This is a genomic window from Legionella navarrensis, assembly GCF_052527415.1.
The window spans coordinates 57,672-115,342 of the sequence record NZ_JBNVZR010000004.1 but is presented as its reverse complement, the minus strand read 5'-3'; the positions used below and the strand labels follow the sequence as shown (position 1 = coordinate 115,342).

Below are 57,671 nucleotides of genomic sequence, written 5' to 3'. Positions count from 1 at the left end.
AGACCAAGTGCTGACAAAGCGTCTGGATCGTGTAATAAAGCGTCCAGCATCTTTTCGTAATACGGAGAATAAGGCTCAGCGGGTTTGAATTTGGTATCAATATTTATTAAGTCATGAAACAAAAGCTCATCTCCCACCAGATATTCAAGACTCAATAAAATCGCCAGCGTCTTTTTATCGAGTATTCGTTGACAAATAACGCTCTCCAGTAATTGACTGGCGCTTGCCTTGAGCGGGCTGTCGACGGCAAATGATATTGTCTGACCGAGTTGTCTTAAGTCTTCTATGGAAATAATTCTCGCTACACCTAAATCGTTTTGTGGGTAAGGATAGAGCGCATTCATCCACGAGCCAGCGTTCACGTGAATAAAGCCAATTTCTCTTGATTCGTAAGATGCTGGCGAATAGGCATCCATTGGTAAGGTGGCCAAAACATCAGCTCTTACCGCACCAGTTTGAATCAAAGCGTTCAAATCAAGACAGGTTGTTTGGGTCAATATTCTCAAGCCCGCGTCTATCATTGATTCGTTTGGCAGCACCGGGCCTTCGGGAAATTGAAATGTGCGGCAAAAATGTGGCTTCCCCAGCAAAACAGCTGGTTTTCCATTGGCAAGCTGACCGGTTACGATAACTGCAACAGAACGTGATGTTCCCTGATGCGCTGTAAAATATTGCCCCAGGGCTTCCGGTGAGAACAAGGGCTCATATTGAACATCGATAATATATTCGGCAAGAATGCCTCGCATGACGGCAGAAAAGTCTATTCGGACACATGTCGAGCGGGTTTGCAGATACCCATGATAATCAATACAGAAGGGGCCGCGATTAAAATAACCCGACCAATGTGTGAAACCAACATCGGCTCCCTGGGCAATCAGCGAAGACACGGCGACAACGTTATCGCTGCCAATAGCCAGATCCAGAGGCGTTATTCCCAACTCCTTCCAGGCATCGGGTCTTTGGTAACCTCCCATAGAGCGAATATTGACCGGGCATTTCTTATCCAGCAAGAGTTCCAGAAGATCATTTCGATCATTAGATTGGCGGGCATACGATTCGTCATGCTTATCGAGACCTGACCAATGGAATAACAGACACCACAAGGGATTCTTTTCAGAAGATACGTGCTCAAATGAATCAACGTAATGCGTAAGGCACATGGCAATCGCGTAATTATTATTCATAATGGCCTTGTTGATATAAACACAGGGCTCCGGGTAAAGTTTGACCTCATATTCCATCAGCAATATCAGGGCGCCAGGGTCGTCCTTGTCTGAACAAACAGCTGCTTTTAGCAGGCTGTAAACGCCATGCTTGTTTTGATGGCAGGTATTGAGCAAATGCTTTATGCGATCATCGACAGGATTGATCATGGCGGTATCAGGCATCATCATCGCGTTTAACTGGTTCAATTCGCCGTTACGGATATAGGAATGGGCAAGTTCATTAAGTTGGTCAGCAAGGGCAATACCCGGTTGACAAAGACGGACATAAGGTTTGTTCCGGTTGAATTTTACGGGGATTTTGGCCTCAATTGTCATCCATCCAGGCATCAGGGCAGTCATAGCCTGAGAGAGTATTTGTTGTTTTTCGTTGAGGGGAACATCGCTTTCAATCACTTCAGTAAGATGTTGCGGATAAGATCCACCAACCATGCGCAATAACAGGATAAGATGATAAGCAAGCCCCGGAATAACATGTTTGCCTGCGAAAACCAGTTGGTTCGTGCTGATTGCCCATGAAAAAGCGCTCCCATCCGGGCGAGCTATATGGTAGGTAATGCTTTTGTCTCTGTCATGACATTGCAGATGAAAACGAGTGCCATCCAGGAGGACGGGATCGCTCATGGAGGCGTGTTGTGTATCGGAATAAGAGGGGGACACCCACAGGGAATCCAGAATATGAGGATCCTGCGTTTTGAGAGCTTGTAAACTCACAGACCAGGTTTTTGTATCGGAATGTCGAAATGCAGGAGGGGCAGGGTGGGTTGCAATCCCGACGGTCCAATAGGTATCACCATCACTCGCCTGCGAAAATGAAGCATTAGGATGGCGGGGAGCATATTTAACTTGTCTGACACCTTCTGCCAAAGAGTTTAAATCATCGCCAGGATGATAGCTTTCGTGACAATATTCTTCTTTTATCGTGTTTTGTATGCTGAGATTATCCGTGACAAACAAGAAAATTTTCTTTTCCCACTCAGTCATAAAGAAAGCCGCTTTGCTTTCAATTGTACAGCCAGCCAGTTGGCATTGGCTAACGAACATAGGGCCGGCACTTAAATGAGCTTCGTGTGTTCGGAGATTTTCCAGGGATAGGGTACTTAAATCGAGGTTATTAATCTGTTTCTGAATTTTTTCATGACGTCTTTTTCGCCATCGTCTCTGCACAGTCCTGGCTGCCAGTTCAAGGGCGGAGGTGGAACTATTGGAAACATAATCCGGACCTGGCATTTTTACATCCTTTTATTTTTTACATCGAGCAACAAAGTCAGAAGGGGATATTACTCATTTTTTTTCTTTGGTAAAAGGTTATGCCACACTTAAACTGGGTATCCGGGCATTTATGCTACAAGAATATTGGTCGCGATAATTTTGATAATCATTTAAGAAAATTACTTTTTACAACAAATTAATATGTGGTATATTTCTATACATTAAGTGAGAACCGAATCACTTTTATTTACGTGAGATTTTATCATCGCTTTAATCGGGGCTACAATCGTAAAAAGTTTATCTTTCTGGCATCTGTCTGATAAATAATTATTTTTATAAATTTAAGCGTAGGAAACCTCTAAATGATAACCAAAGATTTTTTAAATCAAGCCATGCGAACCTATGAAGAAAATCGTTCTTTATCCAGAATCGGTTTTTTTTCATATACCCTTGACTACCTTTCATCAACGACGCGCTTATATTATCGGTTGAGAACATTCATCCGGACCGATTTGGCAGCATTACAGCCACACGAGCAATTAACTCACCCTCAGATCGAACGCCTAAGGTCGATTCTTGCTCAAAATTACATTGGAATGAATTCATTGAATAATGAAATATGCCATTTGCATGACACTATTTCCAGGCAGTTGCTTGATGATGAATCTGATGATGAATATCTGCAATATACGGACATGACAAACATATTGATGCAGGCGATTCTGCTTCGAGAGCCACAAATGATGTTTTTTTTGACAAACAACTCCCAGCTTATAAATAGTCATGCTGAGCCTGAGAGCGATTCCAGTCATGCGTCAGCCCCGGCTGCTTGATAACCTCATGGCAGGCCTCCACTGGCTGGGGCAAACTGCTATTGAGACTTAGTCTTCGTTGTTCAAACTATAACCGATTGACGTCCCAGGTATAACGGTAATTTCCGTCTCATCAGATGGAGTTGGGCATATAAACATTGAATTAAGTTGCAAAGCACTTTTTGTGGGTCGAGATATTAATGGCTCCTCATATGTTGGCAACTTAATTTTCTCTTTTATCATGTCGTCTAATTTTTGTCTTGCCTTATCCATCATGCCATCCATTTTTGAAATGAGTTCAGGATCAGATATAGTAAAGCCAAATAAATTTTTATTCCCATTATAAATATCAAGGGTATTAGCAATTCCATTTTTTAATACATCGACATGATTAGCAAACGCATCAAATACATTAGGCTCTATCAATGTGACGGGAGGAAATCCCTCTTTGATAAGTAAATAATTAAGCAGTAAATTAACAAATACTCTCCCATTTGTATCCACAAATGGATGTGTTCGCTCTAGAGCCTCAACTGTTTGGCCAATTATTTTTAATTTATCGTCATCAGCTATGGCGAGTGTTATATTTTTATTGTAATTACTAAGAATTTTTTGCACTTGATCTTCAAAGAAAGCACGTAATAGACTTGATGATGATGAAGATCTTTCAACAGGTTTTGAGTGTGGCCTGGGGGGATGATACTTAATTATGCGTATAGTCCCCTCTGGAAGTTGAGTTAAACCACGTATATCAACCTTGGGAAATTGCGCGTTAGGTAGTACATTTTCATGTATCGCATTGACTAAATCATCGAGCCCTTCCTGAGTATATCGGTGATTACATGTGCTAAGGATATTAAAGCAAAAATTCTCATCGTCGACTGTCCTGAATTCTCCAGGCAGATTGTCTTGATATGTTAGGTCTTCATTTTGCACGTCAACATTAATTAATCGATGAAGATTTTTAATAAAACCAACAGTAATTTCAGTGTATTCTGGATGCGTCTCAATTTCTTGCATGCAGTAATACCACGCCAAGAAAAAACCAGTAATACAACCAGGTTCTCTTGACTCATAATTAACCCAAGCATGAGATTTTGATTTTATAGTATCATCTATTAACCAATCTGTATTAACCAGGTTTGCGTACTGTATACCATCAACGAGTAATCGCCATTGTTCTTGCGCTGGATAATGTAATTTGAAATCAGCAAGAGCTTCTTGTGACGATTTACGTGGCGGAATAGAAATTTTCCCTGCAATATATGTAAATATTTTATTGTAGTCGATTTGTTCCAATTTGCTTTTTATGTATTTCCCAGAATTAAGGGTCTCTACTAATGCCTGTGATGATGCTGACACGATGCGTACCTTAACAAAAAGCCGAATTATATTTCAGAACAGCAAATGATATTACCTGACCTGGTTAGGCAGTGCTGTTTGGCAATGACGATCTTAGATCACACCCATTTCCAATGTCCAGCGTTCCGTTCAGGTTAATACCTTCTAAATTAACTAAGGCTCGCTTTCAGTAACATAGGCCATAAATATAACGTTGTGAACGTTCTGGACGCAAAGTAATTAAGTCTGATTATCAAAATAATCAGACTTAAGGGGGTTGTCCAGAGCAGCAGCTCATGTGTAGCCGCCTGCTGGCTCCCTTTGTCGTTATGCTGGGCTTTTTTTAAAACTTCAAAAAGCCTGGTTCAAAACCACAGAAATCATCCTGATTCGTTTCATCATTATTGGCAGATCGCGTTACAACCGCCTCATCAACCTGACTGGATGATGCTGAGCCTGACGTTGATTCCCTAAAAAAAGAACAAAAACGCCCAGTCAAAACTGGGTCAGCAGGCGATCGGAATTTATTGAACTCTCTGTCAATCGAGTCAGCCAAAGCCAGCGTTTTCCCGCTCAGGCACTCCAGATCGGAATCGTGTTTATCAAAAAAATCCCTATACTCAGGGGAACAGGCTTTTCCGGTTTTCCTGTATAACTCCCTGCGTTGAAAAAATTCATAAATTTTGCTGAATGTGTGCAAGAACTCAGTCAGCTCTTTGAATGATGATTTATCAATCCCTTCATAAACAGCTTCCGAGAATTGTACCATTTGTTTTATTGCATCTATATTCATATTTTTACAACCAGGGTTAATTTTCGTCAATTGTAACTCAATATTGTCTTTTTGAAAATAATTACGACATAAATTGTGATGATACTGTTAAATCTGGAGCTGCCATTTTGTAGTTTTGGATCCCGATGGATACATGCTTCGATTTGCTCAAGATCTTGGCGCTTGAATCAATATTCATTGCAATTATCCTGATATACAGTAGGTTGGGCCAAGGCCCAACCTACTGCTTTATCCTTTCGGCGCTCTAGTTGCGGGCATAAAGCACGATGGAAAACACGACCATTCCCATGCCAATAAACTGCCAGACCGTGAGCTGCTCGCCAAGGATTAGCCAGGCAAGAATCACCGTCGCAACGGGCATTACGGCGGTCGATAAAGACGCCATAATACCATCGACCTTGCTGGCGCCAATAAACCAGAATACGTAAAACAATCCAGAACCGAGACCAACCAGCAGTAAAATCAGCCAGCCTGTAAGAGGAATGTCGAACACAGAGTGGTTAATAAAAAACAAAACCGGCAGAAGCAAAATGGCATTAATTCCATTGAGCAGGGACGACGTTAAAAACAGCGGAAGCCTGTTCGTATAGAGTTTGCATAATATGTAGTATGTTGCTTCCGGAAAGAGCGACAGTAACACAAGAAAATCACCTAAAAATGAATGAGCGTAGGTGCTTCCCTTGAGTTTGTCGCCGGCAATAATCATCAGCCCGAGACAGGCAAAGGCAACACACAGCCCCTTCTGAGCTGATATTTTTTCACCCAGAACCAGCCAGGACATGAGTGCTATGATGGCTGGCAAGGCACTGGTAATAATACCTGCCAGATTGGCATCTGTGTAATTCAGGCCAGTGAGCATCAGGGTATTAAACAACAGGCCTGCACAAAGCGATTGGGCGATAATAAAGCCCCAGTCTCGGCGGCCCAGGCGTGAAAAGTGCGTTTTAATTGACTCGTTTTTAGCGGGACTCAGCCAATGCAAAGGAAGCAAGACGAGGCTTGCCAGGGCAAAGCGGATCAGCAGCATCAACAGAACAGGAATGGTACCGACAATGATTTTAGACGTGACGATATTAATGCTGACCATTGTCTGGGCAAATATAAGGCATAGTGCCCCTTTTACAAATCCGCTGTTTTTCATATACCACCCTGCCCGAAACCTGTGATAATTTTAACGGCAATATTTAAATTGAGCAATGATGTTAATCGATCCCGCTCTTTCGATGAGCGCTATTGACAAGAGCAAAAGGACACGATATTAAACGTATCTCTTTAGAATAAGTTACTCGTTTGAAGCGAAGCATAACTAATGTCCATTTTATCCGCTTTACGTTTTTTTTCCACGCAGTCGCGCCCACTCCAGCCATTATTGGGGCCAATCGAAGAATGGTGTAATCCCGGCCTGTTCCCCGAGGTATTTACCGTGAACAAGCGCATACGTTCGCAGTATTATCAAAATATGGCCGAATACTATCCCTTTCTCAATTTCACGGGTATCCCACTCAACGATCGTTTTTCCCTGCCTGCGAATCCGACTCTGCAGAAAATCCTCCTGTCAGCCACGGGGCTGACCCGGCTGGATGAGTTTGATGTACTTAAGACCTGCTGCAATCTGAATCATCTCGATTTAAGCTTTAATGCCATAGGGCATACAGACGCGATGCGGCAACTGGCCGCCATTTGCCGGGCACGAAAGGAAACACTGCTGGAGCTGGATCTGGAAGGTGTCGATCTGTCTCTCTCCAGTCCATCGACATTAAAACGCCTGATTCCTCAAAAATCAGTGCTGCAGCGTTTGTTTTTGATTTCATCGCGCCTTACAGATGAACATGCCCGTTATCTTGCCAGTGGCATTCAAAGGAAAATACGGCCCCTTGCCACGCTCTCACTTTCAGATAATCCAGACATATCCCCTGCCCGCCTGCTTGATATTCTACAGGCTCTGGCAGCGAGGCCCGGTGTTTCAAATATTAATTTTGATCATTGCGCCAGATTTGAGACAGCCCAGGAAGATGACGTATTAGAAGCTGTGTTCCGGATGAACAGCCTGCAGTTTTTTACCTTGCCAGCAGGCACTCCGCCCATGATAGCTCTCGGTGTTGCGGATGCTTTATCAAAAAACCAGGCCAATGAGCGGGTTCGCCTCATAAGCCGGACGTTCTTCGACCATAAAAACCGAGCGTCTGTCCTCGATGAAAATAATCAAATATCTCCAGAATCCAGCAGACTGATTTAATTAACATAGATGATTAGCTATTGTAGCCCGGATTAGCGCCAGCGTAATCCGGGACGCCATGGTCATCGCGGTACGGTTACTCGTTTCTGGCCTGTTCCCGGATTACGCTGGCGCTAATCCGGGCTACGTGTCCGTTGCCATGGTGGCAGCGGGGTGCAGATTGACCCAGAATCTAAAGCTTATCCTGGCGTAAATCGTGAACGTTCTGTAACAGGCGTTACATCATAACGTGAAGCTACACCGCCACCGCAGGCCCAATCGCCGTTATTCATCACCGCCATGGCACATCTTTCTGCATCATCTGTGATGAATTCATCGAATGTTTTGAGCATTGACGCTATTTCATTACAAAATGGACCTGGTTGCTCCTGGCAGTGAGCTTCATGTATTTCAGCTAATTTCCTGGCGATTGTCGTGTCATATCGAACTTCGCTGTCTGCTTCAATTGATGCAATGTCTCCACGGGCCATATCAACCCTTGCCTTGTAACTACTGCCACGTGTCCATCCATCACCGCGGTAAGTAAAATATCCATTTACTAAATCCCGATATTCCCTGGAACTTACGAGGGCCTGATATGCCCTTGCATCAGGATTAATAACCTCGGAAAAAAATGAAAACCTGTTATTACGTTTGAAGCGCTCAACCATCGCTATAATGTCTTCCGGAAGGATTTTACTAAACACATCGTCTCCTTTAAATTCCAATTGGATAAATTTTCGTCGTGGCTATTTTATAGACAAGACAGGGTTTGTCAATGATTACCATAGGTGATGTTTTAAAATACAGCGCTCACTAAAGGGGTTTGCCCGTCTACCTGCTCAAGGAGCGCTGCGGCAGGTTTGAAGAACAAGGTTCGATGAAGGTCTGGCAATACGGGCGCGGCTTTGCTGAAAAAACCACGTGAAGGAAGGTAATCTATTGACGGGATTAATTCATACTGACCCAGTCGTGCACAGACGGATGGAAATTCGGTAGTGGTTTTTATTTCCCATAAAATAAAATCGACCACGGGTTTCAGTTTTTTGTCCGCTGCGGCCGCCGCATACATACTGATGGCATCGTGAACACGCTTTTCCCAATACGCCTCAGGCGAGTCCTTCTCCTCAATAACACTGGGAATACGGTCCTCAATCAGAAGTCCAGCGAGAAAATGGTCAATTGGCCTTCCCCTGGCAGCCAAAATAAAATGTTTGCAATACATGCTGCGCTCCGGCGATAAGGGGATAACACGTCTTGATAATCCATTTTTGCAGGACATACTGCAAAGTGTGGATGAGGAGGACCTTATATCGATTGTCTGCGATAAACATTATGGTGTGAATGTGATAATGCACCTTGCAGAGCGGTTCGACAGTCTTGGAGCGTCATCTATAGTTGATAGTTTATGCGCTATATTGCATAAAATATTGGATAGGCAACCCTATCCACCCTGCATAACCCGGTATCATCTGTTATTGGCAAAACGTCTGGGAACTCCTGAGGAGGTAGCAGGCAATCCCGAATTGCAAGCCAGATTTTACACTCATTGTCTGAATGCCAGCCTGACAAGTGACAATCTGCATGCCAATGAAATACTAATCGAACAAATGGAGAAGGACCTTACCGCACAACCCCTTACCCAGTTTTTAACTCGTGTTTTGATGTTATCAAAGGAAAGTACAGCCATCTTATATCATGCCGGTATGGCTTTGCTTAAAAAGGATCGCCCTCTTCTTGCAGCCTGTTTATTTCGGGATGTAGTACAAACTGACAGTAGATCCATATATACCCTGGCTACCAATGAGAATATTGCATTATTAAGCACCGTCCTTGAAAACAAATCAGATATAGATCGCATTAGTTATTGCATTGATATGTGTGTCTCGGCAGGTAAACAGGAACTCCCTGAAGTCGTAGTAAAAGCAGCCGCTAACTTTGAGGAAAAAATAAGCTTATCCAATACAGGCTCATCCAGTCCGGATTCATCTTATGAAAGCAGAATTCAAGCCCTGGAAAAACAGATACAGACATTGCAATCAAAAGTTGAAAGTCTGGAATTACAGTTGACAATGAAGCCTGAAATTCATCATTCCCCTAAGGCATCCTCATCCGTTACACATTCCATATTTTCTGAAACATCACGCCGATCTGAAAGCAATCAGCATACAAAGGATGTCCTTCAAACGGCACCCAGAAGAGCCCCGGGTGCGACCTGAAAGGGGAACAGGATGCCGGTTATGCGCGCCTAAAATGGAAATTTTCCTCCCGAACCCCTACGTTGCTCCTTTCGGTCTCTCAAAGCCAACTCCCATTCCAAAGGTCTCCTGATGGTTGGACTCGGTGCCGCCTCCATAGATTTCAGTAATACGGCTGGTTTGACAGCCACTTGGATAAAATCCAGGAACTCATGGCATAACTCGACATTATCTGTAGTCATGCGAAAACGGTAGTCACCATTTCCAAGCAGTTGAGCATGCTCTCCATTTTTTAGAAATGAAGGGAAATCATTAACAAGTTTTCCATCAACAATAAACTCAATAACACCTGTCCTTTCATTAAAGCGTCTACTATAGGAAATCCCTGCTTGTTTTATCGCTTTATTCAATTTATGAACTATAGAAAACGTCCTGTTCGAACCTGGGTTAGAGGAAAATAAACCATATCGTTGAAAGTCCTTTTGTGATCGCTGCGCCTGAATTGCCCTGCTTCGAATGAGTCCTGCGATTTCCATATGTCCTGCTCTATCCGCTATCAGAAGTTCACCTGAATACATCGAAAACGATGCTCCGGCATTCAATAAAGCCTGGACGACAGTAACATTTCCATGACCGCAAGCCACACCCAGTGGCGTTACTCCAGACCTCACTTGGTCGATATTTGCGCCTTTTTCAAGCAAAATAATAACGTCATCAAGCTTTCCTGTACGAGCAGCCATGTGCAACAGCGAAGCTCCTTTTATATCTGTCAATCCGGCTTTAGCTGACACATTGTTGATTTCCTGCATCGATGGACTACTTGTCCACTCGGCGATACATCGCGCCCACTTCTCTGATTTTTTCCTGTCATTGTTTTTCACATAAATATCGGTTGAAAACATAGTTGGCTTGGTGTCTTCATCGTTAAAAAAACTTGACCTAACCTCCGAGGCAATCAATTCATCCGATTTTGTTACTACGTTGTAGCCATTTATATCACATAGCGTCCAGTCTCCTTTATCAGGATTATACCCAACACTGATAAGGTGAGTTATATTACCCAAAAACAATACAATCGGTTGGTCAAGAGGAGGACTCATATTGTCCAGTTTTGTACGCAGCATATTAAAATAACTAAGTAACTCTGTTTTAGTATATATGCCATAAAAACTTGATATGCTTTCAATGCCTCCCTCTCTTTCAAGCGATGTCGACATCATTAACGGTATGGTTTTTTCTATATCTTGTCTAAATATTTCCGGAAATATTTTAGGAAATTTTTCCGGTTTATGATGCATGATTATTCCCTCAAAAAAAGGCAGTATATCTAAAACCAAACGATCTTCTTCCGTTAATTCCTGCGATACTTTTTCGTCAATTACGCATTGTTGTTTAATATGAAAAAACCGCTCTTCCAATTTTGCAAGCAACCCCCTTTCTGCAATTTCATTTTCCATATCTTCTTCAGAAAGCCCATCTATCCAGCTATCCCTGGACGCAACGATGACTGGGTTGAGTAAAGCCGATTCCAACACTTCCCGGGTTAAAAATTGTTTCTTAAATTTCTTCAATTCTCCATTAATTTTTTCCTGCAATCCCATTGCCTTGATTTCTTCATCAATGGAAAGGGCCTGGAGCTCTGTTTTTACATCAGCAACAATGGTTGCAACTATTTTTTTAGATCGCTCAACGCGTTCTGCTATTTCATCTGCAGGAATAGCGATAATTAATCGCAACCTCTGGTTAAACTCGGAAAACGCAGCCTCGCCTTGAATAAAAGCCGACATCCACATACTGCTAAATCCAAAACAAATGCCTCTCCCGATGCCTGATTTGCTGGCTGTAGCGAAATATAACTTATGCATGCGTTTTATCAACCAATCCTGGCCGCGCGGAAAATATGATAACACGGATTGAGAGGAGGAAGACGCTGGAGTTGAGGATGAGGATGAGGATGAGGATGAGTAGCTTGAATGCGTTGACGTTGGACTGGGCGATTGCAAGATGGAAGGCACGGGCATTGTGGTTTCACATGAAGGAAATAACAGCTCAGCCTGATTTAAAAAACTGTCAAGCTTATCCAATGATAACGATGTTTTAATCTTTGGCTTTGTTAAAAAAGGGTCATTCTTAAACACTAAGGCAATAGGGTGATAAGAATCAAATATACGCGATACCACTTCCTGGTTACCTAAGGCGCATTCTGTACTGAAAAATGCTATTTCGATAAATTTATTTAAGCCAATATCAAGTCTTACCTCAAAAGGCTCTTTTACTCCCCGCGATACCAAAAATAACTTTAGCCTATCTAATGCCTGTCTTGATGCACTCATAGCAATCTACCTTATTTATATTACCTTTCATGAATGACGTGGTCTAATGTCTGGACACTCCAGTTTAAGAGATAATTACTTAACTGGGGTGTCCAGACACTAGACTACGTCAATTACCATAGGTGATGTTTTAAAATACAGCGCTCACCAATGGGGTTTGCCCGTCTACCTGCTCAAGGAGCGCTGCGGCAGGTTTGAAGAACAAGGTTCGATGAAGGTCTGGCAATACGGGCGCGGCTTTGCTGAAAAAACCACGTGAAGGAAGGTAATCTATTGACGGGATTAATTCATACTGACCCAGTCGTGCAGAGACGGATGGAAATTCGGTGGTGGTTTTTATTTCCCATAAAATGAAATCGACCACGGGTTTCAGTTTTTTGTCCGCTGCGGCCGCCGCATACATACTGATGGCATCGTGAACACGCTTTTCCCAATACGCCTCAGGCGAGTCCTTCTCCTCAATAACACCGGGAATACGATCCTCAATCAGAAGTCCAGCGAGAAAATGGTCAATTGGCCTTCCCCTGGCATTCAAAAAATCAACTAAATACTGCAGCCGTTGCTCATCAATAGATTTTCCCAGACTGACATTTTCAAAACATAGCCCGGAAACCCCTTTATTCGATATGATGTTTGAAACGTATTCATGTAGTTGGCTTGCATCGCGTGGGATGAGCCTTTCAATGAAACAACTGGCTTTTTCACAGGGGTAGAAATAGTCTCTGTATTCGCAACGAAATCTGTCTGCTGACTTAAATGCATTGTAATTCAGAGAAAACTCTGCCGGGTAGTCAATAAAATAGCAAAGCGCCGTTATTGCCACTGTACTGGTATCAGCGTCCCGTGGATTATAGCAATTGATCCTCAGCATTCTGGATAATTCGCTGGAAAAGGCCGAAACATGTCGGTGTTGATTATTGTGATCGAGGCACAGAAAACAGGCGCCAATCAGTGCATATTTACAGTAAGTATCAATTATACCTTCAGCACCCTGCTGCCACTTCTTCTGATCTGCAATGTGTGGAAGTATACGCTGCTCTATGAAAGAACTGATCAGTTCTGTTGTTTTTAATGTTTTAAGACAATTCAGCAGTTCGAGATAATCCAGGGTTTCCTGCTCGTTATACTGAGTTGCCGCATGAGAGGCCATTTCTTTTATGACACAGGTTGTCTCAACTTCAAGCCGAACCAGGTTCTGACAAACCGACTGGATAAAGGCTATATAATCATTCGGTTCACCTGCACGCTCCTTTGTTGCCGAGAGAATCATCCTGCGAGTGTATTCAATGGCAGCAATTATATCCTGACGGGTTGATTTATCTTCTGTTTGTATCAATAACTCCTCGAGATAATTTTGATATTCGCCACAACAGGTAATGATAAGATCCGCGCCTGGTTTCTTTGATTCTGTAGTATCAAGAAATTCACTAATAATGCTGAAGGAGCTGCGCGGGGCAGGCATATAATAATTACTTCGCAAGCGTCGAGACGTGAGTAATTTTTCAGCGTACTGTCGCTCCGCTTCCCATTTATCATGTTTATACAATAGCGCCCCAAGTAAGACTCTGAAATTGGTTGGCGTGGCGGATAAGTTCCACGGAGGTAAAACGCTCACGCGTCTGTCCGATAAGGTACGGACAGTTTCCTGTAGCTTTGCATATTGAAAATTCATAACATATTCGCGATGTAAGCGATGCAATTCCTGTGCGTGTTGCTTAAGCTCTTGGTAGGACGGTCTTACATATGGCATAAAAACTCCAGGATTAATTAACATAGATCTTGGGCTGTTGACAATTCAATGTCCCCTTCCTGCTTACCGTGTATAAAACGTGGTAAGCAGGTGTGAAGGGTTACTTTACCTACCCTGCCGGCTGCTCAAAATAGCGCGCCCAAGTCTGATTCGTTCGTTGCCCACATCTTTGTTTAAAAGGATGACTACCCCAGCTTTTTCAGCCGGAATGTAAGCCATATAACCCGACATACCATAACCTGAACCGGTTTTATCAATAAACTGCCTGTTTTTGTCGAAGTCTTTGTTTTCTACGATTTTCTTTTTATCAAAACGCGGGAATCCCTGCGCATCGTAGTCAATAAAATACGTATCTCCAATCGAGTTGCTCAACTGTGAAATCACATGCGCCTGCCAGGCGAGTTGTTCACAGGCGAGCTTATCAGCAAAGCAATATTTATTCTGGTGCACGATAGGTATGGCTCGAGCAAGTGTTTTATCCTGCAGGGTTTCATGGTTAATATGAGCATTCATATACTTTGCCATATCTGAAATGGTTGATTTCAATGAGGCCGCGGCAAACCAGGCCCCTGTATTTTTACTGTTATACGGCACGGGATTGTTGCTGCTGTCATGACCCAGGGCGATGAGTTTTTCTTTTTCTGCCGGTACGTTCAGGTAGGTTGAATTCATATTTAATGGACGCAAAATCCTGTCTCTCAAAATATCCTGGTAGTTTTTAGAGTAAACGTTTTGTAAAACATAACCTACGGTACCTATGCCGGCATTTGAATAGGCATACTCGCTGCCAGGCTCTATTTTGCGGTCGTACTGATTCAGGCTGGCGACCAGCTCGGTATAATTCTGTGGTCTTGGTTCAAAATCAAAAGGAAATGAAGATACGTGCCCCAATAACTGACTGATTGTGATGCTGCCCAGATTTCTGTCATTGTTGAGATCCGGAAAATGCCTGATAAAGGGCTCATCGAGATTCAGTTTATTTTCAACCGAAGCAACGGCAGCCAGCGTAGCGGTATAGGTTTTTGTAAAAGATGCGATCGTATAGATGGTGTCGTTGGTGACAGGTGTTTTTCCGGGTGCGTCCGCAAATCCATAATTAAAGATGCGTGTCCTGCCTTTGTCTATAACGGCAATCGACATCCCTTCTACCTGATTTTCCTGCATGAACTCATGGGCCAGAATATCGACTGTTTTATTTGAAACGGTCCAGGCAATATTTGATATCAAACACGCAAAGAGAAAAATAAGTGTTGCAGATTTTTTCATGAATCCGGCCCCTCAATTATGGATGGCGGATATTAACACAACTGTTATGGGCATTCATCCATCAGAATCGCAGATTCAGCCGCTCTGAAATGATAACGTTTTTCACCCACAAATCCCGAGCGAACAAACTCAACCACCTCGCGGTTAGCGATGCATTGCCAGTTTTGCAGATTACTGACGTATTGGTTTTCTTTCATACAAAATACAGCGGGTGTAAACGCAGCAATATTGAGGGCAGGTTCCTCACTTCGTGCAGAATAAAACAGAAACGCATCAATGCCTGCTTCTCTCATCTGTGTGCCGATAGCCTGACTGTAACGCCAGGTTTCTTTTGCTGAGAGTCTGTCCGTATAGTCTGCAAAAGGTTCACGGCTGAGATCAATCCCCTGCTTCGTTTGAACAAAGGTACGAAAAGCCGTGATTACCAGCTCGATATACCCCAGGTCGGCTGAGCTGTCGTTAAGAAACAGGCGTCGATAATGCGCGGTTTCGGCAAAGGCGGTTTCCAGTTCCAGCGAACCGTACCAAAGCGAGGGTTCTGTTACGGAGCCAAAACGTGAGCCGTATTTCAAGGGTGGGTATCGAAACGGTGTGAAAATTAAATAGCCTTTTTCTTTTTCAATCTGAGGCTTAGTTTCTTCGAGCATGGACTCGAGTAAATCATGTTCTTCGTTGCTGTCGACCAAATCACGTGAGCTCAATATGTGCTGAGCTTCAACAACCCGCCAGGGAGACAGATTCAGCGCACGAACATGCCGTTCACCCTTGCATTCATTCCATATACTCATATTTTCCCACGCATCGCATCCAGGTAATTAACGGTTTCAACCAGTCCTGTAACCGTTTTGATTGCTTCAAAGGGTGGCTTGCCGAAATAGCGGTTAGGGCTTTGCAGCCATTGACGGGCCTTGGTATGATTGTTGCCAACCATTGCGTTAAGGCTACGGTAAAGCCTCAGCAGCAAAAGGCAGAGTTCGCCTTCTTTGGTATCAGGGGAAATGGATTTCTTGCCTTGATACAGACGTGTCACACTGGCCTCGCTGATGCCAATAATTTCAGCCAGATCCTTGCCAGATAAATGGTAAAAATCAACCAGAGACAGCAAGGCCTTGGTAAGAACAGCACTTCGTTCCGATTGCGTGGCATTAATTAATGAGTTCATTGCGTCCCCCTTTCAAATTAAATTATAGTTACAATAAATTTAATCTGCAACAGGATTTTGCAAACTATTCTAAAAAATAGATAATAATTTAAGCATTTGTGTTAAAATACAGTTCAGTAGTCTTCATAACGAGCTCATTATGCCGTTTCATACTGATAATAAACTGAAAATCAGCAGTTCTGAACTGCACCGCCTCAATTGCTATCGCTACCTGATGAGCCTAAAGACCAGCATACCGGCTTTTATTTTTTCACGACTGCCAGACAGCATTGCGGACCGATTGCGCGCTCTGTATGAAGACAGCACCAACCATGCTGACGTTCCCTATGCCATCCTTTACCGGGATTTAATGGGTTTTTTGGAAAACAATCTCCGGGATATTATCGAAGAGTGGATTCGTCTCGAGGGGGATGATGTCAAGGCGGAAATTGATTATTTTATCCTGTCGCTGTACGACAACGATAACAATAATCTTCATCTCACTTTTGATGAAATCAAACACATACCCATGACCAAACGGCCGGTCAGTAGAAAAACCGAGTCGGCCATCTCTTCCTGGCTGGCAGATTCGGAATCAGCCAGAGAGCGGGGCTATAAATCTCCTGCCGACAACGATAGTAATATTGGGCGTTTTACTACCATGGTTGCCGATGACTTTAAGCCTCAGCTTGAAACGAACCTGCCTACAAGGCGAAGTTACGAATACCGGCATGACACAAATTCGATTGAGCTGCGCATAGCGACACAGGGCGAGCGCCATCACGGCGAAGAGCGGGTCAACCCTCTGTTCGAACTGTTTTTAACAGCCCAACACAATATTTCCCAAAGAAATGCGCAGTGCCAACACAAGTCACATACGCATGTTTATTTCAATAATCTCGGACTGCACCGATCCGCTGCGGATTATGAGGGCAATAAGGAGAGCCGTTTATCAAAATCACTGCATGATCTGGAAATGCGGCATCCCAACATTGCGGTTATTACCTTGCCCGCTGATAAAGGGCTGATGAACAGAAACCATTACAGCCAGACAAGACCGATGCTGAGTGCCGAAGGGGTGTATAAACAATTTCTGCGCATTACCCGTCAGGATAATCGTGAGCATGATTTTCGTATCAGCAAGGCTGTCAGGCAGGCTGCAGGGTTAAACCGCGGGGTATTCGAGCACTTACTATCAAACAGTTTCCGAACCATGGGGGTACGAGATTTGAGCCAGCCTCTCAGCTTTGCATTAAAGCAGGCTATCTGGGTGGATTTCATCAAATACGAGCTTCCCAATCATATCATCAACACCCTTTCCCCGCATTATTACAACTTCTCCTGCAAGGACGCTATCGACCGTGGCGGGATCTCGTCTGCGTATTTCAATCTGATGAATTCAATAAGACATGACGCACCGTTGAGCCGCGAAGAGTTTGAATGCGCCTTGCATGCGGCACCGGCCATGGTTAAGGGCCGCGGGATTAACAGCCACTTAAATATCATATGGAATGCCATCGATGCTTACATCGAACCAAGGTACAACAGGTTAACCCAGAACCCTGACATCTTATGGCTGATTCGATGGCGTGATGCTAACTGCCCTCATGCACGGACTGAAGAGCTATTGACGCGCCGCATCCAGCAAACCCGTTTCCGGCTGCAGACTATGCAGGGGCCGGCGATCAGAAAGGCATTAAATATACTGGCACAAATAGATATTCAGCTTGCTCAGGGGGTCAGCGGTAAAAGATTATTACTCGAAACAGTGAGCGTACTGGACGATTTGATCTGTAATCCGGGCAGTGACAGTCATCTTGAACTGGAAAACCTGGCCAATGAAATGGAGATAAAATATCCGGCATTACAACTGGTCGCAGGATTACTGAAGACATTTATTGCCGTGCTGGCTTATGCGCCAACACTTGGTTACAGCCGTGGATGGATGACATCTGGATGGGCAACTGCAAAAGCCGCCTTTCACGCCGATACGCGACGAGCCCTGCTGGAACAAATGCGAACACCGGATCACTACACTCGTTATGATGAAGATGATGGTGAGCTTGTGCTGGTGGACGGTTCCAGTCTGCCTTCGGCTTCTGGCAGCCTGTAAGGATGCATAAAAGGATGATAAATGTATCGAACGCCAGTAGAAAACCTGGATGCCTGAGATGGGGATGATTTATCTTTTTGACTGAGGGCTGCATAGGCAGCCCCTGTCGTAAGAACCCCTGTCGCAAGAGTCAGGGGAAAGCTGAATTTAAAAAACTTCATATGTGATTTTTCAGCTCTTGAGATGGATTGAGGCCTGTCGAAGCTCCTCAAATTTCCATCAGATCCTTTTCTTTTACAGCCAGGGCTGCATCTACTTCTGCAATATATTTGTCTGTCAGCTTCTGAATCACATCGTTGGCACGGCGTTCTTCATCTTCTGAAATGGATTTATCCTTAACCAGATCCTTGAGCTGATTGTTGGCATCGCGGCGTATATTACGAACAGACACACGACCCTGTTCACTTTCAGCTCGCACCACTTTAATCAGTTCCTTACGTCTTTCTTCCGTTAAAGGCGGCATGGGGACGCGAATAGCGCTGCCGGCTGTAGACGGGTTTAAACCAAGGCCAGAATTCAGAATGGCTTTTTCAACGGCGGCTACCATGGATTTTTCCCAAGGTGTAACCAGTAATGTACGCGAATCGCTTGAGGTAACGCTGGCTACCTGGCTTAAAGGCGTTGAATTGCCGTAGTAATCAACCTGAACATGGTCAAGAAAACTGGCACTGGCACGGCCAGTACGAATTTTACCAAATTCATGCTGCAGGCTCTCAACAGCTTTTTTCATGCGCTTTTCAGCGTTTTGCTTAATATCATTGATCATGATTTGCTCCTACTATCGTTCCAACACGTTCACCCAGTACTATCTTGCGCAGGGCATCCGGCGCTGCCATGTCAAAAATCTGCAATGGCATGCCATGTTCCTGACACAGACAGATTGCTGTGGCATCCATGACCTGTAAACCATCAAGCAGCACTTTTTGATAGGTCAGATAATCATATCGGGTTGCGTGCGGATTTTTAACGGGATCGTCCGAATAAACGCCATCCACCTTCGTTGCCTTAAGAACGACATCGGCACCAACTTCAATGGCTCGCAGACAGGCCGCCGTATCCGTTGTAAAGAAAGGGTTTCCTGTGCCGGCTGCAAAAATTACGGCGTGTCTGTCTCGCATGTGCTGAATGGCTTTGCGACGATGGTACGGATCAACAACACCAAGCATCGGAATGGCTGACATGATGCGGGCGGGTAAATCAATACGTTCCATGGCGTCACGCAGGGCCAACGCATTCATTACGGTGGCCAGCATACCCATGTGATCGCCGGTAACCCGTCCGAGGCCTGCCTTGGACAAGGCTTTTCCTCGAAACAGATTACCGCCGCCAATAACCAGCCCAACTTCAACACCCATACTGATTAATTCGGCAACATCATTGGCAATTTTATCAAGAACGGATGGGTCAATGCCAAACTGCGCATTGCCCATTAATGCTTCGCCACTGCACTTAAGCAAAACACGTTTGTATTTCAGTGGGAACTGGTTATCTGTTGTCATTAATCACGTACCTGTGCCATAACTTCTTCAACGAAGTTATCTTCTTTTTTCTCGATGCCTTCGCCTACTTCAAAACGCAGGAATGAAATGACATCAGCATTTTTTTCTTTCAGCAGCTGGCTGATTTTTTTGTTAGGATCTTTAACAAAGGGCTGACCCATCAGGCTGACTTCATCGATGAATTTGTTGATACGGCCTTCGATCATTTTGTCAATGATTTCCTGTGGCTTGCCGCTTTCACGAGCCTGGGCGGTGAAAATATCGCGCTCGGTGGCAATTGCGTCAGCAGGAACCTGTGAGCTGTTGATAACAATCGGACGGCTGGCAGCAACATGCATGGCAATATCCTTAGCCAGTGTTTCATCACCGTTTTTCAGAGCCACGATGACACCAATCCGTGAGCCGTGCAGGTAAGCACCTACCACGCCATCACATACAACGCGCTCCATACGGCGCAGCTTGATGTTTTCGCCAATTTTGGCAACCAGCTCCTGACGTGCCTGCTCTACTGAATTGCCTGTGCCTTCCAGTGTTGTACCGGACAATGCGTCAATATCATTCACATCAGCATGAGACAGCGCGGTTGCCGCTACCCGCTCGGCGAATGTCGTGAAGTTTTCATCACGTGCGACGAAATCAGTTTCGCTGTTGATTTCAACAATAACGGCTGAACGACCATCGGTTGAGCGTGCAATAACAACCACACCTTCCGCTGCAATTCGATCCGCTTTTTTATCAGCCTTTGCCTGACCGGCTTTACGCATTTCAGATATTGCCAGTTCTATGTCGCCGTTGGTTGCAACGAGGAATTTTTTACATTCCATCATGCCGGCCCCTGTTCGTTCACGTAATTTCATTACCAGCGCAGCGCTAATCGTAGTTGACATCGTTATTTCTCCAAAAAAAAAGGGTTCGTCTAAATGGAAACAACGACCCCTTTCAAAATAAAATTGATTATTCAGACGCTTTGCCGTCTTCCTTCTCATCGGTAACAGATATTTCGACGAACTCAGCATCGGCACCGAAACCACCAACGGTGTTGCTGTGTTTCGCGTCCAGAATCGCATCGGCTACGCAGCGAACGTAGATATCAACAGCTCTCATGGAGTCATCATTACCAGGAATAACGTAATCAATATTGTCCGGGCTGTTGTTTGTATCGACGATACCAATAACCGGGATTTTCAGGCGGCGGGCTTCTTCAACAGCAATGTGCTCGAAACCAACGTCAACAACGAACAGAGCGTCAGGCAGGCCGTTCATGTGCTCGATACCACCCAGACCACGTTCCAGTTTTTCCAGCTCACGGGTTAACATCAGAGCTTCTTTTTTAATCATGCCGTTAAAGCCGCCTTTTTCGTGCAGCTCTTTCAGTTCTTTCAAACGGAAAATAGACTGACGAACAGTTTTATAGTTAGTCAGCATGCCACCCAGCCAGCGGTGATCAACGTAAGGCATACCACAGCGCTTGGCGTGAGTACGGATACTTTCCTGAGCCGCCCGCTTGGTTCCTACGAAAAGAATTTTTGCTTTATTAGATGCCAGACGGCCAACGTAGTTTGCTACGTCATTCATCATAGGCAGTGTTTTTTCCAGATTGATAATATGGATTTTGTTTCTTGAGCCGAAAATGTACTCAGCCATTTTAGGATTCCAGAAACGGGTTCTGTGGCCAAAATGAGCACCAGCTTCGAGCAGGTCACGCATACTTACATTCATTACTTCATCTCCAGGGTTATGCCTCCACGCTTCCCATAAGGCACCCGGAATTGGGACCCCGCCTTACGTGACGAAACGTGTGTGTCGTTAAAAGCGCGTTATTTATACCATAATCGGCTGCTGTCAGCAATGACAAGTTTGGTCTTATCCACTATAATCTGGTAAATATTTTACAGGGACGGTGTAAATGCAAACGATTGATCTTGAAACCCATTTTTATACCAAGGCTGCGTTTGATTATCTGGAATCAAGAAAACAGTACCCCCGTATGGAGCGTGGCAGGCTGCCCGGCACGTATAATCTACGTTTTACGGATCAGATTACCCTGTTTCATGACCAGCATTTTATGGATTTGCTCTGCGACCTGGGTGATAAACGTATCCAGTTGATGGACGAAGCCGGGCTGGATATTCAGGTTTTGAGTTTCTCATCACCCGGTATTGATGAATGCACGCCCGATTTTGCCGCGGTGACCAGCATGGCAAGAGACCTGAATGATCACCTTCACGAAACGATTAAAAAGCACCCTGCCCGCTTTATGGGATTCGCCACTCTGGCGCCTTACGAGGTGGCCAATGCAGTAAGCGAGCTGGAGCGTTGTGTCACACAGCTGGGGCTTGTCGGCTGGCTGACGCACTCAAATTTTGGTGAAGACGATTACCTTGATGACCTTCGCTACTGGCCCTTGCTGGAAGCCGCTGAAGCGATGAACATACCCATTTATCTGCATCCGACCACGCCCTTATCACGTGAGTTCGGTAAGTACGGTTTTTCTTTGGCGGGACCTGCTCTGGGCTTTCAGTTTGATACATCCCTGTGTCTGATGAGGATGATTTGCGCAGGTGTATTTGACCGGTTTCCCAATCTCAGGATTATTCTGGGGCATTTGGGTGAAACACTGCCTTTCCTTATTCCCGATCGAATAGACTGGGCGTACACTAACCCCAATATTTCGGTTTTGCCAGGATTTATTGAGCAGCGACCTGACATCAGGAAAACACCGTCAGAGGTATTGCTGAATAATGTTTATGTCACAACCAGTGGCCGCTTCTCAAAAGCGACACTGGACTATACTATTCAGGTCATGGGGGAGGATCGGGTAATGCTGGCTACCGATCATCCGTATGAAAATCTGAAATCTTCCATGGATTTTATTCGTGGCTGCGCCCTGCCTGACAAAACGATGAAGAAAATATGTTTTGAGAACGCACATAAACTGGGTTTTAAACTGTAAACAACATAGGATACCTATCATGATAAAGAAAATAGCTCTGCTGCCTCTGCTTCTGCTTACCCTCGTCATGTCGCCGTCTGTGTCCGCTGATTCAGATAAGTCAGACACCTGCTCCTGTAAACATGCCATGAAGAAAATGATGAACAGTCTGCAGTTGAGCAGCGATCAACAGGCTAAAATCAAGGCTATCAAGGCTCAGGCCAGGCCGGTTATCAAGGATTACTGGAAACAGATGGGCCAGATCACTGTACAAATCAACAGCATGACCACATCTGATAAAGTAGACGAAGCCAGCCTCGATGCCTTAATTAAACAAAAAACCGACCTGTACAGTAAAATCATGAAAAACCGTATCATGACCAAAAATCAGATTTATCATGTGCTGACGGCACAACAGCAGCAGCAATACCAGGAGCTGATGAAGCAATTGCAGAGCAAGGCTGACGCTAAAGATGCCAGCTGCTCATGCACGAAGTAGCAGCAATTGATCCCTGTGTCTGGCGCATCACTCGCGGGACACAGGCTGATCCGGATGGCACCCTGTTGAAGACACACAAATGAATCGTACGAATACCCAGATCAAATCCGGATTAAAACAGTTCAAGGATGAATTGATCCAGCACTTTTCTGTTACAGTTGATATAACACAATACAGCCACTCGATTAATCGATATATCGAAGAGCTGCTCATTAATTTATTCCAAAAAAACGGGCTTGCTGACAAAAAGGCATTCTCTCTGCTCGCAGTCGGGGGATATGGGCGGCGAGAGCTGATGCTGCATTCTGATATTGATCTGTTGATACTCCATGACGAAACATGCACGGATTCTGATTTACATCAGGCGCAGGCATTTATTCAGGATTGCTGGGATATTGGTCTGGATATCAGCCACCAGCTGACCACTGCTACGAGCTGCGCGCAATTGGCTGCAGGCGATATAAGCGTGATATCAACCCTGATGGACATGCGCCTGATCTGCGGTGAAAGCCGACTCATGACGCAGCTCCTGGACCTGATACAGCCAGCACAGATGTGGAGTCCCGCTGAATTTTATCTTGCCAAGCTGCAGGAGCAACAGACACGCAATCACAAATACGGCGAAACCGCCTACAATCTGGAACCTAACGTCAAGCTGGGCCCGGGAGGGCTGCGCGATCTTCAGGCTGTGCTTACTATCCATCAGCGTTATCTTGCCGGCACCGGTGATCCAGAGACCCTGATAAGCAAGGAGGAGCATGACGAGTTAAGGCGCTGCCAGCATGCCTTATGGCAGGTTCGATTTGCCTTGCATATGCTTGCCGGAAAGCGTGAAGATCGATTGCTCTTTGAATATCAGGTTCCTCTTGCCGCACTGTTTGGGTTTGTTGACAGCCAGGACTCACTGGCTATTGAACAATATATGAAGTCGTATTTTCAGGTGATAAAGCAAAGCCGTGAACTGACCGATCTGCTCATGCAGGGATTTTCCGAAGCCCTCATCGGCAGGAGCCGTCAGCAAATCACGGAACTTGATGATAACTTTGAACTGATAAACGAAGAAATCAAAGTCAGACACCCCGATGTGTTCCCACGTAATCCGGTTGCCCTGCTGGAATTGTTTTTATGGATTGCCAAACGTCCTGACATTCGTGCCATTCAGGCGGCTACCCTTCGTCTGCTTCGTCAGCATGAAGGACTGCTGACCAGGGAATTCTGCGCCTCACCCGCCGCTACGAGCGTTTTTATCGACCTGTTTCGCGTGGGCAGCAATCCCTATGAAGCGCTGCATTATATGAACAAATACGGCATTCTTGGACGATATCTGGATTGTTTTGCAGCAGTCACGGGGCAAATGCAATATGATCTATTCCATATTTTCACGGTCGATCAGCATACCCTGTTTGTTATTCGTAATATGGTACGTTTTCTGGATCCGGAATACACCAGACAGTTTCCTCTGGCTGCCCGCATTATGGCCGGTCTGAAAAAACGGGATATTCTGTATCTGGCCGCCTTGTTTCATGACATTGCTAAAGGGCGTGGCGGCGATCATTCCGAACTGGGAGCCGAGGAAGCACTGGCCTTTGCCACGCGCCATCATTTAAGCCAGGAGGATTCTGATTTATTAGTGTGGCTGGTCAGGCACCATCTGTTGATGTCGCAGACCGCGCAGCGTCAGGATATTTACGACCCGAAAACCATTAATAAATTCAACAGTCTGCTGCCCGAACCATGGTATCTGGAATACCTTTATCTGCTGACAGTTGCAGATATCTGCGCAACCAATCTGACGCTGTGGACCAGCTGGAAAGACTCCTTACTCAAAGAACTCTACAATGCCACACAACGCGCCCAGCAGGAAAAAAAATCACGCCTGGACGAGTCGGCCTTAATTCAGTCAAAACAGGCCGAAGCGATGATGCTGTTACAAAAAGAGGGCTATGATCCCGATGCGATAAATGCCTTATGGCAGGGAATTAAAAGTCGATATTTCCTGCATGAGTCGGCAGATATGATTGCCGGGCACAGCAAGGCCATTCTCTCCTGTAAAAGCTTCCCTCTGGTACTTATATCGCCGCATCACAGTCAGGGCGGTACGGAGGTTTTGATTTACATGCCACATCGTGATGATCGTTTTGCCATCAGCACCACGGTTTTGAGTAATCAGCACGTTACGATTCAGGAAGCCACCATTCTGACCTGTGATAATCAATTCGATATTGATACCTACATTATTCTGGATGAGAAAAATCAGGCCTTTCTGGACGAGACCCGGGCCGGGAAAATCAAACAGGTTTTGATTCGGCAACTGCGTACTTTTGGTGAGCTGCCTGGTATTACCAAACAAAGATTGTCACGCGCTCAGGCTCATTTTAAGTTTAAGCCAAAAATTTCACTCATCGACAATGACGAAAGCAATCTCACCTGCCTGTTTTTGGTGGCCGCTGACCAGCCCGGTTTGCTGGCAAGGGTGAGCCGTATTTTTTCCGCTCAGAATATTCATTTGCACAGTGCAAAAATTTCCACAGCAGGTGAACGGGCTGAGGATACGTTTTACATTTCTTCAGACAACGGAAAGGTGCTCAGCAGCGAGGAAAAAGAACGCCTGCACAACCAGCTTATGATGGACCTGTGAATCGCATCCCCCTTACGTCGTAGGTTGGGCCTTGGCCCAACAATTAGCCTGGGTGCCAATTCCATGTTGGGCTACAGTTCTTGCTTAAATTTATGTGCATTATTAAACCATTCGGCACGCCAGGGTTAATTGCCATCACCCCTAAAAATCCCGGAATTTTTTATCAATAAAATTTAAATATTCATCATCCAAATCAGACCTGCTGTCTCGGCTGTTTTTAAAAAATCGCATGTTCATGTTGCCTGTTGTAAATACTTTGTCTGAGCTGGCCGCCTGGGATTCCTGGGGCAGTAAGCTCAGCAGGCTGGAGTCGTTCAGCTCTGATGCTATCTCGCCCAGGCTTCGCCCTCTGCTGTCTGGTTGCATGAGGTCTATTTTTAGCATGCGCAGGCACAGCAGAACCATAAACTGGCGTTGTGATGCTGCTGCTGTTACGGGAGTAAAGCCGTTTGTGTCTGGGACAGACAGATCAACACCGGCCTGAGCAAGCTGCTCTAAGAGGATGGAATTGCCTTTCAGTGCAGCCAGTGTGGCGGGTGAATTCCCTGATTTATCCCTGATGTCCAGATTCGCTCCAGACTCAATCAGCGCCGTTAAGGCCTCCGTCTTCCCATATCTTATCGCTGTCATGACCGGATATTCACCGTCTGAATCGGGTAAATCAGGATTCCACTGCATTTGACACAGTGCACGGATTACATCAGCCTGATTCTGTCGTGCGGCTATGGTCATAAGAGTCTGTTTTACTGTGTCATCAGGGGGAGCCTGGCTAATCGCCTGTTTAAGAAGATCGACATATCCCTGTTCTGCCAGGATAAAAACATCAGGGCGAGCCCCCCGTTCAAGAAGAAATCGAACCAGCCACTCTCTGTCCGCATTACAGTGATACAGAGCCGTTTCAGTATTGGCGCCCTGCGCTGTCAAATACGTAAATGTCGTCAGAAAACTATTCATCATGGCGGTATCATGGGCATCAAAATTAATCTGACTGAGGAAACGATTCAAGACAGACTGAGGCGGCATGCCGGCTTCAACCAGTGCAGCTACCATCTCGGAAGACAGGTGACATGCCCACGAAATATCCTCGGCATTCGCTCCTTTGCTCAACAGCAGAGCGATAACCTCCCTGTAAGCCATGATTTTATCAACTGAGTCTGCAGAGGAAAAAAAAGCGTTGATAAGAGAACGAAAAAGCATATTCGGATCTTCACCACACTCAATCAGGCCATGGAGGATACTCATGCGGGATGACAGGATTCCTGCCCTGATCTGCCGCAGCTCAGCGTTATTTGTGTTCGGAAGTGGTGGTATAAACAGGTTCCTTATCAGATTGCTGACAAAAGTGCCATGCTGCCATGCTGATTCAAGTTCCGGGTATGCTTCCCGAATTGCCAGCAGCAGCGCGCGGTTACCGGTGATTCTGGCGTACTCCAGTAATCCTTCGACAGGATGCGCCTGCAAATGGCTTTCAGCTTCCTTGTGTCCCCAGCTGGCAGCAGGAAGCAGACTGGATAAAGGCGAATCTCCGCCAAGTTCGGTCTGGATACGGTTGAGAATGGACTGCGCCACAGAATGGGGTAACTCTCTTGGTATTTCATTAAGATGCGTAATATGTTCTACCAACTGGATTTCCATGCGCTTCAGATAGATATCGTCATAGCGGCAACCCCCGGTAAACTCACCTCTTTTAGGGGTAGAACCGTCATTGAGGCTGGTAGAGCTGATGCGCATATGCTTAATGCCCGATGCCTCGTTCTGTAAGCTGTCTTCCGTAATAGACGACAAGAGAAACTGTATTTGCTCCATAGGGCTTTGGCGCTGATCGCGCTGATGATAGTGGCGAATGATCCGCATGATTTTTCTTTTTGCCTGATCGTCCGGGCCATCCGGTCCGGCAGTCTTATAAAGATTAGTAATCAGAAGGTAGAGCGCTTTGTTGACGGGCGTCTCCTGCTCAAGCAGCGTTGTTTCGCGGCTGGATTCGGCATAATAAATACGCAAATGCTCCCCTTCCCTGATGATGTGATATTCATCAGGGATCAAGCCATTGGCAGATGGCAGAGACGTGGGGAATTTGACGGCACAACCGGATTTCCAAATCCCGAAACCCAATAGTCTGCCCTGATTGTATGAACTTGATAATCCCAGTTCCAGAACGGCCTGCAAATGAATATTATGCCCGCCTTTGCCCAGGGCCCCTCTTGAACGCAGCAGTTTTCTACCATGCCGGTCTGTTTCAGGAAGCCCATCACCTGTGTTGGCGGAGGGCAACAGATGTATTTCATACCTGCCCTCGGTATTTTTATTTAAATGCACAATGCCAACAAAACCCTGCCCGGGTTCAGCTGCAAGAAAGAGAGATTTTGCCATGGGAGTCAGAGCAAGTTCATCCGCCTCAATTGATTTACCATCAATGTTAAGCTCGAAATGATTTTCAATTCGGGTAAGGTATCTTTGCAAAAGATCCGCATTCTCTTCGTTAAACATAAATCTATCCTCAGCCATACTGGTGTTGTCTGTATGCCTTCAACGAGAGGCTTTTTTTAATAATTATAATCTACTCAGTGCCAATTGACTACATTATGGTCAATTGCGAGTGCGGATTGTCTGCCATGTGAGCAAATAATGTGAGATAAAAATCTGGGTTGATATACTTCATTGCTCCGCGGGATGCCGCGCATAAAGCACGGCAGGCGGGCGCTATGGATCAAAAATGAACGACGGTACGAATCGATTCACCACGATGCATCAAATCAAAGGCTTCATTAATGCGTTCAATGGGCAGCGTGTGAGTAATCATGTCATCAATGGCAATTTTATTCTCCATATACCAGTCGACGATTTTTGGTACATCGGTGCGTCCGCGTGCACCACCAAAAGCGGATCCCTGCCAGACTCGTCCCGTGACCAGTTGAAAAGGTCGTGTAGAAATTTCCTGGCCGGCACCAGCCACGCCAATGATTGTAGACACGCCCCAGCCCTTGTGGCAGGACTCAAGTGCCTGACGCATCAGCGTGACATTTCCTACGCATTCGAAAGTGTAATCTGCACCACCCTGAGTGAGCTCAATCAGATGGGCCACCAAATCACCCGTTACGTCATTGGGATTCACAAACTCGGTCATGCCCATTTTACGGGCCAGTTCGATACGATTGGGATTGATATCGACGCCGATAATCCGTCTGGCGCCTACGAGGCGGGCGCCCTGAATCACATTCAGGCCGATTCCTCCAAGCCCAAACACAATAACCGTACTGCCCGCCTCCACTTTAGCCGTGAACAGCACAGCGCCAAGACCTGTGGTAACACCACAGCCGATATAGCAGATTTTTTCAAAGGGAGCGTCTTTTCTGACGCGGGCCAGCGCTATTTCCGGCAACACTGTGTAATTGGCAAAGGTTGAGGTGCCCATGTAGTGATGAATGGCTCGACCGTTGAGACGGAAGCGTGAGCTGCCATCGGGCATCAGCCCCTTGCCCTGGGTACTGCGGATAGCCTGACAGAGATTGGTTTTTTGCGACAGGCAATACTCACATTGACGGCATTCGGGTGTGTAGAGCGGGATCACATGATCACCTGGTTTCAGGCTGGTGACGCCCGGTCCTGTTTCAACCACCACACCGGCCCCTTCATGCCCTAGAATAGCAGGAAATAAACCTTCTGGATCCTGACCAGACAAAGTGTAGGCATCGGTATGACACACACCGGTCGCTTTTATTTCAACCAGTACCTCACCTTCGCGAGGTCCGTCTAGCTCGACAAAATCAATTTCCAGGGGCTTCCCAGCTTCAAATGCAATGGCGGCTTTTACTTTCATCCCTACTCCTTAGTCTGTAATATATAAAACTCTGCGTACCAGATCTCTCAATACTTGCTGTGCCAATAATATGGTTCTTTTCTGTTATAACAAAAGTTTTTTTCTGGCTCATTTTCGCGGTTATTTGTTCTGTAGAGAATTTTTTAAACACTGATGACGTGATTTCGCCCTTGCCCACAACAAATTGATCAATCAATTTAATTTAAAGCCATGAAAGAGCCTCGCTTGTTCTCAATATCGAAGCAACGTCATCTCTACTCGGCTCCGGACATCCCGAGGGATGATTGTGCGCGATAACGATGGCCGTTATGATCTCACCAATAAAACGCCAGTCTTATCAAAACGCCAGTCTTATCGGTCAACATCAGTCTCATCTCGTAAAGTTGTCTGGAAATTTCAACGGGTTGCATCTGAGCCTCCTAATATGATATTTTTCCCTGAGTTTTAAGAACATAGGACGCTACGCTTTGCAGGCAGGTGTGGCTTATGCGCATAAAATGTCTGCCATAAATCCGAAGGAGTTTCCCCATGCGTGTTAACCCGTTCTCTTTTTTATATGAAAGCAGAATCCATCCTCATGCCCGAACCCTTCGCACCAGTTTCCCTGAAAAATGGCGTGACACTTTTTCTGTATTTTATGGAGATATATATACGAGCAAAAGAGAAGCCAGAATGGGTTTGTTTGATTGGGCAACTTTAGGGATCACCGCTTTTCTAGCACGTTCCGAAGTGCATCTGTGGGGGACGTCATGTAGTCTTTGGCGTCTACCATTGGCGATTCTGGCATACGCTCTGAACAGAATGATTATTGTTCCAAGATTTCTGATTTCGGCTATTACTGCAATTGCCGCCACGCCTTTTACTCTGTTGGCGGCAGGTATTGTGAGACTGGTTGACTGGAGTCAATGTCCAAACGGCCTTGACGAGACAGGATTGGTAGAGGGTACAGTAAAAGCAAATTGGTTAAGCTCTAGCAAACCTGTTAACAAAAGACATATATCATTAGGTCAATTATTTCGCGAATCAAATAGCAACCTTAATGACATGTTCTGTACAAAAATCACATCCGATCGCATCAAAATGCGCGTCTGCGGAAGAACGCTCGAAAGTCCTACTACGTATACATTCACTTGCGAGAGAAATAACGTACATGCGAATCGATTCTTTCGTTATAATATCGGGCGCATCAATAATGTTCTGGAATGTAGCGAACCAACACCTGCTATTAATCGTTGATGCCTCAAAAAAGAAAAGTGTGACTAAAATTAATCCGGAAATTTCGACGGTTCCGGGCTAGAACCCCATTATGCTAAACAAAAGGAATTAAGACTCCTTGCTTTGAACATTCCACCAAGTGTCCATGGTGCCAGCACTATTTCCATTCATAACCTGGCATTGTGCCTTGATAGAAGTGGATCCCCGCCTGCGCGGGGACGACATAGATAAGTATCGCGTACAATATTTTACCGGTCAAAATTAAATGGAAACAGTACCAGTCCAGTATTTATTAATGTTCATTTTTTTATGGTTTACTGTGTTTGTGGGACTCAATCTTTTTCAAAGTGGATTTACAGGATTTTGTCCTCTCGAACTGATTTTAAAGAAATTTATTAAGTAGTCTATACTGTGGATAAACAACAAGGAGCGTAAGATGAATTTTGGCGATGCAATTAAAGCGCATGCGGTATGGAAAATGAAGCTAACTACTTATATTAATAAGCCTGATAAGTCATTAAGCTCTGCGGAGGTATCTTCAGATAATAAATGCGATCTCGGCAAGTGGTTACACTCTTCTGACTCAGCCGTATATGCAACGCACCCGGAATTTGGGATGCTCAAGCAAGCCCATGCTGATTTTCATAAAGAAGCAGGTTCTATTGTACAGCGCGCAGATAAAGGTGAATCGATGAGCTCAGAAGTTTCATTAGGATCGGGAAGTAACTACGCAAAAGCCTCTTCTGCTGTGGTTACCCACTGCATGGCTTTAAAAAATAAAGTAAAATAAGGTGTACTTGTTAAGATACTGACGCGCTTTAGGTTACTTTGTATAAAGAGCTTATCTTTAATACAAAGTAACTTGTAATAAGCCTTTTTGCTATTAATTAATTAATAAGAAGAACAATGACTGATTCAATCCATATTGTTTGTCCTCACTGCCAGACAACAAATCGTTTGCTTTCATCACGATTAACCGAGCATCCTAAATGTGGGAAGTGTCAAAAAGCACTCTTTGATGGAAAACCTGTTTCTTTAGATACAGTACTTTTTGATCTTCATCTCAAAAAGAACGATATCCCATTGTTGGTTGACTTTTGGGCGCAGTGGTGTGGCCCATGTAAAATGATGGCACCTTATTTTGAAGCGGCTGCAACGCTTCTAGAGCCAAAAGTCAGGTTTGTTAAAATCAATACGGAATCACAACAAGCGTTAGCTGCTCGCTACCAAATTCAAAGTATTCCCACTTTAATGATTTTTTCACATGAAAAAGAGATTGCTCGACACTCAGGGGTGATGAGCGCTCAAGATATCGTTCGCTGGGTTAAACAATATTTATGAATTTTGCATCAGGGCGCAAGTTCCGGAGCGCCAGGCCTAATGACGTGATTTCGCCCTTGCCCACAACAAATTGATCAATCAATTTAATTTAAAACCATGAAAGAGCCTCGCTTGTTCTCAATATCGTAGCAACGTCATCTCTACTCGGCTCCGGACATCCCGAGGGATGATTAAGCACGATAACAATGGCTGTTGTGATCTCACCAATAAGACGATATTATCTGTTTCGCAATCCAGAAAATATGTAAAAGGAGTTAATATGCACCGCTCTTCCCCATCTGAATCAGAGGTATTAATCAGCTTACTGGCAGATTCTGCTAACCTGAAGGTATTAAGACGCCTGGCTTTGACCATTCCACCATGTGTCCATAGTGTTGGAATAGAAGGCGGGCCCATGCAAAGAGTGGGGTATTATCCGTTAAAAGAAGCTCTCGCCAGAATTGAAGCATCTCGTACGTTTACCGAGCTATTGAGTGCGACACAAAACCCAACTACTCATTCTGCGCCACTAAGAGCTTTCGTTTTTTTCGCTTCATACGTTCATGATCATTCAAGTTTTGCGTATTACACGAACCAACTTCGACAAGAAGTCATTGACGCCATGACTGAACATGGCTTTAGCGATACCAAAGCGCCAGCCCATCAGTTTTAAAATGAATACCTGTGACAATCCGTCTTGGCGAGTGTTGGCGAAGAAAACTGAAAGATCTCCACGACAATTGCCATTTTCTGCGCATCTCATTTTGAATGATTTGAGCAAATGACCGATCACGCTCTCGCCATTTACGGGTTATGCCCCGATTGCAAAAAACTGGAGTCGCTCATTTGACCGCACGGTTTTAAATACTGCTGAATACGGGCGCTAATGACGCCGGGTTGTTGTCCGCACGTGTCCGATCTATACATTCCGCTTGAACGACGTCGTTAAAATAGGCCAATGCCGGGGCAAAACACGGTTTGCTATGCAGAGCAGACAAGATGGCATCCGTTGAAACATGAAACAATGCTCCGGTTTGCAACAGGGTGAACGTGTTTTTCATGCCATCCAGAACGTTCTGTAATAATTCGCTTTCGCTGAACATATCGAACGTATTCGGATCATTTAAAATGACAAACGGGAATCCATTTCGAATTAATAAATGGTTTAACAACAAGATGCAAAACGTTCTGCAATTACCATCAGCAAAAGGATGCAGTTGTTCGCATGATTGAATATACCGGATAATAATTTGCAATTTACGTAAAGGTTCATCCGTTGCAACGATATCTTCCTGATATTGCTCCAGTAATTCCTGCATTTGCCGGCTCAAATCACGATTCGTTTCATCCGGTTGATTGCTTTCCTGATACCACCAGGATTGATTGCTGCATATTTCAGAAAAGAACGTTGCAGCCAGTTCCGATTCGCTGGTTGCGAGTAATAATTTTTTAATATATGGTATAAACTGTTCCACACGCTGTTCATTTCCCGCTATAACGAATTCTTTGAACAAGGTACACAGTTCCAGCTCGTCAAGCTCCGTTTTTCCCGATAGATTTTCAATTAATGCAAGGCATTTTCCATTGTAATGAAATTCTGCGAGAAAATTTGCTTCCATAAGATAGAGGTCGTTTTTGCCAGTATCCTGATGATTTTTTTTTATCTTTCTGATAAATTCCAACAGCCCTTTTTCAGTCGCATTTTTTTTTCCCAAGGGATAATGAACACCAGAGAGGAGTCTGAATTCACCATTATTATTATCATGTTCTCCTTTATTATTGTATGCCGTATTCTCCACATTATTCGTAGCCAGTTTATGTAATTGTTTAATAAACTCTACCGTAAGTGGTTCATGAGTTCGACAAACAGCATGAAAACCCAAACCCATCGCTCGGATATACCCTGCTTCATTTCGTTCAAACGGAATCCAGCCTTTATCCATTTTGAGAAGATCCAGTAGCGTAAACTGGCTGTATTCCTCTTCAGTCAAGATCCACTGGAAGTTGTAAAGCATGATCAGAAGTTGGCTTCCAACATAACCGTATTTTTTGTCGTATCTGATTTTCTCAATTCGTTCAATGTACTCTTTTACCGTGTATTCCTGCGGACTGAAATGGAACAACCCAAAACAGAATGGTCTGGGTTTTATGTAGGTGTCCAATTGCACGCCACGACCACTTTTCTGCTTGTTACCGTCAATAAACAATCGCCACAGCTCTTTGCCGGGCAGCGCCCGCCTGAGTTGATGGGGGTCACTGTGGGCGATGGATTGATACTGGTCAAAAATAAAGTCCAGTTGTTCGGCATAAGTACTTATTTTTTCACTGTCTGGCATGCTTCTCTTCATAGTAAAAATAATCTATCAATTGCTTCGGCGCGCCCTGAAGAAATCTGTCAGCACGTCTGCGCAGGCAGATTGCAGGATTCCTTCGTCAATCTGCACCCGGTGATTCAAAGGAAAACCGCGCAGCAGATTATGAACCGAGCCAGCTGCGCCTGTTTTAAAATCCCGGCAGGAGAAAACCAGACGTTTCAGACGTGCGTGAACGATGGCACCAGCACACATGGCACAGGGCTCCAGCGTGACGTACAAAGTGCACCCCTCCAGACGGTAATTAGCGGTGGAGGCAGCGGCCTCTCGAATGGCAAGGATTTCGGCATGTGCGCAGGGATCGCTGTGCGTAATGACCTTGTTATAAGAACAACTCAATAAGTGCCCGTTTGAATCAACCAAAACCGCACCAACAGGCACCTCGCCAGCCTGTTTCGCCAGCAGTGCCTGTTCGAGGGCAAGTTGCATCCAGTCTGTGTCGCTTATTCCCATTCGATAGTCGCGGGTGGTTTGCCTGAAATGTCATAGGTTACACGGGACACATTCTGTACTTCATTGATGATGCGGTTCGACACATGACCAAGAAAATCCCAGGGAAGATGCGCCCAATGCGCTGTCATGAAGTCAATGGTTTCGACTGCGCGAAGACAAATCACGTAATCATAACGACGACCATCCCCCATGACCCCCACACTTTTAACGGGTAAAAACACCGCAAAGGCCTGGCTGACCTTATGATACAGCCCTGCTTTATGCAGCTCTTCAATGAAAATGGCATCAGCCTGACGTAAGATGTCTGCATATTCTTTTTTCACCTGACCAAGAATACGAACACCAAGACCTGGCCCCGGGAACGGATGACGATAAACCATGTCAAAAGGCAGACCCAGCTCAACGCCGACTTTGCGTACTTCGTCCTTGAACAACTCGCGAACAGGCTCCAGTAATTTAAGATTCAGCGTATCCGGCAGCCCGCCTACGTTGTGATGCGATTTAATCACTTCACCGGCGCCCTTGTTTTTGGTGGCGGCGGACTCAATTACGTCTGGGTAGATTGTTCCCTGAGCGAGCCATTTTACGTTTGAAAGACGCGAGGCTTCATCATCAAACACCTCAATAAACGTATGCCCAATAATTTTGCGCTTTTTCTCCGGACAATCGACTCCTTCCAGAGCTTTCAAAAATCTGTCTTCGGCATTAACAACAATAATTCGCAGCCCCATGTGCTGACCAAACATCGCCATCACCTGATCCGCTTCGTTCAGGCGCAGCAGACCTGTATCCACAAATACGCAAATCAGCTGTTCACCGATCGCTTTATGCAGTAGTGCGGCTACCACGGAAGAATCCACACCGCCGGACAGGCCGAGCAGTACCTGTTCGCTGCCCACTTGTCTCTGAATATCAGCAATTGCCTGCTCAACAATATTATGCGCGGTCCAGTCTGTAGAGGCCTCGCAGATATCAACCACAAACCGCTGCAGGATACGCAGACCCTGTCTGGTATGCGTGACCTCCGGATGAAACTGCAGGCCGTACCAGCGGCGCGCCTCATTGGCCATGCCGCCAATCGGCGCATTGCGGGTTTCGCAGATAACGTCAAAACCCTGGGGTAACCGGGTCACTTTGTCACCGTGACTCATCCATACATCCAGCAGATCCTGCCCCGCCTCGTCAACGCGATCGCTTATCCCTTCCAGCAGGCGACTGTGGCCATGCAGACGCAGCTCAGCATAGCCAAACTCACGAATGGAAGATGACTGCACCTCACCTCCATGCTGTACTGCCATGGTCTGCATCCCATAACAAATACCTAAAACAGGCAGGCCGCAGCTAAAGACCCAGTCAGGTGCGCGAGGGTTACTTTCCAGCGTCACCGTTGCCGGGCCACCAGACAAAATAATGCCGCAGGGAGCCAGGGCCTCAAAGTCAGCCTGGGAAAAATCAAAGGGATGAATTTCGCAGTAAACACCCATTTCTCTGACGCGTCGACCAATTAACTGGGTATATTGTGATCCGAAGTCAAGAATCAGCAAAGGGTTACGTTTCATGTTGCTCATCATAATTAATTGTCCACCTGATAGTTTGGTGCCTGTTTGGTCACGTTGATGTTGTGGACATGGGATTCGCTCATGCCAGCACTGGTTACCTGAACAAACTGTGCGCTTTCATGCAGGCTGCTGATATCTTTACATCCGGTATATCCCATGCAGGAACGCAGGCCGCCCATCATCTGGTGGATAATACTCTGTACCATACCCTTGTAAGGTACGCGTCCTTCAATACCTTCCGGTACCAGTTTTTCCATACCCTGACTGGCATCCTGGAAATAACGATCGCTGGAGCCCTGTGATTGAGCCATGGCACCAATTGAGCCCATGCCGCGATAGCCCTTGTAGGTTCGCCCCTGGTATAACTCAATTTCGCCTGGAGATTCTTCTGTTCCGGCAAACATGCTGCCGAGCATGACAGTATTCGCACCAGCTGCCAGCGCCTTGCAGATGTCCCCCGAGAAGCGGATTCCGCCGTCTGCAATCACAGGTACTTTGCCCTTTAGTTCGTCTGCTACGTTGGCAATGGCAGAAATCTGGGGAACACCTACACCCGTTACAATGCGTGTGGTACAAATCGAGCCTGGCCCTATACCTACCTTGACCGCGTCGGCACCCGCCTCCACCAGATCACGGGCTGCCGCGCCTGTTGCGATGTTACCGCCGATAATCTGCACGTGTGGATAGTGCTTTTTAACCCATTTAATGCGGTTTAATACGCCCTGAGAATGACCATGGGCTGTGTCAACAACCAGAACATCCACGCCGGCATCTACCAGAGCTTCGACCCGCTCGTCTGTCCCCTCACCTACACCAACAGCGGCACCGACGCGCAGCTGCCCGGAAGCATCCTTACAGGCAAACGGATTTTCCTTTGCCTTTTGTATGTCTTTAACGGTAATCAGTCCACGTAAATGGAAGGCATCATTCACCACCAACAGCTTTTCGATACGGTGTCGATGCAGCAGACTGCGGATTTCTTCGCGCCCGGCACCCTCTTTCACTGTCACCAGACGCTCACGTGGCGTCATGACGGCGGATACGGGCAGAGACAGGTTGGTTTCAAAACGGATATCGCGACTGGTTACAATGCCCACCAGATTATCGCCATCCACAACGGGTACGCCGGAAAAATTATGATGAGTCATCACGTCCAGCAGCTCCTGAACCGTCAAATCCGGCGAAACGTATACTGGATCCTTGACCATGCCGCTTTCAAATTTTTTCACTTTACGGACTTCATTTGCCTGCGCCTGTATATTCATGTTTTTATGAATTATGCCTATACCGCCTTCCTGCGCCATCGCAATGGCCAGTCGGGCTTCGGTAACGGTATCCATGGCAGCTGACAACAAGGGTATGTTTAATTCAATTTCGTTGGTCAGACGGGTTTTTAAGGATACTTCCTTTGGCAACACGAGGGAATGGGCAGGAATCAGCAGCACATCATCGAAGGTAAGTGCCTGTTGAATAATAGTAAGGGCCATATGAAACTCCTGCAATTAAATTAACCCGGTAGTATATCAGATTTACAGAGATATTTACATACCATAGCCCTGTCATTACCCACAAGTCTCTAAAAAACTGTGTGTCGTTCCCGCGAAAGCGGGAATCCATCCATTACCTGAGCACTTTACCTGATTATAAATAGATTCCCGCCTTCGCGGGAACGACTTTATTTGGCCGAAAAATAGTTGTCAGTCTTGTGAGTAATGATATAGCCATAGCTCGTAAATTCGCTGACTGCATGATAATCTGGATAGGATTTTTTACACGGAAAGTTTAAAACCAATGCCAAGGAGGCGAGCACAATGGGTTATCTACCAAATCAACCGCGTAAAACATGCCTTGCTCTGTTTGTTCTACAGGCAATGTACTGTCTGCCTGCGTATACTGCTGGATTTCAGATTAATGAAGTAAGTCCGGGTCTTCAGGGTGATGCCCTGGCCGGAGCAGCAGCGGCACGCGATGACGTATCCGCGATGTTTATTAACCCGGCAACGCTTGCAACACTCACTGAAAACCAGGCTTATATCGGCGCCAGTGAAATCATGCCGTCTATTTCCATGTCTAATGGCTCAGCCGTACACACGGTTAATGTTCCCGGCACTTTACCACCCAGCAGCATTTCTGCTGTTGTTCAGGGGCAGACTTACCAAAATAATATATCACCGTCAGCCTTTGTCCCCGATGCCTATGTCAGCTGGCGCTTCACGGACAAAGTCGTAGGTGGACTGGCTCTTGTCGGGCCCTTTGGCTTAAAAACCAATTATGTTAATGATTCTGTGCTGCGTTTTGCCGCGGATTACAGCTCTATTAAAACCATTAACATCAATCCGGCTCTGGCGTACATGGTCAATGACAAACTGTCACTGGGTGCCGGTGTGCAGGCTCAGTATACGAGCGTTATTTTTTCCAATTTCAACGGACCATACACAGGCTACGCCCCCATTGATAATCTGATTTCAGCAACGAATCCTACCTACCTCAAAGCCAATAACTGGGGCCTCGGTTTTACGCTGGGTATGCTGTATAAACCAGATGAAAAAACGCGTATTGGCCTGGGATATCGCTCCCCTGTTTCTGATAATCTGAGAGGACATGGCCAACAATACACATCGCCAGGAAATACCGTCCCTGCTCCCTCGGTTGATTTTCTCTTCAACGCAGAAACATCGGTTTTCGGGCATCTCAAAACGCCGGATGTTCTTACCTTGAGCGCGGCCCATGATCTGGCAGACTGGACGCTTAAGGCAACCGCTCAGCTTAATTTCTGGAGTACGATTCAACAGCTCAGCATCGACATGCCGGAAGCGTTTGCAACCAACAGCACGATTCCTCTGAAATGGAAAAACGCCTGGTTTGGCTCTCTGGGAGCTGAATACCATGCGACGCCTCTCTGGACGTTTCGAGGTGGGCTTGCCTATGATCAGACACCTACATCTGATACGTATCGCGATCCTCGCATTCCTGATGCAAACCGCGTATGGCTTAATGTTGGCGCCAGTTATGTTGTCAACAAAAAAATCTCGATAGATGGTGCTTACGCGCATATCTTCATGCAAAACCAGGTTGTTAACGTGACGCAGGCCTCTGGCACGAACCCGGAAAACCCGGCTCCTCTGGAGATTAATCAGGTTCACGCCAATTACAAAGGGCATGCTGATGTTGTCGCTTTGGCCTTGCGTTACAAATTCTAACAAATTTCATGGAGAAGAAAGCATGTTGCATAATTTATCATCGATGATTACCAGCAAGGGACGGAAAGCCGGAGCATTGACCGCTGCAGCAATCATGAGTCTGGGCCTTTGCCACACGGCTCAGGCCATTCCGCTGGATAAAATTTCACAGCTCTACTTTTTTGGGGACAGTCTTACCGACAGTGGCTTTAATAACTATCTGCCGTTAGTGAGCTCTAGCATGCCCAATGGTAAGGCACCAACATTTACAACCTATGGTGGATTTACGTGGTCACAGTATCTGGCCAGGGATATCAAGGGGTTCGTTTTGCCGGATTTTGAATCGGGAAGCTATCCATTTCCAAATCCTCCTGATTTGATCACCAATAACACCACGCCTCTCAGCAATCCACCTGGGGTCGGGCCTGTATCAGGTACCTTGATGGGTATTGATTACGCGGCTGGTGGCAGTACCACCAACTCCGGTGGCTTTAATCTGCAATGGGCGCCGTCACTGCACGCTCAGATACAAAACTTTCTGGCAACAGCGGGTACACCACTTGATCCAAATGCGGTGTATTTTATCTGGTCAGGTGCCAACGATTTTCTGACTACCTTAACGACGCCAGCCATCGCGCCCCAATGCAGCCAGCTTCCCCCGGCAGCAGCTCAGCAATGTAACTTACTGGTTACCGCCGACATAGCCTCAACGAATATCGCGAACGAGGTTGCGCTGTTAAGCCGACATGGTGCAGAACAGGTGGTAGTGATGAGTCTGCCGAATCTGGGTTACACACCTTTCATTCGAGGAATGAATGTTCCCGGCCTTCCAGCCAGCATGAAAACCCTGTCTTTTACCTTTAATTCCATGTTGAACCAAAAGCTTGGGCAGGTTATTGCATCAACCGGCGTTAAGGTTTTATACGTCAACGTATATGGGATTGTGGATGATGTGATAGAAAGCACGATAGCTGGCAAGCCTTACATGGTTGACGGTCAGGCGTTTTACTTTACTAATTACACTGATCCTGCCTGTGGTGCTGTTCCCTCGGCTATTCTCTGCCCTCCAGGTACACCAACAGGTTATATATTTGCCGATGGCCTGCATCCAACGGACGAGGCTCACCGCGCATTATCACTGGCTGTTGAGCAGGCGCTCAGACGCTGGTAGTGGGTAGCCATGCCCCCGGATTACGCTGGCGCTAATCCGGGCTACTCGGTTAATTCACCCCGCTCATACTGTAGCCCGGATTGGGCGCCGCCGTAATCCGGGACAGGCTTTAGTTTAATCCGGGAGTGTTTTCGGTTAATCCACCATTCCGGTCAAGCCACCCCAGCTCAACACACACAGCCCGGCTGCGGTTATCAGCACGCCTCGCATGCTGAATAAAATCTGAAACACTGAGCGTATGCAGACGATTTTCAACGCGCGAGCGCACAAAGAATCGATACAACCCACAATAGCGGGCACGATCAGCTGCCATTCGCGCCTCGAAGGCTGCCGTTAAACGTGACTTGAATTCCTGCTCTGACGGCTCAGCAGGAAAAGCCATGTCACTGGCGCGGGTTATAGCGCGGATGGTTTCATTAAACATCTCCGTCACATGACGATTCGTTTTCGCACTGCTCTCCACGTATTGATGAATCCGGTGTGAAGGATAAGCCCGATTCCACTCTTCGATGTACTCGTGCACCCGTTCAGGCTCAATTGCTCTGCCCTTATCCCGCTTATTCCCGGCCAGAATAATGGTGCAGGAAGGTGTATAGGGTTTAATAATCCTTTTCATAAACGGATAGATGTCTTCAAACGATTGCCTCGAGGACAAATCAAAACTGACGATACAGGCATCAACCTGATGAAACAAAGGGATACACAGGTCGTGGTATAACTCACAGCCTCCATGATCCCAAATATGCAGCTTCAGTAAACTGTCACTCTGCTGGATTGTTTTGACTGAAAAATCAAGACCGATGGTTGCCTGATAATTGGCTGACTCGGAAAATACATTATCAACATAGCGACGGCGTAAGGCGGTTTTCCCTGTATTGGCATACCCTGCCATAACTATTTTATATATGGGTTTCTGCTTGTTTATGAAAGACAAATCTACCTCCCGCTTTGTCGGCTCATCAAGGCATGAGCAGTTTTTCTGTAAATCGACTGCGCAAATAAAAGCCCCTGGGCAGGGTGAGCACTTTGTTTCCTTCCGTGTCGAAACCATAACACAAAGAGCGCGCGTTAGCGCCTTTGGGTCGAACCTGTAAATACTCGCCCATGGTCGCATCAATTTCTTCCAGTCGCCCCATGCCGATCATGCACGATAGCTCCTGCCAGTCGTTGGCCAGTATCCGCTCGTCTTCAGCATTAGGGGACCAGAGTAATCCTCGACCTATTCGCCGGTGTTCAAAGGGAATCTGTCTGTCTCCTTCCAAGGGCAGCCAGAGCACTCGCTTCAGTTTTTGAAAACATTGCGATTCAGGCCAGGTCTGATGATGAATACTCAATAATGGGATGCTTGTGACAAAGGTAGACTCAGCCGGTTTGCCACGTTCATTCAGTGGAATGGATTTTAACTCGATACCCAGATGATGGAAATCGGGGAGACATTTTGTGCCAGCCGTAGAACCAAGAGCTACTTCAAGCGCCTGTCCGGCCCAGCCCTTTCGCTTGCTTTTCAGTGCTGGAATTGGACATTTCGTTAAAGAAGCCAGTTGAGCAAAACTCAGGCCCTCGATGGCCCGGCAGCGCTCCAGAAGTTCGTTCTCACTGGTCGGCGTCAAAATGGCTGAGTGCGCGCTCATGCTTACCTTCCGGGAATTCGACACTGATAGGAGGAACCGGTGCCTTGACGCCGGCCGCCTTGAATTGTGCCATAACGGCAAATAATACCTTGGAACGAACTTCGAAGCGTGTGTGTAGCGCGATATTGATAAAATACCGTACTTCAAACTCAAGCAGCGCATCGTCAATCTGTTTCAGGAATACCTGCGGCGGCGGTTCCGGCACAATTTCTGGAATAATGGCCAGCACGTCCAGGATCAATTGCTGAATCATTAAGGGATCATCATCACGGCTGACTTTAATCGGTATCACTGTACGGATAATACTGTCCTGATGGGTCCAGTTGGTGAAGGGTTTGTTAAATGTTTCGGCGTTGGGGATCAAAACCTCCATATTATCCCAGGATGAGACACGCATGGAGCGAATGCCAATATGCGCTACGCGCCCTTCAAAGCCGCCCAGGGTAATCAAATCCCCCTCTCGCACAGGCCGTTCAATCAGCAGCATCAAGCCACCGACAATGTTGCTGGCAAAATCACGCAGGCCAAATCCCATACCAACGGCCAGACCACCTAAAATCATCGACATACCGCTGAAATCGAGGCCAAGGATGCGCAGGGTTATAAAACCGCCTAAGAGAATAACCGCATACTGCGTGAATACGGACAGGCTGTTGCGAATACCCGCATCGGCCGTGTCACGATACAGCCAGCGAAAACAAAATTCACGGGTCCATTTGGACGCCCAGATCACCACCGACAGCGAGATGAAAAACTCAATAATGCTCGTGATGGTAATGTGAACACCGGAAATATTAATCAGGCCGTATTCGGCAAACTGCTTCAATTTGGTGACCACGGAGGAATCAGCATGCCAGTCAAACACCTGAAACAAGACAAACAAGGCAAAGATCACCAGCAACACACGCAGAATTTTATCCAGAGGCTTTAACAGAACCTCAATCCATAACCAGCCGTTATTTAAACGCGAAATCATCCACTCGGACATCAGGTCCAGGGCATCCAGCAACAGGCCACGCAGCAGCACATAGGCTGAAATGATCAAGAGAATCTGAACAATGTAACTGCTCATGGTCCAGGCGAGATTGATATACCCAATCAAACCGATTACCGCTGTCAAAAACAGACTAAGCGGCGCCAGCCTGACCAGCAGCATGACCGCATTGCGCAGATAACGCTTTTTTACCTTCATCAGCGGATGGAGAATATGAATAATCACATCATTACTTTTCCAGACCACAATAGCCACAGCAAGCAGGAACAGCATAAACAGACGGTTAAAGATATCCTGCAGCAGGAGAGACAACGGCAGCTGATGACTGATCACCATAAAGGCGGTGATCCAGCCACCTGTCAGCATGAGCCATTTCAAGCGATAGTACAGACGGACATCAATGCCCGATGAATCGCTCAGACGTTCCATCAGTCCGAGTCTTGCGACCAGGATCATCGAACGGAAGGTCAGCCAGACCAGCACCAGATCCAGCAGCATTCGATAGTTTGTAAAGGGAATCTGGTTGGCATAAAACAGCACCAGTAAGGCGCCGGTCACGGCCAGATGGGGCATGTTGCGACTCAGGATGCTCAGGGCTCCATCGTATAAATGCGCTGACAGGCGCGAGCGTTCCTTTTCCTGAGTCATTCGTTTCAAAAAAATATTAAGGCTGAACAGGCCCACACCAACCAGGATAAAAGCGCCCCAAATCAGCAGTGCCGACAGGCGGTCCTGCCACAGATAGTTATCCCTTACTTTCATGGCCAGTGCTTTGAGATAATTGTAAAACTGTGCAGGAATCTGGGCGAACTGGTTAAAGATAACAGGCCATAAGTCCACACGATATTCTGAGAGACTCTGTCTGACAGACAGTTGTTTTTTCAATTCCTGCTGGTGGTTTTCCAGGTCCTCCTGCAAGGTCTGTTCCTGTATGCCGATGCCCGCAATACGCGTGTTAATGATTCGCGTCAGCGAATCAAACTGCTGTTTAAGACCTGGATCGTTGATATGGCGTTGCTCGTTTTTCAATACGCGCAGCATGTTTTTCAGCGACTGTTCCATGTCAGACAGCTGGTTGATGACATCCTTATAAACATCTGTAACGGTCTGCAGTGTACGAATGTCTGGCGCCTTTAACAGCAGATAGTCTGCTTTAGCGAGTTTTCTTTGCAGATTCAGTTCAGCCACTTTGTGCTGGGTCAGATTAATCACCTGGTTGTTAAGCAGCAATCTCGCTTCCAGAGAATAGGTGGATTTAAACCCGGCTGCTACTTTAATCTCCTGCTGCAGGCGCAGACTGTTCTCATAGAGTTTGCGCAGAGATTCATTTAATTTGTCTTCCTGAGCATGCAAAGCATTCAGCTGCTCGCGCAACTGTCGTTTAGACTGCCACAAATCAAGCATCTGACGCTGATCTTTTAGCAAATCGCGATAATGCTGGGTTAAAGCCAGATTTTCATTAATCAGCTCAATGGTTTTTTTATTGATCTCGTTGAGGGTATTAATGCGCTCAATTTTTTCCTGGGCGCTTATCTGCGGTGATGACGCAGCCGGGAACTGCTGCAGCTGTTTAATGCGCAGACTGAAATCAACCTGCAGCTTTTTCTGATTCACCATGAAGCTTTCAAAGTTGGCGGTCTTCGCCAGAAGGAGAGCGGTCTGGGCTTCGTTTTGCTGCACTAATTTGAGGTATTCTGCCTGATTCGCCGGCTCTGGCGTCTGTTTCAGTTCATTAATGGCCAGAGTCAGATTGATTTTTTCCTGAGCCAGATACTCAATGAGTTTGCTGGAGTTATCTGTTTCTCTGGACGACGCCGCTACAGCGAACGTGCTGGAGAGCAGCGCGACGAGAAAGATAAGCCACAGTTTTATAGACAGCCATTGAGCCGTGTTCACCACATTTTTTTCCAGATTTTAATCGCAATGTGGGATTTATACCATACTGCGATTACTTGATATGCCCATGTTGGGCCGAGGCCCAACCTACTATAATTTAGCCGGTTTCGCCAGACGTATACCCAGCTCGGTCAATTGCGCATCGGCAATCGCCGTTGGTGCGTTGGTCAACAGGCACGAGGCGGATTGCGTTTTAGGAAATGCAATCACATCTCGGATTGATGTCGAGTTGGTCAGGAGCATGGCCAGACGATCAATACCCAGAGCGATACCGCCGTGAGGTGGGCAGCCAAACTGCAGGGCATCAAGCAAAAAGCCAAATTTTTCCTGAGCTTCTTCCTGATTAATCCCCAGCAAATCAAACACGGTCTGCTGCAGCTCTGGCTGATGAATTCGAATCGATCCGCCGCCAATCTCATAACCATTGATTACAATATCATAAGCTTTGGCAAGAGTGCCAGTTGGGGATTGTTTTAAAGCCTCTTTGTCCAGTTCCTGGGGTGAGGTGAAAGGATGATGCATCGATTGCAGACGGCTGTCACTGCCATCAGATTCAAACATTGGCCAGTCCACAACCCAGAGCAGTTTCCAGCCCGGCTGTATCAGACCACAGTCGTGGCCGAGTTTAATCCGCAGCGCGCCCATGGATTCTGTTACCATGGATGCCTTACCGGCACCAAAGAACAGCACATCGCCACTTTGTGCCTCGGCACGATCCAGAATGGCATTCACCTCTGTTTCAGACATGAATTTGATAATGGGTGACTGTAACCCAGCCATGCCCTGACTGCGATCGTTAACCTTGATATAAGCGAGACCCTTGGCGCCGTACTGAGCAACAAAAGCGGCGTAACCATCGAGATCCTTGCGGCTCAGACTGCATCCGCCCGGCAGGCGCAGTGCAACCACGCGCCCTTCTTTACTTTTTGCCGCATCGGCAAACACTGCAAAACCAGACTCCTTAAGCAGATCCGCCACATCGACCAGCTCCAGCGGGTTGCGCAGGTCGGGTTTGTCGCTGCCAAAGCGTCTCATCGCCTCGGCATAAGACATTCTGGGCAGCCTGTTCGGAATATCGACGTTAAGAATGTCCTTGAATACGCGTGTGAGCAGGCCTTCAATCAGGTCAATGATGTTTTCCTGATCTATAAATGACATCTCGATATCAAGCTGGGTAAATTCAGGCTGACGATCGGCACGCAAATCCTCATCACGAAAACAACGAACGATCTGATAATATTTATCAAATCCAGACATCATCAGCAGCTGTTTAAACAACTGGGGTGACTGCGGTAAAGCGTAAAATTCACCCGGATGTACACGAGAAGGAACCAGATAGTCACGGGCACCTTCAGGTGTCGCCTTGGTAAGCATGGGCGTTTCGATATCGACAAAGTTCTGAGCATTCAGTGTTTCACGAATACAGCGAATCAGGTTATGGCGCAAGGACAGATTGTGCTGCATGTCTTTGCGACGTAAATCGAGGTAGCGATACCGATAACGCAGATCTTCGTTAATTGTCTGATGCTCGTCGGGCAGAAACGGTGGCGTATTGGCCTGATTCAGGATCTCGAGATTCTGTCCCAGTATTTCAATTTTACCGGTCAGCATGTTGTCGTTCACCATCCCGGCAGGTCTTGAGCGTACAATACCAGTAACGCGCACAACAAATTCGTGTCTTAATGTTTCCGCATTTTTGAAAACGCTTGATTGATCGGGCTCATAAACAACCTGCACCAGGCCGGAACGATCCCGGATATCAAGAAATATAACGCCGCCGTGATCCCGGCGATTATGGACCCAACCGCAAATGCTTACCGTTTGATCAATTTTGCTTTCGTTAACGTCTGTACAATAATGCGTTCGCATAAGGCTTCCTTTAGTCTTTTTTATCGGCGGAGGGTTTACTGGCTGGGGCGTCGCTGCTACTGCCTGCTGACGTGTTTGTCTTATTTTTAAAATCGGTAACATACCAGCCGCTGCCCTTTAACTGGAATCCAGCAGCAGAAACCATACGTACCGCTGTGTGATTCTGACAGTTAGGGCATAATGTTGCCGGAGCATCGCTCATCTTTTGCAGTAAATCAAATTGCTGATGGCAAGTAGAGCATTGATATTCATAAATTGGCATCAACGTATCCTCAAAAAACTTATCTATAGAAAAAAGGGACATTATAGCCAGGTAGTTGACAGTGAACAACCGGGTGCTGTTTATATTTGAGTATAATTAGCAGCATGGTTTCAAGGGTTGAAAAAAAGTAACTCACCAATACGCACTCACGTCATCCTGAACGTAGTGAAGGATCTCCTGAATCTGGCTCGGTTCCAGGCGTTTGAGATCCTTCGCTTCGCTCAGGATGACGTACAACGACTATTGACTGCACCCATCGTTCAGATAAGCCGCTTCACCCAGAATATAGGTTGCCTTGATGTTAGCTTCCGATCCCAGCGTCATCAGGATAAACAGCAATTCAAAAATATCATTCACTCTGGCACGACGATATTTAAGATAGGACGATGCATCCGGATCAATGACAATAAAATCAGCCTCCTTACCCGGCTTGAACGAACCTACTTTGTCATCAATCTGTAAGGCTTTGGCGGCGCCGAGCGTGCTCATAAACCAGCGCGCCATGCTGGGTAATTTCACACTGTTCAACATCGATACCTTATAGGCATCGTCCATTACCGCAAACATGGACAGGCAATTACCCGCACCCCAGTCCGTGCCCAGCGTAATTTTATCTGTATACTGAAGAGCCCTGGCGAAGTTAAACAGGCCGCTGCCCAGAAAATTATTACTCAGAGGGCACCAGGACATGATGGCTCCCGACTTCCTGAACAGAGCCAGCTCCGCATCCGTTGTGTGGATACAATGACCAAACACGGTTCTGTCGGTACAGAGTCCAAACTGATCGTATACGTCCAGATAATGTCTGCTGTTGGGGTAAAGTTTTTTCACCGACTCAATTTCGGCAAGGTTCTCGTCCAGATGTGTCTGGATATAAACCTGGGGATGCTCTTTTTTCAGTGAGCCGCACAACTCAAGTAACGACTGGGAGCAGCACAGCGCAAACCGTGGTGAAATGCAGTAGGACAAGCGCCCTTTTCCGTCCCATTTCGCCAGCATGCGTTTGCTGATGTCATAGTTCTCCTGTGTGCTGAGACACAGACTGGCAGGTGCATTTTCGTCCATTAAGATATTACCGGTGATGAAACGCATGTTTCGCTTGCTCAGCTCTTCAAAAAAAATGTCCGTGGCTTCATGGAACAAAGGTCCATACGACACCGCGGTGGTGGTGCCGTTGCGTATCAGTTGATCAAGGAAAAAATTCAGATCGTCACGAGCCGTAACGGGATTGCTGTAGGTACTCTCGCCAGGGAAAACATAATCCTCCAGCCATCCCAGCAGTTTTTCACCATAGGCCGCTACAATAGAGCTTTGTGCCGCATGCTGATGAGTGTCAATAAAACCGGGCGTGATGATCTTGTTTTGATAGTTGACCACCTTTACATCAACCAGGCGGTCCTTCAAGTCTGAATAAGGGCCAACTGCCTTGATATGGCCCTGCTCCACCAGTAAAACACCGTCCTCAATATACACGTACTGGCAATCCTTGTCCTCAGGTGAATCTTTGGTAACAGAGGGCAGGCTGGCAAGGGTAGCGCTGTCTTTGAAATAGAAAATGGTGCCTCGATACGCGGTTGTCTGGTTTCTCATGTTACACATCCCTGGTTGTGGTATTTGATTCGTTTACAAAGTATAGGAACATAATGGCTATCATAATGATGGCCGGTAAAATCCACAGACTGGTAAAAAATATGACTGAAGTGGTCAGGGCATAAGGAATAAACAGCATCAGGCTGTTAAACAGGAACACACCAGTATTGGCCACGCTTAAGGCCAGGCCTTTTGTCTGTTGGGGAAATGTTTCATTAATAATGGTGAAAAACAGCATGGCGCCGGACAGAAAAAAGCCGATGAAAAATGAGACGATTTTAATTGGAATCAGGGAGTCGAAATGAAAATGCGGCAAATAAATTCCAGCCAGTAAGAATATGACACCAAGCGACAGCGACAGGTGGATTACCATTTTTCGCGATGCGAGTACATTAGACAGATAGCCAAGCAAAGGCGTCCCAACACCCACGCCCAGGAAAATACTGGCACCGATGATCATGGCATCGGACGAGTTGACAAGATAATACGTCTGAATATCAATATACCAAAAGCTTCCATAGGCCAGCAGCACACCAAATGAAGTTGAAACGGCTATGGTGATAATCCAGAGTTGTGGCCTTGCACAAACCTGCTTCAGCAAAGACCAGAGACTGCCGTTCTGTTCATGCTGGTCAGCATGAGGATTTCTGATGATGATGAGGCTCAAGGCAAAAAGTACCATCCCCGCATAAAACAAATGCAGATAAATGCTTTCCCAGGTGCCAGTGAGTAAAGCGGATGAGAGATAATAGTGCAAAATACCAGACAGGGTACAGGACATGGTTTGTGTCAAACCAAACAGAATGGGGAATAAGGAAGCTTTAAACCATTGCCCCGTCAGAATACCTGCGGCCACAAAGGCAAAGGATGCACCGGCGCCCTGGATAAAATTAGCCAGCGCAAACAAGGACAGGCTGGTTGCCGCGGTGATAAACAGATTGCCGAGGGCAAGGGTCAGTACCCCTGCGCTGACCACAAACCTGGCTGGATAGCGATCCAGAAGATAACCGGCAGGTATCTGCATAAAGGCAAATCCAACGATAAACATGGTTACAGCCAGGGTTGCCTCGATACTGTTGAGTGCCAGAGAGCTTTTAATGCTGGGTAAAAAAACGGCTGCAGCGGTGTTGAGAGAAAAGGCATACACCACATACAAGGTCGCGATAAACCAGACTATCAGTCCATTGATGGTTTTCATACTGAACCGTATTTCGCATGTGTGTTTAAACAAGCATAGTTTAAAATCCGTTATTCTGCCTTGAAGAACAGGCTAACCCTCAATAACAAGGGCAATATGGTTCAACAAGGCTGCCAGACGACAACCCGCCAGAGCGAGGCGCTGTTCGCTGATTTGTTTAACCTGCTTCTGATAAACACGGGACGGTTTTTGTCCATAGTTCAATTGATAGGCCTGATTCACCGCGGTGTGAAAAGACTCCTCGGCCCAGGCCTGTGGGGATAAGTTAAGCTGGCGGGCATCGCAGGGCCAGCGCTTCTCTATCAGTTTAGCCCGACGACGAAACATGGATATTGAATAAGGCTTGTCACGCAGCAGCAAGCCACCACCGCGATCCCAGTAGGCATGAAGATTATCAGCGACTGGATTGTAGCGGAGTCGATACAGATTACCGCCCTTGTCGCCGTTGCGTGTACGAGCGCTATACAGGCTGACCGCATGCATGGGCTGATGTATGTCACCCACAACATGCAGCAGAACACGCAGGTTAAAGCCCTTTTCGTAATTGCCGGCACGCCCGCTTTCAAGAATCTGTCTTGCCTGATCAATACTGACCACGGCATTCACATCCTTAGGGGGCTGCAGCGGTGTGTTATCACGCGAAAAAGGAATGTTGATGTAGTGCATGGACTGCATCCACAGTTGATCGGGCTGACGCAGTGTATCCAGCCAGGACGCCGATGCAACCAGCGTGCGGGGCCCCTGTTTAGAGCCCTGATTATCGATATAGCGATTGTAGCGGTTGAATAAATCGCGCGCCTCAGGGCTGAGATTATCATAGGCAATCTGAGCCACCAGACGATGCCCCAGACTATTCCATGCCTGAGTCTGCAGAGCCAGGACGGCCAGACCCATGCCAAGCGCTAATTGTTTTACATTCAAGACAGCTTATCCCAGGTAAGGTGACCAGGCAGGTTCCTGCACATCACCATCGCGTGCCGGCAAACGCATGCGGATGCGGCCATCAATAGACACGATACCCAGCACACCCTGATCATTATGACGGGTGGCATACAGAATCAAACGACCATTCGGCGACACCGATGGCGACTCATCGAGGCTCGAAAAGGTCAGCGCGGTGATCTGACTGTTGGACGTGTCCTGTACACCAATGTTAAAGCGTTTATCTTCTTCACGATGCAGCATGACAATATGCTTTTGATCCGGTGTGTACATGGCCTTGGCGTTATAATTGCCATCGTAGGTAACGCGGCTGATGGCTCCATCCGCCAGCGTCAGCTTATAGACCTGGGGAGAACCACCTCGACCGGAAGTAAACAGCAGCGAGCGGCCATCGGGTGAAAATCTCGGTTCCGTATCAATGGATTCGCCGAAAGTCATCTGCTTTAAATTACCCGAGGACAAATCAACCAGATAGATTTTTGGATTGCCGCCCTTGGATAAAACAACCGCCAGCTGACGTCCATCTGGTGACCAGGCAGGAGCCTGATTAAGCCCAGGGAAGCTGGTTATGAGCTGACGTTTGCCCGTTTCAACTGACACCGTAAAAATCTGTGCTTTTTTCTTTTCAAACGAAACATAGGCAATCTGTCGTCCATCTGGTGACCAGGAAGGCGACATAATTGGCTCGCCAGAAACAAGCAGGCTCTGTGGCCCGAAGCCGTCAGCGTCGGCTACTTCCAGCGAATAACGCGAACGCTGACCCTGCCGTTGTACCAGAACATAGGCTATGCGTGTGGAAAAGACACCCCGCTCCCCTGTCAGTTTTTCATAGACCATATCGCTGATATGATGGGCCAGAGGACGCAGATCACGGGCTCCTACCTGAAAGCTTTTCGTCAGCAGCACGCGCCCCTGAGCAACGGCATCCAGCAAATCAAAACTGACATCGTAACGGTTGCCTGAGCGTTGTACGCGTCCGGTAACCAGACTGTCCGCACCAGCCTGACGCCATGCCGCAACGGCTGCCCGGCCATCCTGAGATCCGGCCGGTGCCGGAATAATAGAAAACTGCCCTGACAGACGCAGGTCATTGTTGATGATATCCGTTAATTCCTGAGCGCCAGAATCGATGCCAAAAGAATTAATGGCTATCGGCAAAGCCGAATTAATCCCCTGGGTTAATTCCAGATCCAGCGCTGAAGCAAAGCCAGAAAATAACATCATCGCAAGTATCACGCTACGTTTAAAAAACACATTTACCCCCTGACATTCTGTGGTCTAACGGTTAAACTGATATCGCGGAACAAATCGAAGGTTGCCGGATCTACAGGAACAGGCAGTGGTGAAGCCTTGTAAATAGCTGTCTGCGCGGATCGGTCCAGGATGGCATCACCACTGCTGCGCATCAGGCTGACTTCCAGTACAGCGCCATCAGGCGCAAGGCGAATCCGGAACTGACTGGACAGGCTGCTGTCGACGTTGTCAGGCAAAATCCAGCGCTGACTGATGGCGTTGATGATCAAGGCTTTATATTTATCTACCTCGCCAGCCAGCCGGGCCCGCTTCGCCGCGTCAGCTGCTGCCTGCTTCTCCGCCGCTTCCCGTTGTTTTGCTTTATCCGCTTCCGCTTTTGCAGCCAGCTCTTTGGTTATTCTGGCCTGCTCTTCGGCTTGCTTTTTCTTAAGCTCAGCCAGTTTCTCTGCATCCTGCTTCTGCTTTTTTTCCAGTTCTTTCTGTTTGTTTTTCAACTCAGCAAGATTTTTGGCTTCCTGTTCTTTTTGCTGTGCCAGCTGCTTAAGGTGTTTTTGTTCCTCTTCAATTTTTTTCTTACGGGCAATGGCAAGAGCAGCTTCTTCCTCTTTCAGTTTTTTCAGCTGCTGCTGTTCACGCAATCGCTCTTTGCGCGCCATCTCTGCCTGTTGCCTTAAGGCATTCTGTCGTGCCTGCTCGGCCTGTTGCTGACGGACACGTTCCTGTTTCAGACGATTGACGGTCTGCATCACCTCCTGACTGTCCACGCTGACCGCCTTGACTACTTCAGGGTGTTGCTCTTCGCTTTCCTTTATCGGCGTAAGTTCGCCAGGTTCATTGACGGCTTCCTTGACCAGAACCGGGCGGCTGCTGCTGAACTCGGCCAGTAGCATAAAGGCAAGAGACAGGTGTATGAGGATTGCAAAGACGAAGGCACTGCGATAACTGTTATCGTTCATCATCCCCGGTTCTCCTCTGGCTGTGAGGAGGAATCAGTTACAAGCCCGACCTGCTCTGCGCCAGCCTGCTTTAACATGCTCATGGCCGTTACTACTTTGCCATACGGCACTCCCTGATCTCCCTTGACCAGAACATCCAGCTTTTGATGCCCCTGTTTTGCCAGCTCGATCTCGGCTGCTACCCGCACCATCAAGGCCTGCGGCTGAATAGGCAAATCAGGCTGTTCATGAATATTCAGAAAAAACTCGCCCTTTTGATTGACCGAAACAATCACAGGCTCTCTGTCTTTGCTCTGCAGAGTTTCACTGGCCGCTTTGGGAAGGTCAACGGTCACGCCCTGAGTCAACATGGGCGCGGTAATCATGAAGATAACCAGTAAGACCAGCATCACGTCGATATAAGGCACCACGTTGATATCAGAAATGGGACGGGCACCGGCTGTTTTCTTTCGTAACATAATTTATCCTCTGGCGGCTACCGAAGTCTGCTGCTCAATCAAGGCAACCAATTCCTCCTGAAACAAATCATATTCCTCTAATAATGTATTGGCGCGTGTTGAATAACGGTTATAGGCAATAACAGCCGGTATGGCCGTGAACAAGCCCAGAGCTGTAGCAACCAGGGCTTCTGAAATGCCCGGAGCGACCATGGCGATAGTCGCCTGGGATGCCTGCCCAAGAGCCTGAAAGGAGGTCATGATACCCCAGACCGTTCCAAACAGGCCGATATAGGGAGCAATCGAACCAACAGATGCAAAAAATGGCAAATGCTGGTTCAGCTGCATGGCTTCCCTGGCATGGCTTATCTGCATCACACGCTGAATCGGCTCCAGTACCACCGCGCCTTGTTTGCGAGTGCGCAGGTATTCTTTGAAGCCTGAATGAAAAATGGACGCCATGCCCTGCCTGCTGTCGGCATTGCTGTCAATTTCGGAATACAATCTGCTCAAATCACCGCTTTCCCAAAAACGTCTGTTGAAGGCGTCGCTTTGGTTTTGCTTTCGTTTGAAGTACCAGGCGCGCTGTAAAATCAGGGTCCATGAAATGACTGACGCAGCAAGCAGGATCAGCATGACCGATTTAACAACCAGTCCGGCCTGCATAAAATAACCTAACACACTGGCATGGCTTCCCATGTCTCTCTCCTAAATTTTGCCTAAACTGGCGTATCACTGACATTTAAACCAAAATGCTCATAAGCCAGAGGCGATGCCATCCGGCCACGGGCCGTTCTCATCAAAAATCCCTGCTGAATCAGGTAGGGTTCCAGGACGTCTTCGATGGTCCCCTTCTCTTCTCCGATAGCCGCTGCAATACTTTCCACACCAACCGGTCCGCCATCAAAGCGGTCGATCACTGCCCGCAGCAGCTTTCTGTCCATAATATCAAAACCGTGCTGATCCACGTCCAGCATCAGCAGAGCGCGTTGCGCCATATCGAGCGTAATAATACCTTGGCCACACACTTCCGCATAGTCCCTGACCCGACGCAGAAGACGATTGGCAATTCGTGGCGTACCGCGTGAGCGCATGGCAATTTCCCGTGCACCGTCTGCGTCGGCCTGAACTTTAAGCAGGCGCGCGGATCGGGAAACAATATGAGTTAAGGCATCGACCGAATAAAATTCCAGGCGCTGCACAATGCCAAAGCGATCACGCAGTGGCGATGTCAGTGAGCCGGCGCGGGTTGTCGCTCCAATCAGGGTAAACGGTGGTAACTCCAGTTTGATTGAACGGGCAGACGGCCCTTCGCCAATCAGAATGTCCAGCTTGTAGTCTTCCATGGCCGGATACAGAATTTCTTCAATCACAGGGCTTAATCGATGAATTTCGTCAATGAACAAAACGTCGTTTTCTTCCAGATTGGTCAGCAGCGCGGCCATATCGCCGGCTCGCTCGAGCACAGGCCCGGACGTTTGTCTGAGATTAACGCCCATTTCATGCGCGATGATACCGGCCAGCGTTGTCTTGCCAAGACCGGGCGGCCCAAAAACGAGGACGTGATCCAATGGGTCGCGGCGATTTTTGGCGGCGTCAATAAAAATGCGCATTTGCTTGCGAACGGCATCCTGACCGATGTACTCATCCAGACTCAGCGGACGAATGGCGCGATCGATAGCCTCTTCTGAAACAACTGCACTGGCACTGATTAAACGATCACTTTCAAGCATGAGAGAGGTAATCTGGTTAGCTGATTTTGACATTCTAACACAGCTTTCCCGGCAATCTCATGTGATTTTCTCAACTATTCTTAATGTCCTATAATCATTTGGATCAATCTGGTCAAAAAATATCACGATGACACGTTGTCGCTCTGACGAAGACAGGTGCAGAAGAAAAAAAATGCCGGCGTCCAGAATAACCTTCATTTTATCGAAAGGCCCATCACGGCCGATCGGCCCGTGCAAAAAATATTGTCCAGAGCACCACTCGAGTTTCTCTATACTCAATGCAACGGTCTGACAGCGCAACAGATACCCAAGGTAAATTAACAGAGAGATGGCCCCTGCTATCTTAATGTAAATAGAAAAACCGGACTGGATTATCATCCACAGACACAGACAGCTGAGCATGATAATCACCCGATCAAAAAGTCTGGACTTAACGAGTGTGGCCGTGCCGCCGGATAAGTTCAACAAGATCGGTCAGCTCCTTATCGTCGGGATCGCTGCTGTTCATCAGCCAGCTGTAAAGTACAGGATCGGCTTCTTCCAGCAGGCGCTCCAGAGTATTGATTTGCTGCTCATTCAATCCATCCAGTTCGTTCTGAACAAATGGATTCAAGACCAGATCCAGCTCCAGCATGCCCCGCCTGCATTGCCAGTTTATTTTTGCCTTACGTGCTGCGTCGATCATATAGACAGGTTCCTGTAGTGTCAGCGTTATCGGCCGCCAGAGCGCCAAATGATCCTGATTTTGCTCAAATTCATGTACATTGTTAAATCATTCGGCGCTCGGACAGCCTCGCAATGACGGATTAATTTGCCATCGAACGCAATCTTACATTAGACTTCTTCTCAGGAAAACACAGACAGCGACTATTTATGCCTGATTATGTAATTAATGAACGACCATATCATACCCTGGCTGCCATAAACGATGAACTGCGGCTCAGTGACGATTGTAATGCCCTCTACGACCTGTCTTATTTATCGCTGATTGAGATTGATGGTCCGCGTGCCGCGGAGTTTCTGCAAGGGCAGATGAGCTGTGATGTCAACCAGGTTGGCGAGACTCAGATGCGTCGTGGTCTGTTTTGCAACCTGCAGGGTCGGATTCAGGCCATGGCAGACGTCATTTACTGGCATGGGTATCAGCTGGTGTTACCAGAGGATTTAATTCCAGCCATGCTGACAACGCTGGCTAAAACAGCCCTGGTATCGCGCGTGAAACCAAGCCACAATACAGGCTGTTACGTTTATGGACTGCATCTGCCCCGGGCTGATTCGCCCATGCCGCTCCGTATCCAGCTGCCTGAGACGCCCTTTTCGGCTGCCGCAAATGATGAGATGTGCTGTTATTCCATAGGAAATCATTGTTATATTCTCGTATCGAAAAGCCCCCTTGCTGACATGCCCATGCGTGGTTCACTGAGCTGGCATCGCCTGCAGCTCGCGCTGGGTCAGGTTGAAATTTATCCTGATACACAATCGTTGTTTTTACCGCATCGCCTCGAGCTTCAAAAAAAATCGTATATCAGCTTTGATAAAGGCTGCTACAAAGGGCAGGAAATTATTGCGCGCACACATTATCGCGCCAGGCTGAAGCACAGTCTCAGGCAGTTTCTGATTCCAGCTGGCGAGCCTCTGTCTGCCGGAAAAAAAATCATGGCGCCAGACACTGGGGCTGAAGTCGGTGAACTGATAGACTTTTCCCCTGTTTCAGCCGATACGATCATGATCTCAGTCAGTATTCTGAATGAATATCGTGGCCTGGCGGCCATTGAGGATCATCAAGGGCCTGCCGGTTTTTTTGAAACATAAGCAGACAGGCACCCCGTTGGAATTACGCAGCCGAGGTCAACAGGTA

The 57,671-nt window shown here is 46.8% G+C and carries 54 protein-coding genes (2 of these 54 cut by a window edge); 15 read left to right on the top strand and 39 right to left on the bottom strand.

What is annotated here, in order from left to right; translation table 11 throughout:
* Positions 1 to 2,453 carry the 5' portion of a hypothetical protein gene (locus ACQUTA_RS04230; RefSeq protein WP_444986956.1) on the bottom strand. The gene continues 412 nt to the left of window position 1, outside the view, so the window shows 2,453 of its 2,865 coding nt (coding positions 1–2,453); its start codon is at positions 2,451 to 2,453; its stop codon lies off the left edge, out of view.
* A 344-nt stretch (positions 2,454 to 2,797) separates the two neighbouring features.
* Between ACQUTA_RS04230 and ACQUTA_RS04225 the strand changes: the two genes are divergently transcribed.
* Positions 2,798 to 3,268 carry a hypothetical protein gene (locus tag ACQUTA_RS04225; RefSeq protein ID WP_444986955.1) on the top strand — a complete coding sequence of 157 codons (471 nt, stop codon included), beginning with the start codon at positions 2,798 to 2,800 and terminating at the stop codon, positions 3,266 to 3,268.
* A 48-nt stretch (positions 3,269 to 3,316) separates the two neighbouring features.
* Here ACQUTA_RS04225 and ACQUTA_RS04220 read toward each other — a convergent pair whose 3' ends face one another.
* From ACQUTA_RS04220 to ACQUTA_RS04210, 3 genes are all read right to left on the bottom strand, one after another.
* A complete protein-coding gene (locus ACQUTA_RS04220; RefSeq protein ID WP_444986954.1) occupies positions 3,317 to 4,609 on the bottom strand; it encodes a hypothetical protein in 1,293 nt (430 codons plus the stop codon).
* Between the two features lie 322 nt (positions 4,610 to 4,931).
* Positions 4,932 to 5,381, bottom strand: a complete 450-nt coding sequence (locus ACQUTA_RS04215; RefSeq protein WP_444986953.1) for a hypothetical protein — start codon at positions 5,379 to 5,381, stop codon at positions 4,932 to 4,934.
* A gap of 244 nt (positions 5,382 to 5,625) precedes the next feature.
* Positions 5,626 to 6,522, bottom strand: a complete 897-nt coding sequence (locus tag ACQUTA_RS04210; RefSeq protein ID WP_444986952.1) for a DMT family transporter — start codon at positions 6,520 to 6,522, stop codon at positions 5,626 to 5,628.
* A gap of 168 nt (positions 6,523 to 6,690) precedes the next feature.
* Between ACQUTA_RS04210 and ACQUTA_RS04205 the strand changes: the two genes are divergently transcribed.
* Positions 6,691 to 7,617 carry a leucine-rich repeat domain-containing protein gene (locus tag ACQUTA_RS04205; protein ID WP_444986951.1) on the top strand — a complete coding sequence of 309 codons (927 nt, stop codon included), beginning with the start codon at positions 6,691 to 6,693 and terminating at the stop codon, positions 7,615 to 7,617.
* 179 nt (positions 7,618 to 7,796) lie between these two features.
* On the opposite strand, the gene ACQUTA_RS04200 is transcribed toward ACQUTA_RS04205, so the two are convergent.
* Positions 7,797 to 8,303, bottom strand: a complete 507-nt coding sequence (locus ACQUTA_RS04200) for a hypothetical protein (protein ID WP_444986950.1) — start codon at positions 8,301 to 8,303, stop codon at positions 7,797 to 7,799.
* A 92-nt stretch (positions 8,304 to 8,395) separates the two neighbouring features.
* Positions 8,396 to 8,821: a hypothetical protein gene (locus ACQUTA_RS04195; RefSeq protein ID WP_444986949.1), complete on the bottom strand. Its 426-nt coding sequence runs from the start codon at positions 8,819 to 8,821 to the stop codon at positions 8,396 to 8,398.
* Between ACQUTA_RS04195 and ACQUTA_RS04190 the strand changes: the two genes are divergently transcribed.
* A complete protein-coding gene (locus ACQUTA_RS04190; RefSeq protein ID WP_444986948.1) occupies positions 8,820 to 9,815 on the top strand; it encodes a hypothetical protein in 996 nt (331 codons plus the stop codon). The two genes, ACQUTA_RS04195 and ACQUTA_RS04190, sit on opposite strands and share 2 nt — an antisense overlap.
* 29 nt (positions 9,816 to 9,844) lie before the next feature.
* Here ACQUTA_RS04190 and ACQUTA_RS04185 read toward each other — a convergent pair whose 3' ends face one another.
* The 5 genes from ACQUTA_RS04185 to ACQUTA_RS04165 all read right to left on the bottom strand — a co-directional run bounded on the left by ACQUTA_RS04185 (position 9,845) and on the right by ACQUTA_RS04165 (position 16,305).
* Positions 9,845 to 12,127, bottom strand: coding sequence for an ankyrin repeat domain-containing protein (locus tag ACQUTA_RS04185; protein ID WP_444986947.1), 2,283 nt, complete (start codon positions 12,125 to 12,127; stop codon positions 9,845 to 9,847).
* Positions 12,128 to 12,257: 130 nt separating this feature from the next.
* Complete coding sequence (locus ACQUTA_RS04180; RefSeq protein WP_444986946.1) at positions 12,258 to 13,877, bottom strand: hypothetical protein; 1,620 nt, start codon at positions 13,875 to 13,877, stop codon at positions 12,258 to 12,260.
* A 105-nt stretch (positions 13,878 to 13,982) separates the two neighbouring features.
* Positions 13,983 to 15,143, bottom strand: a complete 1,161-nt coding sequence (locus ACQUTA_RS04175; protein ID WP_444986945.1) for a serine hydrolase — start codon at positions 15,141 to 15,143, stop codon at positions 13,983 to 13,985.
* A gap of 44 nt (positions 15,144 to 15,187) precedes the next feature.
* Positions 15,188 to 15,931, bottom strand: coding sequence for an RES family NAD+ phosphorylase (locus ACQUTA_RS04170; protein ID WP_444986944.1), 744 nt, complete (start codon positions 15,929 to 15,931; stop codon positions 15,188 to 15,190).
* Positions 15,928 to 16,305 carry an antitoxin Xre/MbcA/ParS toxin-binding domain-containing protein gene (locus ACQUTA_RS04165; RefSeq protein ID WP_444986943.1) on the bottom strand — a complete coding sequence of 126 codons (378 nt, stop codon included), beginning with the start codon at positions 16,303 to 16,305 and terminating at the stop codon, positions 15,928 to 15,930. Before ACQUTA_RS04165 ends, ACQUTA_RS04170 begins: the two co-directional genes overlap by 4 nt.
* A gap of 139 nt (positions 16,306 to 16,444) precedes the next feature.
* On the opposite strand from ACQUTA_RS04165, the gene ACQUTA_RS04160 reads away from it, so the two are divergent.
* Positions 16,445 to 18,397, top strand: a complete 1,953-nt coding sequence (locus tag ACQUTA_RS04160) for a hypothetical protein (RefSeq protein WP_444986942.1) — start codon at positions 16,445 to 16,447, stop codon at positions 18,395 to 18,397.
* Between the two features lie 208 nt (positions 18,398 to 18,605).
* Here ACQUTA_RS04160 and frr read toward each other — a convergent pair whose 3' ends face one another.
* The 4 genes from frr to rpsB all read right to left on the bottom strand — a co-directional run bounded on the left by frr (position 18,606) and on the right by rpsB (position 21,615).
* On the bottom strand, positions 18,606 to 19,163 hold the full coding sequence (gene frr, locus ACQUTA_RS04155; protein ID WP_444986941.1) for a ribosome recycling factor: 558 nt from the start codon (positions 19,161 to 19,163) through the stop codon (positions 18,606 to 18,608).
* On the bottom strand, positions 19,153 to 19,896 hold the full coding sequence (pyrH, locus tag ACQUTA_RS04150) for a UMP kinase (protein ID WP_444986940.1): 744 nt from the start codon (positions 19,894 to 19,896) through the stop codon (positions 19,153 to 19,155). The genes frr and pyrH overlap by 11 nt, the downstream gene beginning before the upstream one ends.
* Positions 19,896 to 20,783, bottom strand: coding sequence for a translation elongation factor Ts (gene tsf / locus ACQUTA_RS04145; RefSeq protein WP_444986939.1), 888 nt, complete (start codon positions 20,781 to 20,783; stop codon positions 19,896 to 19,898). The genes pyrH and tsf overlap by 1 nt, the downstream gene beginning before the upstream one ends.
* Before the next feature lie 67 nt (positions 20,784 to 20,850).
* Positions 20,851 to 21,615, bottom strand: a complete 765-nt coding sequence (gene rpsB, locus ACQUTA_RS04140) for a 30S ribosomal protein S2 (protein WP_444986938.1) — start codon at positions 21,613 to 21,615, stop codon at positions 20,851 to 20,853.
* A gap of 187 nt (positions 21,616 to 21,802) precedes the next feature.
* On the opposite strand from rpsB, the gene ACQUTA_RS04135 reads away from it, so the two are divergent.
* The 3 genes from ACQUTA_RS04135 to glnD all read left to right on the top strand — a co-directional run bounded on the left by ACQUTA_RS04135 (position 21,803) and on the right by glnD (position 25,965).
* Complete coding sequence (locus ACQUTA_RS04135) at positions 21,803 to 22,849, top strand: amidohydrolase family protein (protein WP_444986937.1); 1,047 nt, start codon at positions 21,803 to 21,805, stop codon at positions 22,847 to 22,849.
* Between the two features lie 19 nt (positions 22,850 to 22,868).
* Positions 22,869 to 23,327 carry a Spy/CpxP family protein refolding chaperone gene (locus tag ACQUTA_RS04130; protein ID WP_444986936.1) on the top strand — a complete coding sequence of 153 codons (459 nt, stop codon included), beginning with the start codon at positions 22,869 to 22,871 and terminating at the stop codon, positions 23,325 to 23,327.
* A 79-nt stretch (positions 23,328 to 23,406) separates the two neighbouring features.
* On the top strand, positions 23,407 to 25,965 hold the full coding sequence (gene glnD, locus ACQUTA_RS04125; RefSeq protein WP_444986935.1) for a [protein-PII] uridylyltransferase: 2,559 nt from the start codon (positions 23,407 to 23,409) through the stop codon (positions 25,963 to 25,965).
* 141 nt (positions 25,966 to 26,106) lie between these two features.
* Here glnD and ACQUTA_RS04120 read toward each other — a convergent pair whose 3' ends face one another.
* The 3 genes from ACQUTA_RS04120 to ACQUTA_RS04110 form a co-directional block, all read right to left on the bottom strand.
* Positions 26,107 to 28,452, bottom strand: a complete 2,346-nt coding sequence (locus tag ACQUTA_RS04120) for an ankyrin repeat domain-containing protein (RefSeq protein WP_444986934.1) — start codon at positions 28,450 to 28,452, stop codon at positions 26,107 to 26,109.
* A gap of 220 nt (positions 28,453 to 28,672) precedes the next feature.
* The gene (locus ACQUTA_RS04115) at positions 28,673 to 29,782 is read right to left on the bottom strand and encodes an S-(hydroxymethyl)glutathione dehydrogenase/class III alcohol dehydrogenase (RefSeq protein WP_444986933.1); all 1,110 of its coding nucleotides are present in this window, start codon (positions 29,780 to 29,782) and stop codon (positions 28,673 to 28,675) included.
* A gap of 202 nt (positions 29,783 to 29,984) precedes the next feature.
* On the bottom strand, positions 29,985 to 30,077 hold the full coding sequence (locus ACQUTA_RS04110) for a JAB domain-containing protein (protein WP_444987004.1): 93 nt from the start codon (positions 30,075 to 30,077) through the stop codon (positions 29,985 to 29,987).
* A 233-nt stretch (positions 30,078 to 30,310) separates the two neighbouring features.
* Here ACQUTA_RS04110 and ACQUTA_RS04105 point away from each other — a divergent pair, with 233 nt between their 5' ends.
* The 4 genes from ACQUTA_RS04105 (at position 30,311) to trxC (ending at position 32,338) form a co-directional block, all read left to right on the top strand.
* Positions 30,311 to 31,018, top strand: a complete 708-nt coding sequence (locus ACQUTA_RS04105; RefSeq protein WP_444986932.1) for a hypothetical protein — start codon at positions 30,311 to 30,313, stop codon at positions 31,016 to 31,018.
* A gap of 244 nt (positions 31,019 to 31,262) precedes the next feature.
* Positions 31,263 to 31,400 carry a YgaP family membrane protein gene (locus tag ACQUTA_RS04100; protein WP_444986931.1) on the top strand — a complete coding sequence of 46 codons (138 nt, stop codon included), beginning with the start codon at positions 31,263 to 31,265 and terminating at the stop codon, positions 31,398 to 31,400.
* Between the two features lie 33 nt (positions 31,401 to 31,433).
* On the top strand, positions 31,434 to 31,787 hold the full coding sequence (locus ACQUTA_RS04095; protein ID WP_444986930.1) for a CZB domain-containing protein: 354 nt from the start codon (positions 31,434 to 31,436) through the stop codon (positions 31,785 to 31,787).
* Positions 31,788 to 31,903: 116 nt separating this feature from the next.
* Positions 31,904 to 32,338, top strand: a complete 435-nt coding sequence (gene trxC, locus ACQUTA_RS04090) for a thioredoxin TrxC (RefSeq protein ID WP_444986929.1) — start codon at positions 31,904 to 31,906, stop codon at positions 32,336 to 32,338.
* A gap of 88 nt (positions 32,339 to 32,426) precedes the next feature.
* Here the strand turns inward: trxC and ACQUTA_RS04085 are convergent, their stop codons facing one another.
* Positions 32,427 to 32,516 carry a hypothetical protein gene (locus ACQUTA_RS04085; RefSeq protein WP_444986928.1) on the bottom strand — a complete coding sequence of 30 codons (90 nt, stop codon included), beginning with the start codon at positions 32,514 to 32,516 and terminating at the stop codon, positions 32,427 to 32,429.
* Here ACQUTA_RS04085 and ACQUTA_RS04080 point away from each other — a divergent pair.
* Positions 32,505 to 32,990, top strand: coding sequence for a hypothetical protein (locus ACQUTA_RS04080; protein WP_444987010.1), 486 nt, complete (start codon positions 32,505 to 32,507; stop codon positions 32,988 to 32,990). The genes ACQUTA_RS04085 and ACQUTA_RS04080 overlap by 12 nt on opposite strands.
* 187 nt (positions 32,991 to 33,177) lie before the next feature.
* Here ACQUTA_RS04080 and ACQUTA_RS04075 read toward each other — a convergent pair whose 3' ends face one another.
* The 4 genes from ACQUTA_RS04075 to guaB form a co-directional block, all read right to left on the bottom strand.
* Entirely contained in the window at positions 33,178 to 34,524 is a 1,347-nt protein-coding gene (locus ACQUTA_RS04075) for a Fic family protein (RefSeq protein ID WP_444986927.1), read from the bottom strand.
* 156 nt (positions 34,525 to 34,680) lie between these two features.
* Entirely contained in the window at positions 34,681 to 35,142 is a 462-nt protein-coding gene (gene tadA / locus ACQUTA_RS04070) for a tRNA adenosine(34) deaminase TadA (RefSeq protein WP_444986926.1), read from the bottom strand.
* Positions 35,133 to 36,713, bottom strand: a complete 1,581-nt coding sequence (guaA, locus tag ACQUTA_RS04065) for a glutamine-hydrolyzing GMP synthase (RefSeq protein WP_444986925.1) — start codon at positions 36,711 to 36,713, stop codon at positions 35,133 to 35,135. Before guaA ends, tadA begins: the two co-directional genes overlap by 10 nt.
* A gap of 2 nt (positions 36,714 to 36,715) precedes the next feature.
* A complete protein-coding gene (gene guaB / locus ACQUTA_RS04060) occupies positions 36,716 to 38,188 on the bottom strand; it encodes an IMP dehydrogenase (protein WP_444986924.1) in 1,473 nt (490 codons plus the stop codon).
* Between the two features lie 324 nt (positions 38,189 to 38,512).
* Between guaB and ACQUTA_RS04055 the strand changes: the two genes are divergently transcribed.
* Together ACQUTA_RS04055 and ACQUTA_RS04050 are read left to right on the top strand one after the other, a co-directional pair.
* Complete coding sequence (locus ACQUTA_RS04055) at positions 38,513 to 39,901, top strand: OmpP1/FadL family transporter (RefSeq protein ID WP_444986923.1); 1,389 nt, start codon at positions 38,513 to 38,515, stop codon at positions 39,899 to 39,901.
* Between the two features lie 22 nt (positions 39,902 to 39,923).
* Positions 39,924 to 41,051, top strand: a complete 1,128-nt coding sequence (locus ACQUTA_RS04050; protein ID WP_444986922.1) for an SGNH/GDSL hydrolase family protein — start codon at positions 39,924 to 39,926, stop codon at positions 41,049 to 41,051.
* Positions 41,052 to 41,160: 109 nt separating this feature from the next.
* On the opposite strand, the gene ACQUTA_RS04045 is transcribed toward ACQUTA_RS04050, so the two are convergent.
* From ACQUTA_RS04045 to ACQUTA_RS03975, 15 genes are all read right to left on the bottom strand, one after another.
* Positions 41,161 to 41,985, bottom strand: coding sequence for a Rab family GTPase (locus tag ACQUTA_RS04045; RefSeq protein ID WP_444986921.1), 825 nt, complete (start codon positions 41,983 to 41,985; stop codon positions 41,161 to 41,163).
* Between the two features lie 25 nt (positions 41,986 to 42,010).
* The gene (gene mutH, locus ACQUTA_RS04040; RefSeq protein ID WP_444986920.1) at positions 42,011 to 42,682 is read right to left on the bottom strand and encodes a DNA mismatch repair endonuclease MutH; all 672 of its coding nucleotides are present in this window, start codon (positions 42,680 to 42,682) and stop codon (positions 42,011 to 42,013) included.
* Complete coding sequence (locus ACQUTA_RS04035; RefSeq protein WP_444986919.1) at positions 42,645 to 45,575, bottom strand: mechanosensitive ion channel family protein; 2,931 nt, start codon at positions 45,573 to 45,575, stop codon at positions 42,645 to 42,647. Before ACQUTA_RS04035 ends, mutH begins: the two co-directional genes overlap by 38 nt.
* A gap of 87 nt (positions 45,576 to 45,662) precedes the next feature.
* On the bottom strand, positions 45,663 to 47,441 hold the full coding sequence (aspS, locus tag ACQUTA_RS04030) for an aspartate--tRNA ligase (protein WP_444986918.1): 1,779 nt from the start codon (positions 47,439 to 47,441) through the stop codon (positions 45,663 to 45,665).
* Between the two features lie 10 nt (positions 47,442 to 47,451).
* Entirely contained in the window at positions 47,452 to 47,703 is a 252-nt protein-coding gene (locus ACQUTA_RS04025; protein ID WP_444986917.1) for an FmdB family zinc ribbon protein, read from the bottom strand.
* Positions 47,704 to 47,943: 240 nt separating this feature from the next.
* Positions 47,944 to 49,293: a guanine deaminase gene (guaD, locus tag ACQUTA_RS04020; protein WP_444986916.1), complete on the bottom strand. Its 1,350-nt coding sequence runs from the start codon at positions 49,291 to 49,293 to the stop codon at positions 47,944 to 47,946.
* Between the two features lies 1 nt (position 49,294).
* Positions 49,295 to 50,491 carry an MFS transporter gene (locus tag ACQUTA_RS04015; protein ID WP_444986915.1) on the bottom strand — a complete coding sequence of 399 codons (1,197 nt, stop codon included), beginning with the start codon at positions 50,489 to 50,491 and terminating at the stop codon, positions 49,295 to 49,297.
* Between the two features lie 72 nt (positions 50,492 to 50,563).
* Entirely contained in the window at positions 50,564 to 51,412 is an 849-nt protein-coding gene (locus ACQUTA_RS04010) for a S1/P1 nuclease (protein WP_444986914.1), read from the bottom strand.
* A gap of 6 nt (positions 51,413 to 51,418) precedes the next feature.
* Positions 51,419 to 52,657, bottom strand: a complete 1,239-nt coding sequence (gene tolB / locus ACQUTA_RS04005; RefSeq protein ID WP_444987003.1) for a Tol-Pal system beta propeller repeat protein TolB — start codon at positions 52,655 to 52,657, stop codon at positions 51,419 to 51,421.
* Positions 52,658 to 52,689: 32 nt separating this feature from the next.
* Positions 52,690 to 53,646 (bottom strand): cell envelope integrity protein TolA, encoded by a 957-nt coding sequence (tolA, locus tag ACQUTA_RS04000; RefSeq protein ID WP_444986913.1) that lies wholly within the window; start codon positions 53,644 to 53,646, stop codon positions 52,690 to 52,692.
* Complete coding sequence (gene tolR, locus ACQUTA_RS03995; protein ID WP_444986912.1) at positions 53,643 to 54,101, bottom strand: protein TolR; 459 nt, start codon at positions 54,099 to 54,101, stop codon at positions 53,643 to 53,645. Before tolR ends, tolA begins: the two co-directional genes overlap by 4 nt.
* A gap of 3 nt (positions 54,102 to 54,104) precedes the next feature.
* Positions 54,105 to 54,779 (bottom strand): protein TolQ, encoded by a 675-nt coding sequence (gene tolQ / locus ACQUTA_RS03990; RefSeq protein ID WP_444986911.1) that lies wholly within the window; start codon positions 54,777 to 54,779, stop codon positions 54,105 to 54,107.
* Between the two features lie 20 nt (positions 54,780 to 54,799).
* Positions 54,800 to 55,813: a Holliday junction branch migration DNA helicase RuvB gene (gene ruvB, locus ACQUTA_RS03985; protein WP_444987002.1), complete on the bottom strand. Its 1,014-nt coding sequence runs from the start codon at positions 55,811 to 55,813 to the stop codon at positions 54,800 to 54,802.
* A gap of 57 nt (positions 55,814 to 55,870) precedes the next feature.
* Positions 55,871 to 56,281: a hypothetical protein gene (locus ACQUTA_RS03980; protein WP_444986910.1), complete on the bottom strand. Its 411-nt coding sequence runs from the start codon at positions 56,279 to 56,281 to the stop codon at positions 55,871 to 55,873.
* Complete coding sequence (locus tag ACQUTA_RS03975) at positions 56,244 to 56,498, bottom strand: FAD assembly factor SdhE (protein WP_444986909.1); 255 nt, start codon at positions 56,496 to 56,498, stop codon at positions 56,244 to 56,246. Before ACQUTA_RS03975 ends, ACQUTA_RS03980 begins: the two co-directional genes overlap by 38 nt.
* 188 nt (positions 56,499 to 56,686) lie before the next feature.
* Here ACQUTA_RS03975 and ygfZ point away from each other — a divergent pair, with 188 nt between their 5' ends.
* Positions 56,687 to 57,625: a CAF17-like 4Fe-4S cluster assembly/insertion protein YgfZ gene (ygfZ, locus tag ACQUTA_RS03970; RefSeq protein WP_444986908.1), complete on the top strand. Its 939-nt coding sequence runs from the start codon at positions 56,687 to 56,689 to the stop codon at positions 57,623 to 57,625.
* A 22-nt stretch (positions 57,626 to 57,647) separates the two neighbouring features.
* On the opposite strand, the gene ACQUTA_RS03965 is transcribed toward ygfZ, so the two are convergent.
* On the bottom strand, positions 57,648 to 57,671 hold the 3' end of the coding sequence (locus ACQUTA_RS03965; RefSeq protein WP_444986907.1) for a M20/M25/M40 family metallo-hydrolase. The gene runs 1,272 nt beyond the window's last position; only the last 24 of its 1,296 coding nucleotides appear in the window; the start codon falls outside the window, past its right edge; the stop codon is at positions 57,648 to 57,650.

What these genes read in the sequence shown, in the direction of transcription:
- ACQUTA_RS04225 (WP_444986955.1), top strand. Translation starts at nt 2,798, where the DNA reads ATGATAACCAAAGATTTTTTAAATCAAGCCATGCGAACCTATGAAGAA.
- ACQUTA_RS04215 (WP_444986953.1), bottom strand. Translation starts at nt 5,381, where the DNA reads ATGAATATAGATGCAATAAAACAAATGGTACAATTCTCGGAAGCTGTT.
- ACQUTA_RS04210 (WP_444986952.1), bottom strand. Translation starts at nt 6,522, where the DNA reads ATGAAAAACAGCGGATTTGTAAAAGGGGCACTATGCCTTATATTTGCC.
- ACQUTA_RS04205 (WP_444986951.1), top strand. Translation starts at nt 6,691, where the DNA reads ATGTCCATTTTATCCGCTTTACGTTTTTTTTCCACGCAGTCGCGCCCA.
- ACQUTA_RS04190 (WP_444986948.1), top strand. Translation starts at nt 8,820, where the DNA reads ATGCTGCGCTCCGGCGATAAGGGGATAACACGTCTTGATAATCCATTT.
- ACQUTA_RS04195 (WP_444986949.1), bottom strand. Translation starts at nt 8,821, where the DNA reads ATGTATTGCAAACATTTTATTTTGGCTGCCAGGGGAAGGCCAATTGAC.
- ACQUTA_RS04185 (WP_444986947.1), bottom strand. Translation starts at nt 12,127, where the DNA reads ATGAGTGCATCAAGACAGGCATTAGATAGGCTAAAGTTATTTTTGGTA.
- ACQUTA_RS04180 (WP_444986946.1), bottom strand. Translation starts at nt 13,877, where the DNA reads ATGCCATATGTAAGACCGTCCTACCAAGAGCTTAAGCAACACGCACAG.
- ACQUTA_RS04175 (WP_444986945.1), bottom strand. Translation starts at nt 15,143, where the DNA reads ATGAAAAAATCTGCAACACTTATTTTTCTCTTTGCGTGTTTGATATCA.
- ACQUTA_RS04170 (WP_444986944.1), bottom strand. Translation starts at nt 15,931, where the DNA reads ATGAGTATATGGAATGAATGCAAGGGTGAACGGCATGTTCGTGCGCTG.
- ACQUTA_RS04165 (WP_444986943.1), bottom strand. Translation starts at nt 16,305, where the DNA reads ATGAACTCATTAATTAATGCCACGCAATCGGAACGAAGTGCTGTTCTT.
- ACQUTA_RS04160 (WP_444986942.1), top strand. Translation starts at nt 16,445, where the DNA reads ATGCCGTTTCATACTGATAATAAACTGAAAATCAGCAGTTCTGAACTG.
- frr (WP_444986941.1), bottom strand. Translation starts at nt 19,163, where the DNA reads ATGATCAATGATATTAAGCAAAACGCTGAAAAGCGCATGAAAAAAGCT.
- pyrH (WP_444986940.1), bottom strand. Translation starts at nt 19,896, where the DNA reads ATGACAACAGATAACCAGTTCCCACTGAAATACAAACGTGTTTTGCTT.
- tsf (WP_444986939.1), bottom strand. Translation starts at nt 20,783, where the DNA reads ATGTCAACTACGATTAGCGCTGCGCTGGTAATGAAATTACGTGAACGA.
- rpsB (WP_444986938.1), bottom strand. Translation starts at nt 21,615, where the DNA reads ATGAATGTAAGTATGCGTGACCTGCTCGAAGCTGGTGCTCATTTTGGC.
- ACQUTA_RS04135 (WP_444986937.1), top strand. Translation starts at nt 21,803, where the DNA reads ATGCAAACGATTGATCTTGAAACCCATTTTTATACCAAGGCTGCGTTT.
- ACQUTA_RS04130 (WP_444986936.1), top strand. Translation starts at nt 22,869, where the DNA reads ATGATAAAGAAAATAGCTCTGCTGCCTCTGCTTCTGCTTACCCTCGTC.
- glnD (WP_444986935.1), top strand. Translation starts at nt 23,407, where the DNA reads ATGAATCGTACGAATACCCAGATCAAATCCGGATTAAAACAGTTCAAG.
- ACQUTA_RS04120 (WP_444986934.1), bottom strand. Translation starts at nt 28,452, where the DNA reads ATGTTTAACGAAGAGAATGCGGATCTTTTGCAAAGATACCTTACCCGA.
- ACQUTA_RS04115 (WP_444986933.1), bottom strand. Translation starts at nt 29,782, where the DNA reads ATGAAAGTAAAAGCCGCCATTGCATTTGAAGCTGGGAAGCCCCTGGAA.
- ACQUTA_RS04105 (WP_444986932.1), top strand. Translation starts at nt 30,311, where the DNA reads ATGCGTGTTAACCCGTTCTCTTTTTTATATGAAAGCAGAATCCATCCT.
- ACQUTA_RS04100 (WP_444986931.1), top strand. Translation starts at nt 31,263, where the DNA reads ATGGAAACAGTACCAGTCCAGTATTTATTAATGTTCATTTTTTTATGG.
- ACQUTA_RS04095 (WP_444986930.1), top strand. Translation starts at nt 31,434, where the DNA reads ATGAATTTTGGCGATGCAATTAAAGCGCATGCGGTATGGAAAATGAAG.
- trxC (WP_444986929.1), top strand. Translation starts at nt 31,904, where the DNA reads ATGACTGATTCAATCCATATTGTTTGTCCTCACTGCCAGACAACAAAT.
- ACQUTA_RS04080 (WP_444987010.1), top strand. Translation starts at nt 32,505, where the DNA reads ATGATTAAGCACGATAACAATGGCTGTTGTGATCTCACCAATAAGACG.
- tadA (WP_444986926.1), bottom strand. Translation starts at nt 35,142, where the DNA reads ATGGGAATAAGCGACACAGACTGGATGCAACTTGCCCTCGAACAGGCA.
- guaA (WP_444986925.1), bottom strand. Translation starts at nt 36,713, where the DNA reads ATGATGAGCAACATGAAACGTAACCCTTTGCTGATTCTTGACTTCGGA.
- guaB (WP_444986924.1), bottom strand. Translation starts at nt 38,188, where the DNA reads ATGGCCCTTACTATTATTCAACAGGCACTTACCTTCGATGATGTGCTG.
- ACQUTA_RS04055 (WP_444986923.1), top strand. Translation starts at nt 38,513, where the DNA reads ATGGGTTATCTACCAAATCAACCGCGTAAAACATGCCTTGCTCTGTTT.
- ACQUTA_RS04050 (WP_444986922.1), top strand. Translation starts at nt 39,924, where the DNA reads ATGTTGCATAATTTATCATCGATGATTACCAGCAAGGGACGGAAAGCC.
- mutH (WP_444986920.1), bottom strand. Translation starts at nt 42,682, where the DNA reads ATGAGCGCGCACTCAGCCATTTTGACGCCGACCAGTGAGAACGAACTT.
- aspS (WP_444986918.1), bottom strand. Translation starts at nt 47,441, where the DNA reads ATGCGAACGCATTATTGTACAGACGTTAACGAAAGCAAAATTGATCAA.
- ACQUTA_RS04025 (WP_444986917.1), bottom strand. Translation starts at nt 47,703, where the DNA reads ATGCCAATTTATGAATATCAATGCTCTACTTGCCATCAGCAATTTGAT.
- guaD (WP_444986916.1), bottom strand. Translation starts at nt 49,293, where the DNA reads ATGAGAAACCAGACAACCGCGTATCGAGGCACCATTTTCTATTTCAAA.
- ACQUTA_RS04015 (WP_444986915.1), bottom strand. Translation starts at nt 50,491, where the DNA reads ATGAAAACCATCAATGGACTGATAGTCTGGTTTATCGCGACCTTGTAT.
- tolB (WP_444987003.1), bottom strand. Translation starts at nt 52,657, where the DNA reads ATGATGTTATTTTCTGGCTTTGCTTCAGCGCTGGATCTGGAATTAACC.
- tolA (WP_444986913.1), bottom strand. Translation starts at nt 53,646, where the DNA reads ATGATGAACGATAACAGTTATCGCAGTGCCTTCGTCTTTGCAATCCTC.
- tolR (WP_444986912.1), bottom strand. Translation starts at nt 54,101, where the DNA reads ATGTTACGAAAGAAAACAGCCGGTGCCCGTCCCATTTCTGATATCAAC.
- tolQ (WP_444986911.1), bottom strand. Translation starts at nt 54,779, where the DNA reads ATGGGAAGCCATGCCAGTGTGTTAGGTTATTTTATGCAGGCCGGACTG.
- ruvB (WP_444987002.1), bottom strand. Translation starts at nt 55,813, where the DNA reads ATGCTTGAAAGTGATCGTTTAATCAGTGCCAGTGCAGTTGTTTCAGAA.
- ACQUTA_RS03975 (WP_444986909.1), bottom strand. Translation starts at nt 56,498, where the DNA reads ATGATCGACGCAGCACGTAAGGCAAAAATAAACTGGCAATGCAGGCGG.
- ygfZ (WP_444986908.1), top strand. Translation starts at nt 56,687, where the DNA reads ATGCCTGATTATGTAATTAATGAACGACCATATCATACCCTGGCTGCC.